Below are 57,176 nucleotides of genomic sequence, written 5' to 3'. Positions count from 1 at the left end.
AAAGGCAAAAGATTTGAATCTTGAAATACTGCTGAGATTAGCTTTTTATAGTCTATCTGATAATCCTTTATATCTTCTCCATTTATAAGAATTTTGCCTTCTGTTGGTTCGTACAGACCTGCGAGAAGGAGGGCGAGGGTTGACTTACCAGCACCATTTTCTCCTACAAGGGCGATGGTTTCTGAGTCTTTTATCCTTAGATTTATGTCTTTAAGAACATAGTCATCTGTACCTGGATATTTGAAAGAAACATTGTCAAGGACAATTTCTACTTGTTCTGGATAAATTTCTTGTTTTTCATCCTTATAGACATTTGTAATCTTAAAAAATGGCTTAAACATGGTGAAGTTTCTCCTGATATCAGAAAAAAACCACATGGTCTCGTGGTTAAAGGCAATAAAAGCAAAGATTGACGTAAAATAGACATAAAAATTTGCTAGAGAAATCCTTCCAGCGACAAGACCTGTCATTAGCCAATAGATAATAAGTCCATCCCTAATTAGGTTAAAAACATTTGCCAGGGTGAAAAGTCTTAAAGTCTTAGTATTGACTCCTTCTAGGCGATTTATCCTATCCTTGTTGGTTTTTCCATAATAGGACTTAAATATCCTTATGGTATCGAAAATCAAAATATCTTGCTTAGATAGGGGAGATTTCATTTCGTTATTGAGTTTGGTGAACTTATCCCAATTTGGACTCATATCGCCCCAATAGTTATTATATGATTTTGTAACTTGGTTTAAAAGCAACCAGGAAATTATGCTTAGGATAATGGTTGTAGCAAGAACCCATAGGTCCATAGATGTAAATATCCACAAAAAACCACCGATAGAAATTACCATGGCAAAAACATTTGGCAAATCCATCATTATGCCACCAGCTCCGAGCCAAGGCGATTCTACAGCCTTCATGGTATCACTTATTTTTTCGGATTCTGACTTTTCCTTTTTTTTGGCGTAGGGGAGATAGAGTGAATACTCTGTGATCATATTCATTAGCTTATAACGGACGTGGTTCATCCTCATCCTGTAATTGCCCATGACAAAGGCATCAAAAAAGCTGATTAATGAAGAAATAAAAAATAAGCCTAGGAAAAATACTGGAAAAATTCTAGGATTTTTCTGGTAATTTTCTAAAATATAGGCAGGTGAAATAATCCATAAGAAGGGCTTAATCCCTACAAATAGACCGTAAAGTGCGATTAGTAAAAACATGATTGGCTCCAAATGAGCCATTTTTTTAATTAAAAATTTCAATTCGTGCATATAATATTTTTCTCCTTGTGTTTTTAGTAAGGATCAAGGAGTATCCATGATACTTACTTATTATAGTCTTTTAAAATCTTTTCTTTCTACTATGATCATTTTTCTATGCTCCTTTCTGTTAATATGTTTTCATTTTAGCATAATAAATTATCCTCTGCAAGAAATAAAAGCACCTAGATTTTTGTCTAAGTGCTTTTTAGCCTGCTGTAAAGATTATATATTTAGTCTTGTTTTCAAAGTAGGACGCCTTTATATCAAAGGATTTAATCTTGTAGGTCTTATCATAGGCTATAAGATTGTTGATAGTTTTTCCTATGGCCCTAAGCTCGACTATCCCCTTATCCTTGTTAAGTCTAAGTCCCTTATCTATGGCATATTTTACCAAATCTTCTAGCAATTTTTCGTTAAAGTCGCTAGCTGGGTTTTCTATTAAAATCTTGCCATGGTTATCTTCTAGAAAAAAGCTTATTTTCTCAGAAGAATAATAGGTCTGATAGAAGATTTTGAAGAGACAAAAGCTTGTGGCATAGGCTAGATTATGGTGTCTTATTTCCTTATCTATATCTATAATAACTTCTTTTCGGTTTTCTTTGCCTTCGATAAGGTGGACTAGATTGTCCTTTTTTTCTTCAACTTCTAAAATTTTGTGGCCGGATATAAAACCCTCATCAGCTATTAGTAAATCGTTTTTAGGGATGACTATAGTTTTATCTAGGATTAGGTAGGTGTTATTGTTGACAAATTTTCTGGATAAGACATTTGCTCTTATATTTGTAATTTCTGGAAATTGTTCATAAATCTTAGTCATTTTAAACCTCTCTTTTATTATATCATATGATATAATAAAAAAGAGGAATTTATGAGAAAAAACTTATTTTTATTTTTGATGGGCCTATTAGCTGGGGCAGGCCTTTTCATAACTTATGAAAATTTACCTATATTTATTGTTTTATTGTTAGGCTCAATTCCTGCTTGTTTTGCCTTTTATAAGAAATCTTCCCTAGGATATTTCTTTGTAGGCCTAATCCTATGCTTTAGTATTTCTTCTATAAGTCTGAAGAAAGAAAGGATAACTTATAAAAAGATTGATAAGTGCCATCTAACAATTCTCGAAAAGAGGAAGGAAGATGACAGTTTTAGGTATTTTGTGAGGATAAATAAGGGGAAATTTTCTGCTAAGAGCGTTTTGTTTACCAACAAGGACTTACAGATTGGGGATGACTTTTATTCAGATATCAAAATAAAAGAGCCTAGGACTAACACCAACCCTAATCTTTTTTCTTATAGGAAGTATCTAGCTAGCAAGAAAATTTTTTCGCAAGTAGAAATTAAAGCTCCCCAAAGACTTTATAGGGGAGGCCATTTCTTTCTAGGGTTTAGAAATTCTTTTTATACTTATATCCACAGGATATTTGAAAAGAATCTAACTAAGAGGGCAAGTGACTTTGTCATATCAGTTCTCCTTGGTGAAAATCTCATAGAAAATACCGATATCAAAGACTTGGGTCTCAGCCATATCCTAGCAGTATCAGGCCTTCATATGGACCTACTTGTGGCATTTATTCTCTTTGTCTGTAATCGCTTAAATATAAATTATAAGTACGGCTATGCCCTAGCCCTAGGTCTAACTTTTTGTTATGGATATCTCATAGCTTTTCCCTTTTCCATCCTTAGGGTTATAGGTCTTAATCTCATTGGCTTTATGGCATTTTTACTAAAAAAACCCTTCGATAAGATAAAGGCCCTTCTATTTTTAAGTTCTTTAATCCTACTGGTAAAACCCTTTGCTCTCTTCAATGCTGGCTTCATCCTAAGCTTTGCAGCATCATTTGGGGTTTATCTTATCTATCCAAAGTTTAGGAGCAAAAGAAAATCTTATACTATGGATAGCCTTGCCTTTACAGGATCTATCCAGCTAGGTCTTAGTCCCTTTATAATTTTTTATTATGGAAGGATTAATCTCTTGAGTATCTTGGCAAACTTCCTTATCCTACCTATCTTTACTCTGGCTATGTATATAATCTTTGCCTTGGTATTTTTCTATCCGCTTTTAGGAAAGATTTTGGGAATTTTTTTTGGGGTTTTGGACTTTTTGGTCAATTCACTCTTAAATATTACAATTCTTCTAAATAAGATAAGTTTTTTTAAGTTTGACTTTGCAAAGCCTAGCATTATACTTGCAATCTATGCTTTTTTGCTAATAATTTTTCTTTTGAATACCAACAAGAGGGACTTAAAGAAAAAGGCTAATATATTCTTGCTGTCGGCTATCATAATCTTAGCTTCTCTTATCAATGAATCGAGGGAGCTTTCCTATCAGATGATTGATATAGGCCAGGGAGATGCCTTCATGATTAAAGATGGGACTAATTATTATCTAATTGATGTGGGTGGCCCTAAGGATAAGATATATGATTCTGGAGAGAAAATCTTAATACCCTATCTAAAAAGCTTGGGTATTAGAAAAATCAAGGCCATCTTTATAACTCACGAGGATAAGGACCATGTGGGAAACTTGGATATGGTATGTGATAATTTCAAGGTTGAGCATATTTTTACCGACCAATTAAATTATGAAGGTCTAAAGAAATATAAAGTTAAAATCCTAAAGAAGGGCGACCGCCTTAAATTGAATTCTGTTTTATTTGATTGTATATTCGATGGTGATGAGTCTAGCGAGAATGCAAATTCTTTGGGACTTTTGATTGACATAAGGGGAATAAAAATTTTAAGTATGGGTGATTTGCCGGGAGAGTTTGAAGATAAATTAGATACAAGGGCCGATATATTGAAGCTTTCCCACCATGGCTCTAAGACTTCGTCTTCGAGGGCCTTTATAGAAAAAGTAGATCCGAAGCTGGTTTTGATTTCAGCTGGAAGAAACAACTCCTATGGCCATCCTAATAAGGAGGTCTTGGAAAATGTCTATGACAGAAAAATTTATAATACACAGACAGATGGCTTGGTCAAGATGGACTTTAGCCATGGGTTTAAGGTTGAGAAATTCCTTAAAGGAGGATATTTTAGATGAATTATATGGAATTTATGAAAAAATTTATAGGAGGGGACTTGGAGGGGGTCTACCTATTTGACTCCGAAGAAGAATATCTTTCGGATTTAATTATAGAAGATGCAAGTAAGCTTGTAAGTATCAAGGACTTTAACTTTATTGATATTAAGGGGCCTGCAAGTTATGAGGATATCAAAAATTCCATAGAAACCTATCCTGTAATGGAAGATAGGAAGTTAATTCTTTGGAGAAATATCGACCTATCAAAGACTGCTATTAAAAATTATAAGGAAATTTTAGATAGCTTGTTGGAAGACTTCAAGGATTTTCCTTCTTATGCAATTATGTTTATCTTTCCAGACAAGGCAGTCTTCAAGGGAAAGTTCTATAAGGAGCTTTTAAAGAAAGACCGCCTTGTAAAGATTGAAAGATTAAATAGGAAACAACTAGTTTCTTTTGTAGGTAAGAGATTTAATAGGGCTAATAAGAAGATTAAAAACTCCTTGATTGATGATATTATAGACAGATTTTCTTACCTAAATAAGGATAGTGAGATAAAATTATACGATGTTGTTAATACTATAGAAAAAATAATAGCCAATTCTGATAGGGAATTGGTAACAAGCGAGGATGTAAAAGAGCAACTTGATGAGATTTTAAATATTAACATTTTCAATCTAACTGATGCCCTAGCTAGCAAAAACAAGGCCAAGTCCATAGAGACTTATTATCAGATGAAAAATTCAGGTGAGGACCTATTTATGATCTATCACATGATAGTTAGGCAAGTTAGGAATATGATAGGAATAAAAACTTTGACCAAGAGGGGATTTAATGATTCTTTTATAGGCAAAAGCTTGGGGATTTCTCCCTTTGAACTTAGGAAGTTGAAGGCTTTTGTGGGAAACTTCACTGAAGATGATTTATATAAGCTTCACGACTACCTTTTTGAAATGGATTTTAGGCAAAAAAGCGGGGTTTTTGATATGGACCTTGCCATAACTATTCTAATAGGAAAATTTACAAAATAAAAAATGAGTGATTATCAGTAGACATATGTGAGGATCCGATACTGATATTCACTCATTTATATTATGCGTTAATTTCGTTAAGAGCCTTAGCTAGTCTTGATGTTGTTCTAGCAACTTTGTTTTTGTGGACAACATTTTTAGCTTCAGCTTGCTTTAATCTCTTGTCAGCTTTCTTGAAGTAAGAAGTAGCTTTTTCAAGGTCTTTTTCTTCTATAGCAGCATCAAACTTTTTGATAAGAGTCTTGATCTCGCTTTTTCTAGATTTATTTCTTTCAGTATTTCTTCTAGCGATGTCGATTCTTTTTTTACTAGATTTAATATTTGCCATTATGCTTTCACCTCTTTCCCGAACATTTTTGTTCGACTGATACATTTTACCATAAATAGAGAAATTAAACAAGCATTATTTTAAAAAACTCTTTATTTATTTGGAAGAAATCAAAATATAGTATATAATTTAATAAGAAATGAGAGGTTTATATGAGTGAAAATAATAAAAATTCAAAAAAAGATAGCATTCTTTATGTAATCTGGGATTGGGTTAAGACTATTGCTATAGCCTTGATTATTACAATACTTGTAAAGATGTTCATAGTGGATGCGACAAAAGTTTCAGGCAAATCCATGCAAAACACCCTCCACGATGGAGATATACTTCTAGTAGATAAAATAGGAAGTAGATTCCGTGGTTATAATAAGGGAGATATAGTAATCCTTAAAGCCCCTGACCATCCAGGAAGATTATATGTAAAAAGAATTATCGGAGAAGAAGGCGATACTATTAAGCTAAAGGATGGAAAAGTTTTTGTGAATGATAAACAACTTCAGGAAAATTATACTTCTATCCCACAAACTGAGCCTAATAGCGAAGTTACAGAATGGACTTTGGGAGCTGATCAATATTTTGTTATGGGAGATAATAGGATTCCTGGAGCAAGCAATGATTCTAGAAGTTTCGGGCCTATCTATGGTGAAAGCTTGGTAGGACACGCCTTTGTTAGGTTCTACCCTATAGCTAGGGTCGGCTTAATAGATCACAAGCCATATCCAGACCAAAACAATTAAAGGAGTTGTATGAAGAAAAAAGAAAATATTAGAAATTTCTCTATAATTGCTCATATAGACCATGGCAAGAGCACTTTGGCAGATAGACTTATAGAAAAAAGTGAGAATCTTTCTGAAAGGGAGATGTCTAGCCAAATGCTTGATGATATGGAACTTGAGCAAGAAAGAGGAATAACTATAAAATTAAAGTCTATCAAAATTCAATACAAGGCCAAGGACGGAAGGGTCTATGACCTAAATCTCATAGATACTCCTGGCCATGTGGACTTTAACTATGAAGTGTCAAGATCTCTAAAGGCTTGCGAGGGAGCAATCCTTGTAGTCGATGCAAGTCAGGGTGTTGAAGCACAAACTCTTGCCAATACTTATCTAGCCCTAGATCAGGACCTTGAAATCCTTCCAGTATTAAATAAAATTGACCTACCATCAGCAAGGGTAGATGAGGTTAAAAACGAGATTGAAAATGAAATCGGTCTTGACTGCTCAACTGCTCCACAAATTTCTGCCAAAACAGGTCTAAATATTGAAGATGTCCTAGAGGATATAGTAGCAAATGTTCCTGCACCAGAAGATCATGATGATAAGCCCCTCAAGGCTTTGATATTTGATTCTTATTATGATTCTTATGTAGGAGTTGTTTGTTATGTAAGGGTCTTTGAGGGTGTAGTAAGGCCTGGCGATGAGATAGTTATGATGAATACAGGCAAGAAGTATGAAGTAAATACTGTCGGCTATACTATGAAAAAAAGAATCGCTACTAAGGAATTAAGAAGTGGTGATGTTGGTTTTATTGAAGCGAGCATTAAGGAAGTAAAGGATGCAAGAGTCGGTGATACTATAACAAGTGTAGAAAACCCAACAGATAAGCCTCTATCAGGCTACAAGGAAGTTCTTCCTATGGTTTATTCTGGTATCTATCCTGCTGAAGGAGAAAGTTTTGATAAACTTCGTGATTCACTTGAAAAGCTTCAAGTAAATGACGCAGCCCTTGTCTTTGAGCAAGAAAATTCTCAAGCCTTGGGGGTTGGTCTTAGGGCAGGATTTTTGGGACTTCTTCATATGGATATCATAACCCAAAGGCTAGAAAGGGAATATGACCTAGATATAATCGCAACAGCTCCATCAGTTATTTACGATGTAAAGCTAAAGGGCAAGGATAAAGTTTTAAAGCTACAAAATCCAAATGACTTCCCAGACCCAACAGAGATAGAGTATATCGAGGAGCCTATAACAAGATCTGAGGTAATAACACCAAAGGAGTATATAGGTCAAGTAATGGATCTTGCCCAATCTAGGAGGGGTGAGCTTATGGATATGACCTATATTGATGAGAATAGGGTATCTATTAAGTACAAGGTTCCTCTCAACGAAGTTATCTATAACTTCTTCGATTCTCTTAAATCAAGGAGCAAGGGTTATGCTTCGCTTGACTACGAGCTAATCGGTTATCAGAAATCAGACCTAGTTAAATTAGATATTCTTATTAATGATCAAAGCGTAGATGCCCTATCTCTTATAGTTCACAGGGATAATGCCTATGCAAGGGGCAGGGGAATAGTTGAAAAGCTCAAGGATGAAATTCCTAGACAACAATTCGCAGTTCCAATCCAAGCTGCTATCGGTGGCAAAATTATAGCAAGAGAAACAGTTAAAGCTCTTAGAAAGGACGTTATTGCCAAGTGCTATGGAGGGGATATTTCAAGAAAGAAGAAACTCCTCGAAAAGCAAAAAGAGGGCAAGAAGAGAATGCGTCAATTAGGAAATGTGGAAGTTCCACAAGATGCCTTCCTAGCTGTACTTAAACTTGATGATGAATAAGCAATCCTTTGGGTTGCTTTTTCTTTAAGGTATTTTTATGAAAGTAGAAGAGATAAAAGAAAAGTTAAGAAAAGATGAAAGAAATAAATCCTATAGTCTAAGAGCCATTGATCCTATTTTTCAAGTTCACAAACAATCCAAGCTTCTAATTATTGGTCAAGCTCCAGGACTAAAGGTTGAACAAACAGGTATTTTATTTAATGATAAGAGTGGAGAAAGGTTAGTCGATTGGCTAGGAATTGATATGAAAAGGCTCCATGGGCCAGAGATTTCAATCTTACCTATGGATTTCTATTATCCAGGTAAGGGCAAAGCAGGAGATAAGGCTCCGAGAAGATTCATAGCGAGAGAATATCATCCTTATTTGTTAGATGAGCTTAATAATATAAAACTTACGATTTTGATAGGAGCTTACTCACAGAGATTTTATCTCAAAGAAAAATTCAAAAAGAACTTAACAGAAACAGTGAGAGCTTACAAACAATATCTGCCAGAATATTTCCCCATAGTTCATCCAAGTAGCCTCAATAATAGGTGGATGGCGAAAAATCCCTTCTTTGAAGAGGAAGTCCTTCCTGCACTTAAAATTATTATTAAAAAAATTCTCTAAATTATTCTTGGCAAAATTGGGTATAGAGATAATGTTGATAATAATTATCAGCAAGGAGGATTTATGGAAAATACCGACTATAAGATATATAAAGTTAAAATTTTAGATATAAAAGATGAGTTTAAGAATGTAAAGACTTATACTTTGGAAAAACCAGAAGGCCTAACTTGGCAGGAAGGATCAAGTTTTCATCTAGCGATTCCAGGCTTTAATGACAAGGGAGAGCTTAACAAGAAACTAATCCACCACCTAAGCATCAATACCCTAAGCGATGAGGATACAGTAAACTTTACAACCAAGTTTTCTATAAGGAAGTCCGACTTTAAAAAGGCTCTTTTGGCAAAGAAAGTTGGCGATTACCTTGAATTTTTCAAGATTAAGTGCCATATGAAGCTTAGGAGGGAGAATAAAAAAATTGTTCTTCTATCTATGGGTATTGGTCTATCTACTATGAGACCTCTTATAAATAAGTTTAAGAAAGACCCAAGTGGTATTGCTGAGCTTGTAAGTATCAACGTAGCTAGAAAGGACAATCACCTCTTTGAGTCTGAGATTTCGACAGTAGATGATAAGATTTTTAGGCAAATCTGGGTGGACTCAAGAGCAAATTTCTTCGAAATATTAAGAAAAATGGATGTTAAAGATTCTATATTTTATGTAGTAGGAAGCAATGAGTTCCTTCTTGATAATATTGTAATTCTAAGAGAACTTGGAGTAAGCGATAAAGATATAATGATTGATTTGAATGATAAGAAAAGAGCTAGTATGTTTATGGCAGCTAGTAAGCATGTATTTTTGTAAGGAGAATTATGAAAAAGTTAAGCGCTAATATTTTGGATGGTAAATTTGAACACTTGATTGACGAAGATAAATTACAAGTGACCCACTTGCAAATAAAATCTGGTGAGGAAATACCTAGCCATGAATCGGATAAGACGGTAATTGTTGTGATTTATAGGGGCAAGGTTGATTTTGTGGGAGAAGATGGAAAAGATATTATTATTCCTGGAGATATAATCCGAATGGATCCTCATGAAATCCATTCCCTCAAGGCAATTGAAGATAGTGACTTGTTAGTTATAAAGGCGGCGATTTAAGACGAAAGTCGCCTTTTTATTTAGGAGCAATTTATGAATATTGATATTAATACAGATAAAATTATACTTAGCGGAAAAAGAATTAGCCTTAGAGCCTTTTGTCAAGATGATTTGGAGGATTTTTATGAATATGCCAAAACTCCTGGTCTTGGCGAGGCAGCAGGCTGGTTTCACCATAAATCCCTTGAGGATAGTAAGAAGGTCTTGGATTCTTTTATAAAAAATAAGAATATCCTAGCCATAGTTAAGGATAAGAAGGTTATAGGCTCTATCGGCATCCACAAGTATGACGAAGAATTCTTACCGAATCTTTCTGATAAGAAAACAGCACAGCTTGGCTTTGTTTTGTCAAGTGATTATCAGGGTAAAGGGCTAATGACAGAAGCCCTGGAGCTAATAATATCTTATTTGTTTGATGATTACGGCATAGATGTCCTTGTTGGAGGGTTTTATAGGGGTAATTTTAAGTCAAAAAGTCTCCACGAAAAGTTAAATTACAAGTATTATTCCTCACATTTGACAAAGACCAATATGGGGACTATGGAAGTAACCCATGAGTATATCCTAGAGAAAAAAGATTTTATGGCCTATCTTGATAGAAAGAATGAAGATTTAGAAAAAAGAGATGCTCAAGCTATAAATTCTAATCCAAAACAAAAAATCAGCTATGAGTCTATCGAAGAGTCAGGGGTATTTGAGAAAAGTATGGTATTTGCTAATAGCTTAATATTTGTGAAAGCTGGTCTTGTAAAATATGAGGACGCTCTTTATATAGCTGGTGATTTGATAAAAATTAATAAGACTAAGACTATAAATCTAGAAGGACTTAGGGACTCACAGATTATTATAGTTGAAAATGATATCTAGTTGTATTTTAGGAAAGATTGTATTTAAAGGAACTTGGGAGCTAAGATGAAGAAAGTTGGTTTATATATCCATATTCCATTTTGTGAGAAAAAGTGCTATTATTGTGATTTTACAGCCTTCGCTCACTTGGATAGGTGGATAGAGCCTTATATCAAAAATTTGAAAAGAGAGCTTAGCCTTTATAGGCAAAGTCTTACGCTTACTATTGATACAATTTATATAGGCGGTGGCACTCCTTCCTACATAGATGAAAAATACATAAGTGAAATCGTAAGTGAAGTAAGAAAATTTCCCTGCGAGATAAAGGAATTTAGCCTTGAGTGCAATCCTAACTCTATAAATAAGGATAAGTTAAAGCTATATGAGGATTTGGGAGTTACTAGGATTTCTTTGGGAGTACAAAGTTTTGATGATTTAGTCCTTAATAATATAGGGAGAAATCACAAGAAAGATATAGCTATTAGGGATATAGAGATGATAAAGAATTTTGATTTTGACCTTTCTTTCGACCTTATGCTTAATCTTCCTGGTCAAGACTTTTCCTCAATCAAAAAAGACCTAGCCTATGTAAAAGCCTTAGACCCAGATCATATTTCTTGGTATAGTTTGATTCTTGATAAGGGTTCAAGATTTTATGCCTTAAATGAAAAAGGCAAGCTTGAGCTTATGGACGATGATAGGGAAGTTGATATTTTTAACTACATAGTTGATAAATTGGAAAGGCTAAATCTTAATAGATATGAGATATCTAACTTTGCAAAGCCTGGCAAAGAGTCTATCCATAACAAAAAATACTGGGATATAGAAGGCTATCTTGCTTGCGGACTAGGAGCATCTGGCTTTTTATCTAATGTGAGATACTCGAATGCTAGTAACTTTGTAATCTACGAGAAGATGTTAAAAGAAGGAAAGAAGCCTATAGTCAGCAGGGAATTTATTAGCCAAGAAGAAAGGGAGAAAGAATATATAATTTTCAAACTAAGGCAGACCAGGGGGATAAACTTAGAGGAGTTTAGAAAAGAATTTAAAGCTGATTTTTTGGAAAAATATAAGAAGGCCATTGATAAATTCATTGATGATGATTTTTTTGTAATTGATGATTGCTTTTCTTTCACAAAAAAAGGCATGGAACTTTCTAATGAGTTTTACCTAGAAATTATTTAGAAAATACAATATTTATCTTTAAAGATTATTTTGCTTATTTACTTGACAATGATTTTATACTAAGTATATTATAATTAGCAGTCGGAAGTAAAGAGTGCTAAAAGGAGTGAGAAGCTTTGAAAGATAGAAGAACACAAATACTTTTCTCTATCATAGACTCATATATTTATAATGGAGAGCCTGTTGGTTCAAAGTCTTTGGCTGATGATTACTCATTTGATGTATCGCCGGCTACTATTAGAAATGATATGAGTTCCCTTGAGAAAAATGGTTTCTTAAAGAAAGCTCATACATCTAGTGGCAGATTACCTTCTGATAAGGGTTATAGACTATTTGTCGACTACCTTTTGGAAAATGGCCTTATTGAAGAAGCCAAGTTTAATAATTTTACAAATATTAGACAACTTCTGGATAAGAGATACCATAACGCTAGTGACATCATTGAGACTGCGACCAAAACTTTGGCAGCTATGACTAATTTGACGGCAGTATCTGTTAGTTTCAAAAAGGAGATATCCAAGATTGTAAATGTTGAACTTATGAGGGTATCAGAGAATTTCCTCTTACTCATTGCAGTTTTTGATAATGGATCCTTGGTGAATGAACAAATACTTCTAGATTATCCAATAAGCGATGAAGATTTACTAAATCTTAACAATATCCTAAATCATGAGCTGATAGGCCATAAGCTTACAGAAATTGATAAAATTTTGGATGATTTGGAAAAAAATATGCTTACAAATTACAAGAAGCTGGTAGATATTATAGGACAAAGAATTAATAATAATTCCAAAGATGAGTTAAATAGAGATGTCAGAATCGAAGGGATTGGCAATATCTTCAATTTTAAAGAGTTTGACGATTTAAACAAGGCTAGAGATTTCATCAAGCTATTTGATAGCAAGGATGTTATCAAGGATTTGTTGTCAGATATTGAAGATAAGAATTTAGTAATAACTATAGGCGAGGAAAATCCTATAGATTTGCTAAAGGAATCTACTATCATAACTTCTTATTTTAATGTAGATGAAAATACAGTAGGAAAGATTGGTATAGTCGGTCTTACTAGGATTAATTATAAGGAAGTTATAGCTAGTATCAGGATGATTTCTGATTTATTAAATGAATAAAGGAAGGTAAATGTCTTGGCAAATGAAGAAAAAAAAGATGAGAATTTAGATATAGAAGATAAAGAAAATCAAGATGAAGATTGTATAGAAGCTGAAATCGTAGAAGATGACGAAAAAGAAGCTGCGAAAAAGCCTAGTGATGAAGTAAACGAATATCAAGAAAGATATCAAAGACTTCTAGCAGACTTTGATAATTATAAAAAACGTGAAGAGGCTAACAAGGCCGACTTTAAGAAGTTTGCTTCAAGTTCATTGGTAGAAAAGCTCCTACCTGTTATAGATAACCTAGATCGTGCCTTGGCAAAGGCTGATGAGAATGATGCCTTCGTGGAAGGAGTAGTCATGACAAGGAAAGAACTATTGAAGGTCTTAGCAAACGAAGGCCTTGAAGAAATTCCATCTGATGGTTGCGAATTTGATCACAATATCCACCAAGCAGTTCTTGCAGAAGATTCAGATGAGGTAGAGAGCAATCACATAATAGAAACATTCCAAAAAGGATATAAGTTAAATGGAAGACTACTTAGACCTGCTATGGTTAAGGTAGCAAATTAGGAGGAAAAGCATATGGCAAAAATTATAGGAATTGACTTAGGAACAACAAACTCAGCAGTAGCTGTTATGGAAGGTGGTACATCTACAATTATTCCTAATAGCGAAGGAAATAGAACAACACCATCAATCGTAGCTTTCTCAAAGGACGGAGAAAGACTTGTAGGTGAAACAGCTAAAAGACAAGCTATCACAAATCCACATAGGACTATAGCATCAGTTAAAAGAGAAATGGGTCATGATTGGAAGAGCTCTGAAATTGATGGCAAACAATATACACCAGAAGAAATCTCAGCTATGATTCTTCAAAAACTAAAGGCTGATGCTGAGGCTTACTTAAATGATACAGTTACAAATGCAGTAATCACAGTACCTGCTTACTTTACAGATGCTCAAAGACAAGCAACAAAAGACGCTGGACAAATCGCAGGTCTTAAAGTGGATAGAATTATAAACGAACCAACAGCTGCTGCCCTTGCTTATGGTATGGACAAAGAAACTGACCAAGCTAAGATTATGGTTTACGACCTAGGTGGTGGTACTTTCGATGTCTCTATCCTAGAAGTTGGTGATGGAGTATTTGAAGTATTATCAACAAGAGGAAATAACAGACTAGGTGGAGATGACTTTGATAATGCTCTTGTAGAATATTTGGCAGATGAGTTTAAGAAAGAAAGTGGCGTTGATCTTAGAAAAGATTTAACTGCGATGCAAAGACTAAAAGATGCTGCTGAAAAAGCTAAAAAAGAGCTATCATCAACACTTTCAACAAGTGTATCCCTACCATTCATCACAGCAGTAGATGGTCAACCAGTTCACTTAGAGCAAACTATTAGTAGAGCTAAGTTTGATGAGCTAACCAAACACCTTGTTGATGAAACAAGAAAGCCAGTTGAAGATGCCCTAAGAGATGCAGGCCTAAGTGCAAGTGATATCGAAAAAGTTCTTCTTGTAGGTGGTTCTACAAGAGTTCCAGCTGTTCAAGAATTAGTTAAAAATCTAATAGGCAAAGAACCACAAAGAGATATCAACCCTGATGAATGTGTTGCCCTTGGTGCAGCTATCCAAGGTGGTGTACTAAGTGGTGAAGTAAAAGACTTGCTCCTTCTTGATGTTACACCATTATCACTCGGTATCGAAACCCTTGGTGGAGTTGCTACAAAACTTATTGAAAGAAATACTACAATCCCTACCAAGAAATCTCAAGTATTTACAACAGCAGCAGATGGCCAAACAGAAGTTGACATCCATGTTGTTCAAGGTGAACGTGAAATGGCAGCAGATAACACAACCCTTGGTAGGTTCCAACTTACAGGAATCCCTGCTGCAAGACGTGGAGTTCCACAAATAGAAGTAACCTTTGATATAGATGCCAATGGTATAGTTAATGTAACAGCTAAGGATAAGGGCTCAGGAAAAGAACAAAAGATTACTATTACTTCATCATCTAACCTATCTGAGGAAGAAATCGATAGAAAAGTAAAAGAAGCAGAACAATTTGCTGAAGAAGATAAGAAAAAGAAAGAAAGCATAGACGCAAAGAATAACGCTGAAAACTTGGTTTATCAAGCAAGAAAGACAATAGAAGAAGCTAAACTTGAAGGAAGCGAAAAAGAAGAAATGGAAGCAGAAATCAAGAAACTAGAAGATGCTATTAAGTCAGATGATATTGATCAAATCAAGGCTCAAACAGAAAGTCTTACCCAAAAAATTTACTCAATGAGTGAAAAAATGTATAAGGCTAATGAAGCAGGAGCAAATGCGCAAGATGCTTCAGCAAACAAGGAAGATGTAGTAGATGCTGACTATGAAGTAATTGATGAGGACGAAGAGTAAGCAGGACTTATGATTGAAAATAATCACAAAGATGGTATGATTATATAAAAATAAAGAGCTATTTCCATGGTGAAATAGCTCTTTTTAGTGAGATGGAGGTTACATGAGAGACCCATATGAGGTGCTTGGTGTAGAGAAAACTGCCGACCAAGCTGTTATTAAAAGAGAATATAGAAAACTAGCTAAGAAATACCATCCAGACCTAAATCCAGACAATGAAGAAGCTGCAGAAAAATTCAAGGAAGCAAGTCTCGCCTACGAAATACTATCAGACGAACAGAAGAGAAGTCAGTATGATAGATTTGGATCTGCTGCCTTTGAAGGCGGTCAAGGAGGCTTTGGTGGCTTCTCTGGTTTTTCACAGGGTGGATTTGATGATATATTTGGAGACTTGTTTGGAGATATATTTGGTGGAGGATTTTCTTCACAAGCTAGGGCGAATCGTCCAATAAAAGGAGCAGATATCCAACAAGTAATAAATTTAAGCTTCCAAGAATCTGCCTTCGGTATAAGTAAGGATGTACAAGTAAGACATGAAGTAACTTGTCACGTTTGTGATGGCAAAAAAAGCGAAGACCCTTCTAAGGTTCACACTTGTGATAAGTGCCATGGTAGGGGAAGCTTTAATCAAGTAAGCCATACTGCTTTCGGCACTATGTCTAGAACTGTTGTTTGTGATAAGTGTGGGGGAAGTGGAGAAATAATTGATGAAGCTTGCTCAAATTGTAAGGGATCTGGTAAGGAATTTAAGTCTGAAACAGTTAGGGTAGACATACCTGCTGGTGTAGAAGATAACAATGTCATAAGAGTAGCTGGCAAGGGCCATGTTGGAGAAAATGGAGGTCCTTACGGAGATTTATATCTTATCTTAAAAGTTAAAGAGCATGAAATCTTTAAAAGAGATGGGCTAGATATCTATTATGAAATGCCAATTTCCTTCACAAAAGCCACTCTTGGCGGTGAAATAGAAATTCCAACCCTAAAGGCAACTAGAAAGTTTGAAATCCCAGCAGGAACTCAAACAGGAACTAAGTTTTCTCTAAGGGGTGAAGGAATCAAGGACAAGAGAAGAGGAAGGACTGGAAACCTCTACTTCTATGTAAAAGTTATAACACCAACTAAGCTTACAAAGGAGCAAAAAGAAGCCCTAGAAAAATTTGCAAGCATTAGTGGAGAAGAAGTTAAAGAAGAAAAATCATTCTTTGAAAAATTAAAGGACTTTTTTGATTGATGAATAAGACATTTAATATAATAACCCTTGGGTGCAAGGTCAACCAATACGAGTCAGAGGCGGTAGAGGAGATATTTAAGTCTAGGGGCTACAAGAAAAAACAAGATGGAGCCGACATATATGTAATCAACACCTGTACAGTTACAAATATGAGCGATAGAAAATCTAGGCAGATGATATCTAGGGCAAGACGAGATAATCCAGAAGCTGTAATAGCGGTTATGGGATGCTATTCTCAAGTAAAGCCTGATGAGGTTTTAGCCATAGAGGGTGTGGATATTGTACTAGGCTCTAGAAATAAGGAAGAAGTAGTAGACCTTTGCGAGGATGTCCTCCAAAACAAGACAGCTATAGATAGGGTTATATCCCTTAGCGAGTCCAAAAGTATAGAAGAGTTAGAAATTTCTAATCAAGAGGATATGACTCGTGCCTATATGAAAATCCAAGATGGCTGTAATATGTATTGTTCATATTGCCTAATTCCCTACGCCAGGGGAAATATAGTAAGTCGCGATATGGAATCTATCAAAGAAGAAGCGATTAGACTTGCCAAAAATGGCTACAAGGAAATAGTTCTAACAGGTATCCATGTTGCAAGCTATGGCAAGGATTTGAAAAATGGGAAACGCCTTATAGATGTAATAGAAGAAGTTGCAAAAACGGATGGCATTGAAAGAATTAGACTATCAAGCATGGAGCCAAGACATATCACCAAGGACTTCCTAGAAAGAATGAAGGCTACTAGAAAGGCTTGTGATCACTTTCACCTATCCCTCCAATCAGGATCCGATGAAATACTAAAGGCTATGAATAGGAAATACGACACAGAAATCTATGAACAAAAAGTTAAGCTCATTAGAGAAGTTTTTCCTAATGCAGGTATTACTACAGATATAATAGTAGGCTTTCCAACAGAAACAGAAGAAAATCATAGACAGACCAAGGAATTTGTAAAGAAAATTAAATTCTCAAAGACCCATCTATTCAAATACTCAAAAAGAGACGGAACTAAGGCAGCTGATATGAAACCAGAAGTCGATGGAAATGTCAAAAGACAAAGACTAAAAGAGCTAGAAGAAATAGAAAAAGCCAATAGGGAAAACTTCCTCAAAAATCAAATAGGAAAAACCCTATCAGTCTTATTTGAAAGTAAGTCTGATATAGACGGATTTAAGTCTGGGTATTCGACAAACTACCTAAGGGTAAATGTCAAAGATGAAATTTCAAATAACGAAATAAGGGATGTCCTAATCACAGAGATAAAAGATGATGAATTAGTGGGTAAAGTTCTATAAAATAACAAAAAATTAAGCTTTAGTCTTTACCTTAGGCTTATTTTATGGTATCATATATATCAATGGGGGTGAAGTATGGATTGTGTATTTTGTAAGATTGTAGAGAAGGAAATTCCTTCAGAAATAATCTATGAAGATGATAATGTAATTGCATTTAATGATTTAGATCCACAAGCACCTATCCATTTTCTTGTAATACCAAAAAAGCACATAGAAAGCGTAGCCAAATTGGAAGAATCCGACCTAAAATATCTAGATTCTATCTTCCTTGCTATCAAAAAAATAGCATCAGAAAAAGGCCTAGATGAAGAGGGATACAGGGTTGTAACTAATATTGGTGAAGGTGGGGGTCAAAGCGTGCCTCACTTGCATTTTCATGTACTAGGAGGCCGAGGATTTAAGTGGCCACCAGGCTGATTGAAAAAATTTGTGCGAATACGAGAGGGGGGATAGCAAATGACAGAGATCAGAGTTGGAGAAAACGAATCAATCGATAGTGCAATCAAAAGATTCAAAAGACAATGCGCAAGATCCGGTGTACTTTCTGAATACAGAAAAAGAGAACACTACGAAAAACCAAGCGTTATAAGAAAAAAGAAAAATGACGCTGCAAAGAGAAAAAATAGAAAAAGCAGATAATAATTTAAGAAGCTTCGGCTTCTTTTTTTATAAGTTTTTTTGTTAGTAATAAAGAATTTTATGTAATAGGTTAGGAAAATCTTGATACAAAGTTTTTAAGTGATCAAAAAATTAATAATAGGAAGCTATAGGCCTTCTTCTGAAAATATTACATAAAAATACAAAAAAAAGTCTTGACAAATCTTTTCCTGTATCTTATACTATAATTAAGTTAATAATAAATTTAATCTTCAGGGCGGAGTGCAAGTCTCCACCGGCAGTAAAGTCTGCGAGCGCAAGCCGAATCGGTGCGATTCCGATACCGACAGTATAGTCTGGATGAGAGAAGAGTTTTTCTATGCTTATTTTGCATAAAAATAAATTCTAAGTCCCTGAAAGGGGACTTTTTTTAGTTCCCAAAAGGAGAAATAATGAATTATGATAACTTAATGAGAGAATGTTTTTCTCTTGCTCGTAAGGGCAGAGGAAAGGTTTTAACTAATCCTATGGTTGGAGCTATAGTTTATAAGGATGGGGAAGTTATCGGAAGAGGTTACCACAAGAGTTTTTATGATGACCATGCAGAAATCGATTGCTTTAAGAATTTGAAGGGATCGGCTGAAGGGGCAACTCTTATAGTAAATCTCGAACCTTGTTCCCACTTTGGCAAGCATCCACCCTGTGTTGATGAAGTCATTAGAAGAAAAATAAAGAGAGTTGTAATTTCAAATATCGATACAAATCCAAAGGTTGATGGGATAAGTAAACTTAAAGCTTGTGGTATCGAAGTCATAAGCGGAGTTTTGGAGGAAGAAGGAAAGAAGCTTAACGAAAAGTTTTTCTTTAATATGAGCCACAAGAGGCCCCTAGTTGCCCTTAAATACGCTCAAAGTCTTGATGGAAAGATTGCTACTGGAAAATTTGATTCCAAGTGGATTTCTAATGAGAAGTCAAGAGAGTTTGTCCATCAACTTAGAAATGATTATGACGCTATAATAGTTGGCAAGAACACTCTCCTAACTGATAATCCTAGGCTTACATCAAGAATAGATAAGGGGATAGATCCTGTAAGAATTATTGTTAGTGATTCGCTTGATTTGAATCCTGACCTTGAAGTTTTTAAGGAAAACTCAGATGGGAAAACTTATATAGCAAGTTCATCTGATAAAGATATAAAGCTCGATTCTGGTCTAATAAGATGCAAAAGTAAAAATGGCCATATAGATTTAGAAGATCTTTTGAAAAAGCTCTATGAGAAAAATATAGGCTCAGTCCTTGTCGAGGGCGGTTCAGTCCTTAATAATTCTTTTTTGGAAGAGGATTTGATAGATAAGATATATCAATTTATGGCGCCTATTATTGTTTCAGGCTTTTATTCAAGATCAGCCTTTATTGGTAAGGGTGTAGGTTATATCAAAGATGCCAAAAGATTTAGGATTGATGATATTAAAAGATTTGGTGAAGATGTGATGTTTGAGGTAAATAATGTTTACAGGAATAGCTGAGGAGTTGGGTCTTGTAAAGGAATTTAAGCAAAAGTCCGATACGGTTGAAATAAAAATCGCCTGCAAAAAAGTTTTAGAGGAAACTAAGCTTGGAGATTCGATAATGACTGATGGGGTTTGCCTTACAGTAACAGAAATTACAGATTCCTACTACAAGGCAGATATTATGAATGAATCCCTAAAAAAGACTAAGTTTGATAGGTCTCTTCTAGGTAAGGAAGTTAATCTTGAAAGGGCCCTAAGATTTTCAGATAGGCTTGACGGTCACATAGTTCAAGGCCACGTTGATGGAGTGGGAAGGCTAATTTCTATAAATAAAAATGTCTATAGATTTAAAACGAATAGGGAAATAGGGAGATTTATAGTAAACAAGGGCTCGATTGCCATAGATGGTATATCGCTTACGGTATCTTTCGAAAACGACGATATATTTGAAGTCTCTCTCATACCAGAAACCCTATCTAGGACAAATTTAAAGAATAAAAGGGTCGGAGACTTGGTAAATCTTGAAACAGATATCTTATCAAGGATAGTCGAGAAGTTATATAGAAGCGAAAAAAAGGAGGATAGGGACTCACTTTTGAGTCTATTATAAGATGAGTAGGATTGAAGAAGCTATACAAGCACTAAGAAATAACGAGATAATTTTAGTAACTGATAATGAAGATAGGGAAAACGAAGGCGATATGATTTGCGCTGGAGAAAATGTTACTGGACAGATGATTAATATTATGGCGACCTATGCTAGGGGCTTGATTTGTACACCAATCGGTAGCGAAGTTGCAAGAAGATTATCCCTAAATCCTATGGTTGTGCAAAATACCGACAATCACGAAACAGCCTTTACAGTTTCAGTAGACCACATCAATACCTCTACAGGAATTTCAGCCTTCGAGAGAGCGGAAACTATAAGGGCACTTGCTGATGGTAAATCCCTTGCCAGCGATTTTAGAAGACCTGGCCATGTTTTTCCTCTTGTAGCCAAAGATGGAGGAGTCCTCGAAAGAGATGGTCATACAGAAGCAACCATTGACCTATTAAGGCTTGCAGGTCTAAGGGAAGTTGGCATTTGTTGTGAAATTATGGATAGTGATGGTCATATGATGAGAGGAGAAGACCTCATAAAATTGGCTGAAAAACTAAATCTAAAGATTACTACAGTTGAAGAAATTCAAGAATACAGGAAAAATTTAGAAGTAGATTTAATTTCTACAAATCCAGTAAATCTACCAAGTGAATATGGTAACTTTAAGGCCTATGCTTTCTTGGATAGAAAAACTGGCAAGGAGCATGTAGCAGTTGTCAAGGGCGATATCCAAAAAGACGGAGTCCTTACAAGGATTCATTCAGAATGTCTAACTGGTGATGTTTTAGGCTCTAGAAGATGTGATTGTGGTAGCCAACTTCATAAGGCTTTAAGAAATATAGAAGAAAATGGCTCTGGCGTCCTCCTTTATTTAAGGCAAGAGGGTAGGGGCATAGGCTTATTCAACAAATTAAAGGCCTATGAGCTTCAAGAACATGGCTACGATACTGTAGATGCTAATCTAAAATTAGGTTTTCCTGAAGATATGAGGGATTATAAAATAGCTTCAGAAATGTTAAAAAGCCTTGGTGTAAAATCAGTAAGACTTATGACTAACAATCCTGATAAGATTAATCAATTGGAAGAGTATGGTATAAAAGTTGAGTCAAGATGTCCTCTAGAAATAAAATCTAATGATACAGATAGAAAATATCTAGAAATAAAAGCTAAGAGAATGGGTCATAAATTAAGAGAATTTAAGGAGATAAAAAATGCGTGAATATAGTGCTAATTTACTTTCAAATGATAAGAAATATGCAGTTTTGGTTGCAAGATTCAACCACTTTGTTACAGATAGGCTAGTAGAAGGCTGTCTAGATACTCTAAAAAGACACGACACCAAGGAAGAAAATATTGACATAATAAGAGTTCCTGGTGCCTTCGAGATTCCTCTAGTTGCCAAAAAACTTGCCAAGAAAGATGAATATGATGCGGTAATCTGCCTTGGAGCAGTTATTCGTGGAGATACTCCTCACTTTGACTATGTTTGTTCCGAAGTTTCTAAGGGAGTTGCCAATGTTTCATTAGAAAGTGAAAAGCCAGTTATATTTGGAGTAATCACCGCAGATACAATAGATCAAGCCCTCCAAAGATCAGGCATTAAGGCAGGTAATAAGGGTAGTGAAGCAGCCCTTGCTGCAATCGAAATGGCAAATCTAATGGAAATATTATGATAGTCATTTTTGACTTCGATGGAACTATTCATAAGACTGAACTTGTTTATAAGCCAGCCCTCTATAAGACTTTAGGAGAGCTTGGTATAGATCCTAATAGCCTTGATTATAGGAAATATATAGGCATGAGTCCTAAGGCTTGTTGGGATGATATCCTAAAGGATGATTCAAACAAGGAACATCTAATTAAACTTAATGGACGAAGGATTAGGGAAAACTTAGAAAAAACTGGGGCACTTTATGAAAACTCTTACAAAACTCTCAACTATCTAAAAGAAAAATACGACTTATACATTTTATCTAAGTGCCTTAGGGCTTATATGGATGAAGCCAGAAGGGTTTATGGATTGGATAAGTATTTTACTAAGTATCTTGTTGGCGAAGACTTCGACTTTATTGATAAATACGAAATCTTAAGGCAAAGCCTTGAGGATGATTATATCATGGTAGGCGATAGGAAAGAAGATATACTAGCAGGCTATAAAAATAATAAAAAGTCTGTCTTTGCTTCTTATGGTTATGGTAAGCCTGAAGAAGGTAGGCTTGCTGATTATAAGATAGATGATATTTGTCAATTAAAGGAAATATTATAAAATTAAAAACTTTAATAATTGTCATAGGGCTCTTGTGAAATAATCAATAATCATCATCCCATCATTTAGAGATTCTCCTAGGAAATTTTAACTCTTTGCCGAAAGGCTAGAGTGCCTTCCGGCTTTTTAAGCTTATCAGTGGAGCTCCTTTTAATGATATGGGGATGATTTATTAATTCTTCAAGAGCCCTCTTAGTCTATATTTGATTTAGCCTCAATAGATTCGATGTCGACCCTATAACAAGCTGTAAGTTTACTACTCATTTCTATAGCCTTTTCGATATAGTTATCCAAATCCCTATAAAATTTCTGACAAATTAAGCTTAGGGCAAAGTTTTTTTCGCTATTATCATCTACTAGCCTACATGATCCACTTATTATTGCAGATTCATATTTTAAAGTAAAAAGTTTGGCTAGTTTTCTTGGATCATTTTTGATTTCTTCATCAGAAATTGGCTCGGGTAGGTGGTTTTCTCCAACGAATACAATCCTCACCTTATTATTTTTTCTAAGTAAGTCGTTTTTTACTCCCTCCCTTGCTCCATGAAAATAGAGCTTATCGCAATCTCTTGCGAAAGTCAAGGGGATGGAGTAGCCATTCTCTTCAATGGTCATCACACCGAAAGAAGCTTTATCTATAATTTTTTTTGCAAAAACACTGTCTTTTTCTCTGTCAGTTCTTCTCATTATTAAGCTCCAAGACATATTCATAAATTTCATTTTTTCCTAGTGAGGACTTCTTTTTTATATCCTTAACTATATCCTTGGTACGAAGTCCCTCTTCTAACATTTTTTGTATTTCTTCTCTGTAAGCTTCGATATTTTCAGCACTTTTTTCGCCTTTTTCAAGTATTATTACAAATTCACCCTTGAGGGTTATATCAGCGATATTGATTTCAGAAATTGGACTTAGCCTATATTCTTCGAATTTTTTCGTAAGCTCCCTAGCTAGGCAAAGCCTTCTATCTGGGAAGATTTTTTTGAAATCAGAAAGAGTTGACTCAAAATTGTGGGGTGTGTCTAATATTATTGAAGTCTTATCTTCATTTTTTAGATTTTCATAAAATATTTTCTTATCAGCTGTTTTTTTGGGAATAAAACCATAATAGGCGAACTTGTCATTGTCAAGACCTGAACCTACTAGGCCTGTAATTATGGCACTTGCTCCAGGTAAGATTGTATAAGTAATTCCTTCTTCTTGGCATTTTTTGATAAGAATGTGGCCAGGGTCAGATATACCAGGCATGCCTTGATCAGTAATTACTGCATAGGTCATTCCTTTTTCTACTTCTTTAATAATATCAAGAGACTTTGAAGTTTCATTAAATTTATGATAGGAAGTCAGTGGCTTGTCTATATTATAATAATTTAGAAGTTTTTTCGACTCCCTAGTATCTTCACAGGCTATGACATCTACTTCCTTTAGGACATTAATAGCCCTTATAGTCATATCTTCAAGGTTTCCTATTGGGGTTGGAACAAAATATATTTGATAATCCATAAGACCTCCTTAGTCTAAATCGTTGATTATTTTCATTTCTTCTGAGTAGCCTTCCTTATCATAGATAATCAATGGATCTTCTATCCTAAGGCCATCTCTTGCATTTTTTACAAACTCTATAAGGATAAATTGAGGCTTATTTAAGGCTTGTGAATGGACAAATCGAACTGTCTTAGCTTTAAGATTGCCTGACTGATTAAAGATATCGACCATTCTTTCAGGCTTGTGGATCATAAAAAGCTTGCCCTTATCCTTTAAGGCCTTATTGGCAAAGGAGAAAATATCGGAAAGCTTTAAGAACTTTTCCTGTCTTGAAATGAGAAACTCCTCATCCTTGTTTTCAATATTATCAGTGATTTTGTAATAGGGTGGGTTGGTAATAATGTAGTCTATTGAGTTTTCCTTTATAGTAATCTTGTTTAAATCTTCGTTAATAAGTTCTATATTTTTGATGCCATTTAATTTTATGTTTTCTTCTAAAAGCTTTGCCTTTTCTTTTTGGATTTCAACAGCAAAAACCTTCTCAAGTTTGTATCTAGAATTAATTAAAAAGGATAGGACACCTGAGCCTGCCCCTATATCAAGGGCGACTTTATTGCTTTTCATCCTAGCGAAATCTCCTAAGATTATAGAATCGACACCAAAGGAGTAAGACTTATCAACGTGAATCATTTTTATATTTGTTCTTGGTATATAATCTAATTTACTCATATCCTAATTATAGCAAATATGACTATTCATATAAAGCTTTGCTTATGATACGATTTTCTTATTATCTTACTAGCATTAGGGTATAATGTTTGAAAGATTAATAAGAAGTTAAATTAAAAAAGGAGATATAAATGAAATATTTTGGTACAGATGGTTTTAGAGGAGAGGCTAACAAATCTCTAAACGTCTATCATGCTTTTAAAATAGGAAGGTTTGTAGGGGATTATTTTTCTTCTAATAAAAACGGAAATGGAAGAATCCTTATAGGCAAAGACACTAGAAGAAGCTCATATATGTACGAGGCAGCCCTAGCAGCAGGTATTACATCCTCTGGCTCCAACGCCCACCTTATGCACGTTACACCAACTCCTTCAGTTTCATATATTACAAAAACAGAAGACTTCGATTGTGGAATAATGATAACAGCAAGCCACAATCCCTACTACGACAATGGTATAAAAATAATCAATAGCGAAGGAGAAAAGATGGAAGATGCTTTTCTTATAGAGCTTGAAAAATATATAGATAGTGAAATTACAGATATTGCTCTTGCAGTTGACGAAAATATAGGTAGGACTGTAGATTTCATAGGAGGAAGAAATAGATATATAGCTTATCTTATCCAAACAGTTACTAGGTCTTTTGAAGGAATTAAGGTAGGACTTGACTGTGCAAATGGAGCAAGCTTTACTATAGCAAAACCAGTTTACGATGCCCTTGGTGCTGATACCTTCGTAATAAATGCCAATCCAAATGGTTATAATATCAATAACAAGGCAGGTTCAACCCATATTGAAGTCCTACAAAAATTTGTAGTTGATAATAAATTAGACCTAGGTTTTGCCTTTGATGGGGATGCTGATAGATGTATAGCTGTAGATAGGCAAGGAAATGTTGTAGATGGTGATTCAATTCTTTACCTATCAGCCAAATACATGAAAAAAGAAGGAGCCCTAAATTCAAATACAGTTGTAACTACTATAATGAGTAACTTAGGCTTATACAAGGCTTTTGACGAATTAGGGATAAATTATGTAAAAACTGACGTAGGAGATAAGTATGTCCATGCTGAGATGGATAAGCATGGCTATGCATTAGGTGGAGAGCAATCAGGTCATATTATATACCAAAAATTCGCCAACACTGGAGATGGAATCCTAACTTCATTAAAAATTATGGAAGCTATGATTGAAGAAAAATCTGATTTGGCTAGTCTTGTTAAGGACTTAAAGATTTATCCACAAGAGTTAGTTAACGTGAGGGTTAAGGATAAAAAACAAGCCCTAGAAAATAAAGAACTCCTCGAAAAAATAGCAGAAGTTGAAGAAAAACTAGCCGATAGGGGAAGAGTCTTGGTAAGGGCATCTGGTACAGAGCCTTTGGTAAGGGTAATGGTTGAAGCTGAAACAGACGAACTTGCAAAAGAAACTGTAGGAGAAATAGTAGAAAAGATTAAAGACTTGGGACTAAATCAATAATGAAAGATTTTAGAACAGCTAGGGAAATAGATATAAAAGAAGCTGTTTTAGTAGTAGGAAACAAGGTCTACGCTAGAGAATCCTACATCAGTGTAGATACATCAAAGCTTAAAGGCTATCCGCCAAGGCTATACTACGACAAGGACGAAAAGTATTTGGGAAAAATGTTTGATAAAGAAGTTTTCGAACTTGAGGATATAGAAGATATACTCATAGAATATCAAGATCAATGCTTTTCCAATCACGATTTAGATGACCTGAGAGAATTTTTGATTAAAAGAAGAGAAGTCTTTTACAAAAATCTTTCAGAAAAGGAATAGAAATCTTTGACAAATAGACATAAAGGTGGTATTATACTACCTTGTATGGAAGTATCCGTATAAATTAATAGGAGGTGTTTTATGGCAGATAAAGTAAAAATGGAATGTACAGAATGCAAAAATAGAAACTATGATACAACTAAAAATAAAAAACATCATAGCGAGAGACTTGAGCTTAAAAAATATTGCCCATTCTGTAAAAAACACACTGTTCATAGAGAAACAAAGTAGGAGCAAATAATGGCTAAGAAAAAAGATTCTTTCTTTTCTGGCGTATCAAAAGAATTTAAGAAGATTCAATGGCCAACAAAGAAAATATCATTTGAGTATTCTTGGATGATTATTGCTATGTCAGCTACAACAGCTGTTGCAATATGGCTACTTGACAAGGTCTTCCAAGCCCTACTTCAAATTATAATGTAGGTGTTAAATGACAGATTCTTACGATTTATCAGAAAATAAAGAAGAAAATTTATCAATTGATGAACAATCTTCAACAGAAGAATCTACTAATGCTGAATTAGAAAATATAAAAAAATCAGCTAGATGGTATGTAGTTCACACATATACAGGTTATGAAAATAGAGTCAAAGATAAGATCCAAATGATGATTGACAATGAACAAAATCCTGATATTTTGGAAGTTACAGTACCAACAGAAGAATATGTTGAAGTGAAGAATGACACTAAGAAAGTAAAGACTAGAAAATTATTCCCTGGCTATGTAATGGTTAAGATGAATGTTACCAACAAAAGTTGGTATATCATCAGAAATACCCAAGGCGTTACAGGATTTGTAGGGCCAGATGGTAAGCCAGTCGCTCTTACACCACAAGAAGTTAGAAAGTTTGGTGTAAAAGAAGAGGCTCCGCTTGTTAATATCGACCTAAAACTAGGCGATAGTATCAATATTATTAGCGGTCCATTTAAGGATTTTGTAGCCAAGGTAGAAGAAATTGATAAGGAAAAGGGAACTATCAAGGCGTTCGTAGATATGTTTGGTAGGGATACCTTAATTGATTTAGACTTTACAGATATCGAGACTATTTAGTAACTGTCGATGATAGTGGGAGGGGAAACCCGAAACAACCACAAGGAGGTAAAAATGGCAGAAAAAGAAGTAAAAGCAATAGTTAAATTACAAGTACCAGCAGGAGCTGCATCTCCAGCACCACCAGTAGGTACAGCACTAGGTCCACACGGAATCAACATCATGGAATTCGTGCAAGCATTTAATTCAAAAACAGCAGACCAAGCTGGAATGATTATACCGGTAGAAATGACTATTTATACGGATAGAACATTTACATTTATAACTAAAACACCACCAGCACCAGTATTAATCAAAAAGGCTATCAAGCTAGATAAGGGTTCAGGAGAACCTAACAAGAAAAAGGTTGGATCAATCAAGAGAAGCCAACTTGAAGAAATTGCAAAGACAAAAATGCAAGATCTTAATGCAGCAAGCTTAGAAGCAGCTGTAAGCATGATAGCTGGAACAGCAAGAAGTATGGGAGTTACTGTAGAAGATTAGTGGGAGATTAAAGTCGAATACCACAGGAGGAATTAAATGGCTAAAAAAGGAAAAAGATATTTAGAAGCGAAAAAATCTTTCGATTCAACAAAAGAATACACACTAGATGAAGCTCTAGAAATAATTGAAAAAACAGCAAGCGCTAAATTTGACGAAACTGTAGAATTACACTTTAACCTTGGTGTTGATAGCAGACACGCTGACCAACAAGTAAGAGGAACAGTAATCCTACCTCACGGAACAGGTAAAGATCAAAAGGTTCTAGCTTTTGTTAAAGAAGATAGAATAAATGAAGCCCTAGAAGCAGGTGCTGATTATGCAGGTGGAGATGACCTAGCAGCTAAAATCCAAAATGAAGGATGGCTAGACTTTGATGTTGTTGTAGCAACACCTGACATGATGGCAGTAGTTGGAAGACTTGGTAGAGTACTCGGACCACAAGGTCTTATGCCAAACCCAAAAACTGGTACTGTAACACCTGATGTTAAAAAAGCTATAGCCGAAATTAAAGCAGGTAAAGTAGAATATAGAACAGATAAGGCTAACCTAGTTCACGTTCCAACAGGAAAAGTATCATTCGGTAAAGAAAAACTAGCTGAAAACATAGCAAGCCTAATTACAGCAGTTGCTAAGGCAAAACCAGCATCAGCTAAGGGTAAATACATGAAATCTGTTACTCTAGCATCAACTATGGGTCCTGGAGTAAAACTATCTCCAGCAAGAGCTATGGATTTAGTTGAAAAATAAATTTGCAATAAATTTATTTTGTGATATAATAATTAAGTCAAATAACAGGCTACCAAAGACTACGCAGACAGCAATGTTTAATAATTGCGTATAGGTGGGAAGAAAAAGCTACATCCCCACCGATGTAGGCAGTTTTAATCTGCCTAATGTGGGGATTTTTATATACCTACCAAAGCCTATAGGAGGTGAAACAGTGAGCGAGAAAGCTATAGCAGCTAAACAATTAGTAGTAGATGAGATCAAAGAAAAAATCGAAAATGCGAAATCAGTAACATTAGTAGGTTTTGATCGTATGGATGTAAAAGAAATTACAGACCTACGTAACAAGTTTAGAGAAAGCGAATCAGAATACAAAGTTTATAAAAACACAATGATGAGATTTGCCTTCCAAGAACTTGGATATGACCAACTCATTGATGAACTAAAGGGTTCAAATGCTCTAATCTTTTCAAATGAAGACCTAGTAAACGGTCCAAAAGTAGCAGTAGACTACACAAAAGAAGGCGATGAGCAAAAAGAAAAATTAGTTCTTAAAGCAGGCCTTGTTGAAGGAAACTACCAAACAGGTGATCAAATGATGGCAATTGCTACATTACCACCAACAGAAGTACTTCACTCAATGCTAGCTAACGTACTACAAGCACCAATCAGAAGACTTGCAGGAGATCTTAACAACACATTGGCTAAGATTGCCTATGCACTTGATGCAGTACGTGAAAAGAAAGAACAAGCAGGCGAATAATAATTTTTAGAAAAAATATAAAAGGAGAATTTAATAATGGCAAGCGAAAAAGTAACAAACATATTAGAAGAAATCAAAGAACTTACAGTACTAGAACTATCTGACCTAGTAAAAGCAATCGAAGAAGAATTTGACGTAACAGCACAAGCAGCAGTAGCAGTAGCTCCAGCAGCAGCAGCTGGCGCAGCAGAAGCTGGTGCAGCAGAAAAAACAGAATTTGACGTAGTTCTTAAATCAGCTGGTTCTGCTAAAATCAACGTAATCAAAGTTGTTAAAGATGCAGCTGGACTTGGACTAAAAGAAGCAAAAGCTTTAGTTGATGGAGCTCCAAAAACTGTAGCTGAAGGTCTTGCAAAAGATGCAGCTGAAGAATTAAAAGCTAAATTAGAAGAAGCTGGTGCTGAAGTAGAACTTGCTTAATTAAGCTTATATAAGGCCCTCAAAGAGGGTCTTTTAGTATGCGAATTTGACAAGGAAGGGACTAGGATGTATATTAGTAATATAGAACAATTCTAATATTAGAAAGAGGAAAATGGTGGAAAAGATAATACAAGAACTCAGGAATGAAGAATATATAGATAGGCTACCTAAATTAAAAGAATTATTAGCCCAACATAATATTAGGGTTTCTCACCAAAGGCTTCTAATATTAGACTATCTAATAATGAATCCTACCCATCCTACAGCAGATCTGATATATAAAGATTTGAAAGTTTCAGATCCTGTAATAAGTCAAGCTACAGTCTATAACACACTCAATCTTCTAGTTGAACATAATTTAGTCAAAGAGTTGGATTTCAATATGTCTAGCAAAAGATATGAGTTTAAAAAGACCAACCATGGACACTTTATATGTGAAGCTTGCGGTATGATTGAAGATTTGAATATGGATGACTTAGAATACCCTAAATATTTAGAGAAGTACGAAATTGATAACGTAGAAGTTATATTTCGTGGCATATGTCCTGAATGTTTGAATAAATAAGAACAAAAACTCATAGGCTAATTTTTCTTATGCCTATGAGTTTTTCTTTGCTTATTTATATGATTTTAAGAAACAGCTTAAACTTATAATTTCTTATTATAAATCATCAAAAAATTTCATAGAATGATTTATATCGTGATATTTAAAGCCTAATTCGAAGGCTTCTTTTCTTTGCTCAGAAGAACCGTGAGTAAATGAGTCTACATCAACATTTCTTCTTGCCATCTCTTGTATTCTATCGTCTCCTATAGTTGAAGCCACATTCATAGCTTCTTCTATATCACCTGCTTCGCGGTATCCTTTCTCCTTTAAATAATAGGCAAACGGACCTGCAAAATAATCAGCTTTAAGCTCTTGGGCAACAGATACTCTGTTATAATCTGTCACAGATAGCTTTTTTCTCAACTCACTTGTCTGCTTAATGATGCCCAATTGATTTTGAACATGATGGCCCACTTCATGGGCAAGAACATAGGCGAGGGCAAAATCGCTCCTCCACCGTTGTAATAGTTGCAATTAGCGTTGAATACTTTATGGGTCTTGTATAAGTAAGATAAAAATTTCGATTATAAAAATTCGCCCTTTGAAATCTTTTGGATTTTATAAAATATATGGGCGATTTTTTAGATTACAATAAAAATTTGTTAGAATTAAAGATTATAGCATTTAGCTTATAGCTTGTATAAATGTAAAAAGGATCTATATTAAATAAATTTGGTAAGAGTAAATGAAACTTCTGTTTACACTCTTTGACAAAGGGTCAGTAGATGTACCCATTCTTTAACATTACTGTTGAAAAATAAATTTTTAGGGTATATTATTAATAAAATAGAATTTTATAAATTTATAAAAGGGAGGTTAAAATGAAATTCTTAATTCGGCCCGATGATGACAATGAAGCAAAAAAATGCTGGTCTTATCATTGTGGAGTTGTATGTTATGAGCAAAGTGTTTGTTTACCTCTTGCAAGTGACTATTGTGGTGAGGACGTTAACTCGGATATCAAACCAGAAAAAATAATTAAAAAACATAGAATCACAAAAGGATGTAGACCGGGTCTAATGGGTTATTTTCCGATGTGAGGAGATTTATATGAAAGAATCTAAGTATAATTTTATATATGAATATAAGAAAAACTATTTGATTTACAATTCACTTCGAAACTCCTTGGCACTTATGACTAAAAAAGATTTTATTGATTTTAAAAATAATAAATTGGACTCTGAGGAGACTGAGCAGTATAAATATGGTGGATTTTTGGTAGATGAGGAATTTGATGAATTAGATTATATCAAATATAATTTGTTAAATAGTAGATATAGCACTAGTTCTCTTGGTCTTACTATTGCACCGAGCCTGGATTGTAATTTCGATTGTGCATATTGCTATGAAAAAAGTCATTCGGAAAATTACTATATGGATAGAGCTATGGAAGAGAAGTTAGTTGATTTTGTAAGAATGAAGGCAAAATCATCTGATCGTATTGACGTATCTTGGTATGGAGGTGAGCCACTTTTAGCGGCGAGTATTATAGATAGGCTTACAGACGAGTTTCTTAAAATCGCTAGTGAATATAATTTACCATACAGCTCATACATAATTACGAATGGTTATTTACTTAATGAAAAAAATGCTAAAAAATTATCTGAATGGAAAATTCAAGGCATGCAGATAACTATAGATGGAGATAGAAAAAGTCATGATTCAAAGAGGTATCTAAAAAATGGTAATCCTACTTATGACAAGATACTAAAAAATCTTAAGGAAAATTATAGATACTTGGTGAATGTATCTTTAAGAATAAATCTAGATGAAAGAAATATTGGTAGCGAAAATTCAATTATTAAAGAAATTGAAACTTTCGATAAAGAAGGAAAAATCAAACCCTACATAGCCAGGGTTAGAAATGAGAATGATACATACAGAGATGATATATGTATAGACCAAAAAAAGTTTGATGAGTATGAGTTTAACTTTTATAGAAACCAGGATACAAATTTTATAGATAGGATTTATCCTAACAGAATTAGCAATTTCTGCACTGCCGATTATAAAAATTCATATGTAATAAATTATAATGGAGACATATATAAGTGTTGGTCGGATATAGGAATAGAAAAAGCTAAAATTGCAAACATAGGGGATAAATACTTAGGCGATATTAATTATTCTAATTATTATAAGTACATGTTATTCGATCCTACTGAAGATGAAGATTGTAAGAATTGCAAAATCTTGCCACTTTGTATGGGTTCTTGTCCTTTTGTACGAAATAATAGAGGAAAAGAGTGCAGCAAATATAAAGATAATTTAGAAAATATAATCATAGCAACTGCAAAATATATGGAGGTAAATGATTAAATACATAATAGGTCCTGAAGAATTAAATCATTCATTTTGTAATGAATTTGAGATTTGCATAACAAAAACATGTGGACAAGATTGTCCAAAACAAAATATTTGCGTGAAATGTAATAGCCAATGTGCTAGTAAGCATAACTGTATAGATTGGTGCGTGACTTTATCTTATTGTGATCCGGGACAAACTGGTTATTCTCCGGCATCCTTATAGTAGATAGTAAAATAATACTATTTATAATATGTACTATAATAGTCAACAATAATCAATTTTTTAGCTAGAAGGATTTTGTTACTGCCAGTTAAATAATTGAATTTAGATAGGATGAGGAAAATATTTTGAATTTAATAAGATTAGAGAAATAAATATGTTTAAAATCATATCGATATCATATAGGTATTTAAAAAACTATAAATACAAATTATTAATATACTACTTTCTAACACTTACCATTAGCACAATTTCTATCATATATCCGAGAATAATGGGTGAATTTACAGATGTATTGGTAGATAAAAATATGAGTGGACTTTATACATATATCTTGTATTTTACAATGTTTAATTTAATAAATTTAATATTTACATACATTTCTGGTAAACTCTATATTTATATTCAATCCCAATCATCTTATGAGTTCAATAAAGACATTAATATTCATGTTTGGAATATACCTCTCTTAGAAAGCTCTAAGTTCGATAGTGCTTATTTAGCTGATAGGATAAACAATGATACGAATTCTATAGTAATTTTTTCGATTAATGTTATTCAGACTGTTTGTTCTACTATAATATCTGTTATCGTTTCATCTATGTTTATGATAAAATTAGATAAAACGATTTTTTTGATAGCTGTAATTGCATGTGTTTTATATAGCAGCATTTATATATTATTAAGAAAGAAAATTTATATTATTAACCGCTTGTTAATGGATTCTAAATCGAGATTTACTTCTAGAATCTATGAACAATTAGTAAATATACGATCTGTTAAGATTCATGGAACTTATAAGGAAAATGAGAGAAATCTTGATGAATCATTTAATGGTTTATTTTCTAACACGCTTTCAGCTTACAACTTAAACTATGTTTATTCCTTCTTTGATGACTTTATTAGTCAAGTATCTAGCATTATCTTTTTTATATATGGGGGAGTTTCTGTAATTAAAGGCGATATTAGTTTAGGCCAGTACGTTAGTCTCAATTCCTATTTAATGGTCCTTATGTCTTCTTCTGCTGCCTTATTCTCGTTAGCTAAAGAAATTAAACTTGCAAAAGTTTCGTATGATAGGATTTGCGAATTAACTGAAATTGAAGAAGAAACAAATGAGGTTATTAAGCTTAAAGAAATAGATAGGATAAAGATAGATTTGGACTTTTCATATCGAAAAACTTCTAAGGAATTTCAATATAAGACTAATCTAGAAATGGGAAAAATATATAAAGTATCAGGAGAGAATGGGTCTGGTAAAAGCACTTTACTTGACAACATTGTAGCTTTACATATAGACACTTATGCAGGAAAAATCACTTACAATGATATAGATATTAAAAAATTAGACATAAAATACACAAGAAAGAACATGATTTCTTATATAGAACAAAAGGTTGATGTTTCTAATATTAACGAAGTAAATAGATTAAATCCAAAAGAGGCATCCGAAATAATATCAGAAAATAAGTTAAATGATTTAATGGAGATTTCATGTAATAAAATAATTTATAAAGAAAGCTTTGAGAAGATGAGCGGTGGACAAAAACGTAAGATTCAAATATATAGTGAGATACTAAAAAATGCAAATCTTATAATTTTAGATGAGCCAGCAAATGATTTGGATAGGGAATCTATTGAATGTTTGAAAAAAACTTTGAAAAAGATGTCCAATAAGAAGACAACTGTAATAGTAGATCATACTAATTATTTTGATGATATAATTGATGAAATAGTATATATATAAAAATGGAGCCACTTCCCGGAATTGAACCGAGGACCTCTTCCTTACCATGGAAGCGCTCTACCTACTGAGCTAAAGTGGCACATATATAATTATACAAGCATTTTTAATAAAAGCAAATTTAATTTAAGAAAAAAATCAAAGGATATAAATTATTATTTTATTAAAAAAAACTATCAGGTATAGTAATATTGATAGAATTTTTACTAGCTTTATGGTATTATAGATTATATGAGTATATTAGGAGGATTAAATGAGCAAACAAACATTTGAAAGAGTAAAACCACATATTAATATTGGTACAATCGGCCACGTAGACCACGGTAAAACAACAACAACAGCAGCAATCACTCAAGCCCTAAACAAAAAATATGGTACAGGTGAATACGTAGACTACGAACACATCGACAAGGCACCAGAAGAAAGAGAACGTGGAATCACAATCAACACATCAGTAGTTGAATACGAAACACAAAAAAGACACTATGCCCACATCGACGCTCCAGGCCACGCTGACTACGTTAAAAACATGATCACAGGTGCAGCACAAATGGATGGCGCTATCATCGTAGTATCTGCAGCTGACGGTCCAATGCCACAAACAAGAGAACACATCCTACTAGCAAGACAAGTAGGCGTACCAAAAATCGCAGTATTCTTAAACAAAGAAGACCAAGTAGACGATCCAGAACTAATCGAATTAGTAGAAATGGAAATCAGAGACCTACTAAACGAATATGACTTCGATGGAGACAACGCACCAGTAATCGTAGGATCTGCCCTAAAATCACTAGAAGAAGGTGGAGAAGGCCCATGGTCTGACAAGATCCTAGCCCTAATGGATGCAGTAGATGACTACTTCGACATACCAGAAAGAGACAACGACCTACCATTCCTAATGCCAGTAGAAGACGTAATGACAATCTCAGGACGTGGAACAGTAGCAACAGGAAGAGTAGAAAGAGGAACCCTAAAAGTTGGTGACACAGTAGAAATCGTAGGACTAACAGAAAAAACAAGCCAAGCAGTAGTAACTGGAGTAGAAATGTTCCACAAATCACTAGAACAAGCAGAATCAGGTGACAACGTAGGACTCCTACTAAGAGGTGTACAAAGAAACGAAATATCAAGAGGACAAGTACTTGCAAAACCAGGCAGTGTAAACCCACACACAGAATTCGAAGGTCAAGTATACGTACTAACCAAAGAAGAAGGTGGACGTCACACCCCATTCTTCAGTGGATATAGACCACAATTCTTCTTTAGAACAACAGACGTAACAGGAGACATCCAACTAGAAGATGGCGTAGAAATGGTAATGCCAGGAGACAACGCAACCTTCAAGATTACCCTACAAAAACCAATCGCTCTAGAAGAAGGACTAAGATTCGCTGTTCGTGAAGGTGGTAGAACAGTAGCATCTGGAGTAGTAACAAAGGTAATAAAATAGTCCCACCCTAACACGAATATTTAGAATTTAAAAAGTTTATAGAGCGAACCAGAGGTTCGCTCTTATTCTTTAAGGAGCTTATATGAGAAATAAAAAATCACTTATATCTTTATTTCTAGTTATTATTTTCCTTTTCAGCGCTTGTTCAAATGAAAAGGTTTCCCAAAAAGGGATAACAAAAAATGAAACTTCTGATGAAGAAATGGTAGATGGCTCCAAGGCTGATAAAGCTAATAAGAAAATTGGAGTTGCTTATGAAGTAGGGGTAACTCCAGATGATTTTAATATGGACTATGATACATCGAGGCTTCTTTCTTTGAAGGATAAGAAGAGCAAGTATTATCCAAAAGATGGGGTCAAGGGTCTGTATCTTAATTCTAGTTCTGCTAGCGATTCTGAAAGTTTAGATAAGATTGTCGATTTGATTGAAAATACAAGGCTTAATTCTCTAGTTGTGGATGTTAAGGATGATTTTGGAAATATCACCATGTCCTTTGCTAGTGATGATCCTGATATCAAATACGCATCTAGCGATATTATCAATCCAGAAGACTTTATTAAGGATATGCACGATAAGGGAATCTATGTAATAGGAAGGATTACAAGTTTTAAGGATTCTGTTATTACAGAAAAGCATCCTTCTTGGGGTTTTAGCAACGTGGATGGGTCTTTATTGACTAATGCTAATGGGCAAGCTTTTTTAAATCCATTCTTGAAGGAAGTTCAAGATTATGATATAAAAATAGCAAAGCTTGCTGCCAAGGCGGGTTTTGACGAGATTCAATTTGACTATGTTAGATTTGCTGATGGATTTGAAAGTTATGGCGATACTCTCGATTATTCCCGAGGGGAATTTGAAAATATGAAAATGAAAGAGGGAGATAAAAGGGTAGCTGCTATTACAGGCTTCGTCCAAAGGGCTAGGGAAGAACTTCAAGATTTTAGTGTTCCTATTTCTGTAGACCTTTATGGAAATGCCCTTCAAGTCGAAAGGGCTGATGGTATTGGCCAAGATTTCTATGAGATAAGTAATCAAACAGATGTTATTTCTTCTAAGATCTATCCAGCTAAATGGGACTTAGGATCATTCGGCATAGAAAAACCAGACCTTGAACCATATGAAATTGTAAAAAGCTATCTTAAAGCTGAACAAGAGTGTCTATCTAAAATAGACCATAAGCCCCAATCTCGACCATGGATTCAAGATTTTACTGCTTCATGGTTAGGTGATGGTTATTGGATGGAATATGATAAAGATGCCATTGAGGCTCAAATTAAGGCTATTTATGATTCTGGAGGAAAGGAATTCTTGATTTGGAATGAAAATAGCGATTATACTGAAGGTGTAAAATACTAATGAAACATAAAAAAGCAAATGAAATTATAGAAAAGACTGCAACTATCATAGAAGTTTTGATATGCATTATTGTAATCTTAGGAGTTTGTTCAGGAATACCTAAGTTAGTTCATTACATAGTGGAAATTTTTAGAGTTGGTAATTTACAAAACTCTTATATGCTGATGAATGATTTCCTAAAACACGCTCTCTTACTGATTGTTGGAATAGAGCTTATAGCCATGGTAATCACGAGAAGCCATGAGTCAATACTAACACTTATTTTGTTTGTCATTGCAAGAAAAATGTTGGTCTACTCACAAGGTCTCACAGATATCCTTATCGGTACAGTTTCTGTTGCGATAATTTTTGCTGTAATGAAATTTATCTTATCCGATAAGAAACTTTTGGCGAAATTGGATAATACCTTTGATGCATCTGTATCAATTTCTAAACTAAATAAGGAATATAATCTAAACTTACCAACTATGACCCATACTTTGGCTGGCCTAGTTTATGAGCTAGCAGAAAAAGAAAAAATCAAAGATATCCACGAAAATACGACCATAGCTTATGGACAGTACATCTATAGGATTCTTTCGATTGAAAATGATGTTATAACTAGGGTGAGAATAGAGGAAAATTAAAATAGGGGTTAATGTAGAATAGCTATCCCATCATAGTTATGAATAATGATGGGATTAGGTTTATTCTACATTAGCCCCTTTATAGTCTGTGCTTTTTTCGGAATTGTGATGGTGTTATACCTACTTTTTTTCTGAAAACTTGATTAAAGTAGGATTGTGAATTGAATCCTACTATATCAGCTATAGTTTCCATGGAATGATTGGTTGATATTAATAAACCCTTTGATATTTCAATTCTTTTTAGGATTAGATATTCAATAGGAGTTACCCTATAGGCCTGCTTAAATTCTGCTATTAGATGAAACTTATTCATATAAGCCATATTAGATAAATCTTCAAGTTTCAAATCTTCTTCATAATTATTATCAATATAGCTTTTGATATAATCTATTTGCCTATTTATATCTATATCATGAACAACTTCGATTTCTTCTTGAAAATCTCTCAAGAAGTTTATTAGAAAGCAAGAAGCTAAAGCATCAGCTAAAGTTTTTGAATAGAGTTTATCTGAGTGAAATTCTTTGATGATTTTGCTGAAAAGTTCATAGAATGCCTTGCCCTTGGTCTCGCAAGAAATATGAAAAAAGTTGTCGATTTCATTTTCTTTTTCCTCAGCTTCCAAAACTTCTGGGATTTCAGCTTCAGATTCAATGAAAGCATCATTTTCTTCTTCTTTATTTTTTATTGATGTAAGACCAATACTTTCAAGGCCAAAACCTAAGCTTCTGACTGTATATTTGTTCTCATCGACATAAATATTATGACCGATATTAGAATTTATTATTACCAAATCATTTTTTTTGATTTTAATAGATTCACTTTCGATAAAAAAAGTTCCACTTCCTTCAGCTATAAAATAAAAATAGATAAAAGGATGGAATTGAATCCTGGAACTGTTTGTATTTGTTAAAAAACTCTCATTAGCATCTAAAATTTTTATTTCTAAATCATCTTTGAATATGCTAGATTCAAGGATGTTTTCATTTATATTTTCCATAAAACCTCTGACTTAATAGTGAATAAAACTTAAACTAGAAAATTTATCATATCAATATTATATATATTATCACATTTACTATATTAGTTTCAAATATTTTTGATACTTTAAATAAATATAAGAATATTAAAATATGGTTAAGCTTTCTGCAATGTGTAAAATTAGAAGACAAGAGAACTTTTAGAATTATTGAAAATATCGGCAAGTTAAGTATAATTTACTTAGGTGATTGTATGAGTTTAATTTCTGATGATAAGATAAATCAAATATTACAAAGCTCAAATATAGTAGATGTTATAGGGGAGTATGTAGATTTAAAAAGATCGGGCTCATCCTTTAAGGGCCTGTGTCCTTTCCATAACGAAAAAACACCATCTTTTACAGTAGATGATAAGAAACAACTATTTCACTGTTTCGGATGTGGAGCAGGAGGAGATGTTGTTTCTTTTATAATGCAAAAAGAAGGTCTGTCTTATCCTGAAAGCTTGGAGTTTTTAGCCCATAAGGCTGGTATAAGCATTGACTATACAGAAGATCCCCAAGTTAATAATAAAAATAAAGAACTCTATGATATTAATAAGGATATCATGATGTTTTTTTATAAGAATCTTCTAGTTGATAGGAAGGCCCAACAATACCTTAAACAAAGGGGCTTATCTAGCAAGGTTGTAAATACTTTTATGCTTGGCTATGCTAAGGATTCTTGGGATGACTTGTATGCTTATATAAAAACTAAGAATTACAATGAAGAAGATATAGAAAGTTTGGGTCTAATCAAGAAGTCTAGCAAGGGTAACTATTATGATAAGTATAGGGATAGGATTATTTTCCCGATAATAAATCATTTTGGCAAGGTTATAGGCTTTGGTGGTAGGGCTGTTTCTGGTCAGATGCCAAAATATCTTAATTCACCTGAATCAAGTGTCTTCAAAAAAAGGTATAATCTTTATGCTCTTAATGTCTACAAGAGGCAAAAAAGAAAAGAGCTTATCCTTGTAGAAGGATACATGGACGTCATAGCCTTAAACAATCATGGACTTGATATAGCAGTTGCCTCCTTAGGGACGGCTTTGACTTTAGATCAAGCTAAGCTTATGAAGAGATATTCTGATGATATTTATATTTGCTATGATCAGGATGCTGCAGGCATCAAGGCTACAGAAAAGGCTATAGAGATTTTTCATCAAATAGATGTAAATCCAAGTATTATTGACCTTGATCCTGGCAATGATCCAGATGATTTTATTAGGGCAAATGGCAAAGATGCTTTTGAAGATAAGATAAAAAACGCAAGTGATTCTTACAATTACAAGTATAACAAGATTTTGGATGAATATAGCAAGGCGAATCCTTCTGAAAGGTTGGATAAGCTTAATTTGTTTGTTGAGTTTTTGGCTTCTATTAAGCAAGAGTTAACCCGAGAAATTTTTATCAATAATGTTTCAAAGTTATTTGACATAGATAAAATTACTTTAAAACAAGCTATTTCAAGGTATAATAAAAATACTGACCAAAAAATGGAAGATAAGGCTAAGTTTTATAAAAATAAGCCTATAATTGTAGAAAAAGTCGATACTGGCTTTAGAATAAATGATTTGGAAGTATTGAGATTGTTTTTTAATCAGAGGTCTGATTATGAAAAAGATAGGGAATTTTTTGATAAGTCCATTGAAAATGAAAAGATAAACAATGTCAAAACTTTTTTGAAAGAAAAGGATGTTAGTAAATTTGATCTGGAAGATATGGATTATAGATATATTCTAGATTACATAAGAGATAATACCAATCCTATACTAGCAGAAGAATTGAAGAGGAAGATTATTCTATATAATAGGAAGAAAGAACTCGAAAGATTAAAGAAGAGATAGTCTTTAGAAGTAAGGGGAGTATTAATGACAAGCGATGACAATAAATTGCTCGATGATGATGTTCTAAAAGAAATTATAGAAGAATTTCAGTCTATCAGCGAGTCTCAAGATGGATTAATTACCTATTCGCAGATATATACATTCGAAAACTTCAAAGAAATGGAAGATGAGAGCAAGAAGTTTGTTATAAATCAGATAATAAATCTAGGTATTGAAATCGTAGAAAACTCTGAAACTGTTCTTGAAGAAGAAGAGGAAAACACTGAAGATTTAGACGATGAGATAGCTGATGATAAAGAAGATTTGGATGATGATATCAACGAAAAGGAATTAGAAGAAGATATCAGTAAATCAGTCGATATAATGGCTGGAGTTAAGGTTGATGACCCTGTAAAGATGTATCTTAAAGAAATAGGAAAAGTTAGCCTATTAACAGCGACAGAGGAAATAATTCTAGCTAGAAGGATGGAAATGGGCGAGATAGCCAAAAAGAAATTAGAAAATGTCAAGTTTAACAAGCAAAACAAAACTAAGCTTGCTAACGACATATTTTTTGGTGACCTTGCTAAGATATTAATGTTAGCTAACCAAAGTCTAAGAGATAAGGGAAGCGTAGACGAAAAGAGCAAGATAGAAATTTCTGGTCTTATAAGTATGGGTAAGCTCTTTAAACAAATCATGGATAATGACTTGGATAAGGAGACCCTAGAAGAGCTAAAGACCAAGGTTATGATTTGCAATATTGCAGAAAATGCGGTTAATGAGGATGACCTTAATGAAAGTCAAGCAAATTCCTTATGCGATTTGTTTGATTCCTTCGATCATATGCTTAACATTACAAAATCTGACGAGATAGTTAATTTGGTCTATATATCATTTAACGATATTCTATCAAAAGCTGCGAATAAGGAACAGATTAAAACAAATGATAGGATGATTCTTGATGATTTTATAAATACAAGCTCTAGGGCCGAAAAAATCTATGATGGGGTAGGTCTTAGCAAGAAAGAGCTTTCAGAAATTGATGAATCTATTGAGCTAAGGGATTTAGCTTTCAAGATTATTAATGAAGATATCTTAAACGATGATGACTTTATGGAGCTAAAAAGAGCTGTAATAAATTCTAAGAGAGCTAAACAAAAGTTAGCAGAAACCAACCTAAGGCTTGTTGTTTCTATAGCTAAAAAATACGTTGGCAGAGGAATGAGTTTCCTTGATTTAATCCAAGAAGGAAATATGGGTCTAATGAAGGCTGTTGATAAGTACGATTATAACAGGGGCTTTAAATTCTCAACCTACGCAACTTGGTGGATAAGACAGGCCATAACCCGTGCCATAGCCGATCAAGCTAGAACAATAAGGATACCTGTTCATATGGTTGAAACTATTAACAAACTTGTTAGGATTCAAAGGCAATTAGTTCAAGATTTAGGTCGTGATCCATCCAACGAAGAAATTGCCGAGCAAATGGGAATAGAAGTTGATAAGGTTCAAGAGATTAGAAAAATCTCACAAGAACCAGTATCTTTAGAAACTCCAATCGGTGAAGAAGATGATAGTCACTTGGGAGATTTCATAGAAGATGATGCAGCAGTTGACCCTGGCGAAGCTGCCAACTATACAATGTTGCGTGAGCAATTAAACGATGTTTTATCTTGCTTGGGTGCTAGGGAGAAGAGAGTCCTACAACTAAGATTTGGTTTGATAGACGGAACTCCAAGAACCCTAGAAGAGGTTGGCAAGGAATTTGACGTAACGAGGGAGAGAATAAGACAAATTGAGGCTAAGGCCCTAAGAAAACTTAAATCTCCAAACAAAAGCGAATTATTGAAAGATTTTTTATAATGGAAGATAAGAAAAGATTATTAGATATAATTAGTCTAATTGATAAAAATAAAAAAGTTATAGATATAGGAACTGATCATGGATTAGTTCCTTTATATTTAGCAAAAAATGGGATAAGTGAAAATATCCTAGCTACAGACATATCGGAAAAATCCCTAGATAAGCTTAGGATGAGGTTAGATGATAATTTAAGGAGAATAATAACAACCAAGGTTACTGATGGTTTTGTTGGAATTGAAAAGCAAGATAAGCAAGTTGCGATTATTGCAGGTATGGGGGCCAATACCATAATAGACATAATAGAAAAGTCCCTAGATTTTGCGAAAAACCTAGATTATTTAGTCCTTGCGAGCAATGTCAATACTGAAAAATTAAGGACTTATTTAGTTGATAATAACTTTGAAATTATTAAGGATTTTTTAAGCTATGAGAATAACAAATACTATGATATTTTGAAAGTGCGCTTTGGCAATGCTAAGAAATTAACTTTAGCAGAAACATATTATGGCAAAGACGATATTGATACAAAAGCAGCCCTCTTAGTAGAAAAACTTGCCATAGATTATAAGAAAAATCAGGAGTTTAGGAAGGATATCCTCAATAAATCTAATGATTTAAAGAGTTTAAGTAGGATTGATGAAAAATTAAAAGCAATAGAGGAGATAAGAAATATATGGAAATTGGAGAATTAATCGCAAAACTTGAAGAAAAATACCCATTTTCTCTTCAAGAAGCCTGGGATAATTCAGGTCTCCAAATAGGTAATCCTAAAGATGAACTAAAAAATGTGATGGTATCTTTAGACCTCGAGGAAGAAACTATTAACAAGGCTATAGAAAATGATTGCAACTTAATAATCACCCACCATCCTTATCTTTTTAATGGAGCAAAGTCGATTGACCTTAGTAAAAACTTCTACAAGAGGCTTATGCTAGCAATAAAAAATGATTTGACAATCTATGCCTTCCATACAAATTTAGATATAGCTAAAGATGGCCTTAACGACAATTTATGTGATATTCTATCTATAAAAAATACCTCAGTCCTTGAAAAAGGAAAAGAAGAGGGTCTTGGTAGAATTGGTTATATAGAAAAACAAGAAACAGTTTCTTTTATAAAAAAAATAAAAGATATACTAAAGGCTGATGGCTTGATTGTTTATGGCGATACAGATAAAAAAATAGAAAAGATTGCAGTATGTGGGGGAGCGGGTAGTGATTTGATTAAGGATGCCCTAGATAAGTCCTGTGATATGATGATTACAGGAGATGTTAGCTATCATGATGGGATGGATCTAGCCAATGAAGGAATTATAATTGTTGATCCGGGTCATTATGCGAGTGAAAACCATGTAGTCGAAAAATTAAAGCGAGAAATAGAAAAGTTTACAGAAACTAGAGTCTACACTTATTCTAAGGGTGATTCTTTTAGGAAATTTTATTAGTTTGTAATATCAAGTGAAAAAAGGTAAAATCATTATGGAGTAAATCGGGTAATCGCGGGATTAATTTCACGAGGAAAGTCCGTGCACCACAGAGCAAGGATGCTTGATAACGTCAAGTAGGAGTGATCTTCAGGCAAGTGCAACAGAAAGTATACCGCCAGATATCTGGTAAGGTTGGAATGGCGAGGTAAGAGCTCACCAGCTATCTAGTGATAGATAGGCTATGTAAACCCCATCCGGTGCAAGAACGAAAGGGACAGTAGGATGCCTGCTCGGCACAGTCCAGTATGGTTGTTCGCTTGAGCTTATTGGCGACAGTAAGCCTAGACAGATGATTATCCAAGACAGAACACGGCTTATAGATTTGCTCCCTACATAATTAACATTTTTGTAACTAATAATATAAGAAATGTTAAAATTGCTTACACTTTTCATAAAAATCTGTTAGTTTATTAGCTATTTTAGTGAAAATTGCACGAAAAACTAAAGGATATTATGGAGGGTGTAATTTTTTTGTAACTAATTCTTGACACTTTTGTTAAAAAGATATAAAATAGAAGATGATTTAGTACAAGAATTAATAAAGATTAAAGATTTAAAGATAATTTTCATTAAAATATTATATGGAGGACTTGATGAAAAAGAAAAATATAGGAGCTATGCTATCAGTTATAGCTGCAGTAACAGCAGGTGCTAGTGCATATGCGACTACAATTGACAATTTGGACCAAGATCAACATACCAATTCACTAATTTCAGAAGCAAACTATACAGATACTTATACAAACTATGATTTAGTGAAGTCTGAATATACTAATGAAGTTAAAAATACAAAAATAGCTCAAGAAGCTAAGCCTGTTGAAAGTAAAGAAGACAAAAAGGCTGACTTAGATAAATTAGTAGAAGAAGCTGCAAGAGATACTGTTATTGAAGTAAAGGCAGCAAAAATTGCAGATGAAAATAAAAAAGATGTTGCAGATGAAAAAGCAGTAGAATCTGAAGCTAAAGAAGAAGTTAATGACCTTCCAGTCGTTAAATATGTAAACACACCGCTACTTAACATTAGAAGTAGCAAGGAAATTACTGATAACAACATAGTATCATCTCTAAAAGCTGGTGATAAGGTTGTTGGAAAGCTAGAAGATGGCTTTTTAAGCACAGAAGAAGGATACATAAGCGAAGGATATCTATCTGATTATTATCCAGAAGATTTAGTTAATGAATTAAATACTAAAGAAGAAGCTAAGGCTAGTCAAGAAGCTCAAGTGGCAGATGAAGCAAATAATGCTAAAGAACAAAATGCGGCAGAGGAAGCTAAGAAAGCTCAAGAAGCTAAGGCAGCCGAAGAAGCTAAGAAAGCTCAAGAAGCTAAGGCAGCTGAACAAGCCAAAGAAGAACAAACTTATTATTATACAGGTTGGGTAAACACAACTGTTCTTAATGTTAGAAATAAAGCTAATAATGGATCTATAATCGGTTCTGTAAGAAAAGGTGACAGGTTAGAAGGTCAAGTATCTAATGGCTGGTTAGAAATTAATTATAATGGTCAAAAAGGATATGTATCAACTGGATATATGTCAGATACAGAAGTAGCTAAAGAAGAAGTAAAAGAAGCTCCTAAAAAAGAAGAAAAAGCTCCTAAACAACAAGAAGAAGCAGTTAAGGAAGTTGAAGATGTAGAAGAAGCATCATATCAACAAGCTCCTGCTAAGAATGGATCTGGACTAAATGCAGCAGGTCTTGCTACTCAATTTGTTGGTAGTCCATATGTTTGGGGTGAAGCTAATCCAAATGTTGGATTTGACTGCTCAGGACTTACTTCTTATGTATATAGACAAATGGGTATATCAATTCCTCACCAATCAGCAGCCCAATATTCATGTGGTTATGCAGTAAATTCGTCAAATCTACAAGCAGGAGATTTGGTATTCTTCTCCTTTGGTGGAGGCGGAATCGACCACGTTGGTATAGTTGTTAATTCCGATGGTACCTTTGTTCATGCTTCAACACCTGCAACAGGAGTTAAATATGACAATGTGTACAACGGAAGCTTCCAAAATGCTTTTGTAGGTGCAAGAAGAATATATTAAGACAAAAATTTATCCCCAATTAGCTATTAGTTAGTTGGGGCTTTTTTAATGGAGGAAAAATGAAGCAACTAACAACTGATAGGATTAAGGACAAGCTTGTAAAAAAATTAAGTGAAGCAAAAATAAAGAGGAAGATTTTATTACTTTCCCAAAATCCCACAGCTGAAGTAAATTTCTATAAGAATATTATAATAAAAAGATGTAGGGACTTTGGGATTGTTTATGTAGACAAAGAGTTTGAAAATGAAGATAGCTCAGAAATATTAGCATACCTTAAACAATGTGATAGGGAGGATGCCTACATATTTCTAGCCCCTTTTGCTGGGGGCAAGGACTTGAGTGAACTAAAAAAGAAAGTTGAACTTACAGACCTGGATGCTTTTACTTACAAGAGCCTTGGAATGACAATGCAAGGAGATATCTCATCCCTACCAGCTACAGCCAGAGCCATTGCGAGTTTTCTGGAAGAAAAATATACTAGTTTTAGAGGGAAAAATATTGTCATAGCCAACACTACTATGGTTATAGGAAAGCCACTAGCCATGTATTTATCTAGCAAATCTGCCACAGTAAGTCTTATAAATAGCAAAACTAAAAATTCCAAAGAAATGATTAAAAATTCTGATATCTTTATCTCAGCAATAGGTAAGGCAAACTTTTATGATAAGTCATATTTTAGAGATCAGATGTTAATTGTAGATGTAGGAACAAGCTATATAGATGGAAAAGTATATGGGGATGTAGCTTATGAATCTATAGCTGATATGGACGTCGAGATACTTACTAATAAAAAGGGAATAGGTGCTATAACAACCCTAAAGCTCCTAGAGGGCTTAATATAAAAGAGCTGTCGCAAAAATCTAGCGACAGCTCTTATTAATTATCCAAACTTTTTACAAGTTCAATTGCCTTTTCATAATCTGGTAAATCTGTATTTTGGTCAAGATATTCGGCATAAACAATTTTGTTGTCTTTATCTATAACAAAAACAGATCTATTCAATAATTGTAATTCATTGATCAGAGTAGAATATTTTTTGGCGAAATCATGATAAATATAATCAGATACGAACTTATTCTTATTTATTTCTTTTTCTTTAGTAAATCTTTCTTGAGCAAAAGGTAAATCATTTGATACTGTTATTAATGAAACATTATCTGAGAAGTCTTCAGCGGCTTTTGTAAACATTGTTGTTTGGATTTCACATACTGATGTGTCTATTGATGGGATAACTGAAATCAATCTAATTTTTCCCTTATATATTGAGGAATCGAAATCATTTAACTCGTTATCAATAGCTTTAAATTCTGGAGCAGTATCTCCCACTCTTAGCTTATTGCCATCAACGCTTACATCTACTGTTCCAAATTTTACTTTTCGTGACATATATAATCCTTTCTATAAATAAGCTTACTATTAATATACCCTTTTTAATCTATTTAAAACTTAATATATTGTAAATAGTAGAATCTTGAGGTATAATTTATCAGTATGAAAATATAAGGAGGCAAAATGGCAGACATAGTTTTACAAGCGCAAAAAAGAGAAGCTACTGGTAAAAATAAAGTTAATAAGCTTAGAGCTAACGAACTAGTACCAGGAGTTATTTATGCCAAAGATGAAGAAAATATAAATGTTCAAGTAACAGCTAGAGATTTTGAAAAGGTACTTAGACAAGCTGGAACATCTACAATTATCACATTAGACATTGATGGAGAAAACAAGGACGTTCTTATTAAAGCGTACCAAAATCACCCATTCAAAAATCAATTTTTACACGTTGACTTCCAAGCAATCAACCAAAACGAAGCAATTAGAGTTCAAGTTCCAGTTGTACTTGTAGGAAGAGACGATATAGTAGTTGAACCATCAGTATTAGTTCAAAACATCGACGTAGTTGAAGTAGAGTGCTTACCAAAATTCATTCCTCAAACAGCAGAAGTTGAAGTGAAAGACCTACAAATCGGTGACGTAAGAACTATAGCTGATCTTGATATTTTCAAAACCGCAGACATTACAATTCTTGAAGAAGAAGACGCTGTTATCTGTTCACTACAAGAACCAGCAGAAGAAAAAGCAGCCGGAGAAGGCGAAGAAGCTGGAGCGGCTGACGTTCCAACTGTTGGCGAAACAGAAGCAAAAAATTCTGAAGAAGAATAATAAAAAAGGCCATAAGGTCTTTTTTTGTGCCCAAAATGCTCGGGATTTTCTAAGTCAATATTTCTTACTTATGGTATAATATTAGCATGGATGGAAAATTAATAGTATTTGAAGGTCCGGATGGATCTGGAAAAACAACTGTACTCAGTGAAGTAAAGAAGAGATTAGAAAAAGATAAGATAGAATTCCTTGATTATAGGGAACCAGGTGGTACTAATATTTCGGAAAAGATAAGAGATATTATTATAGACAAGGATAATATTGCAATGACTGCTAGTTGCGAATGTTTGCTTTTTGCTGCAAGCAGGGCCCAGCTTGTCGAAGAAAAAATTAAGCCAGCTCTAGAATCAGGAAAGTTAGTCTTATGCGATAGATTTGTCCTAAGCTCACTTTTATACCAAGGTGTTGGAAGAGGGCTAGGTATAGATAAGGTAAAAGAGATAAATGATTTCGCAACTGCTGGTCTAAGGGCTGATTTAACAATATTTTTTGATATAGACTATAAAACAGCATTAATAAGAAAGAGAGAAAATTTCTCGGCTGATAGGCTTGAAAGTGAAGATTTTGATTTTCACAAGAAAATATTTAATGCTTATCTAGATATTGCAGAAAGATATAAGAAAGAGATTAAGAAAATTGATGCAAGCAAGTCTGTTACTGAAGTAACGGATCAAGTTATGAAATTGATTTATGAATCATTGGAGGAAAAACAATGAAATTACTAATAGCCATAGTGCAAGATGCAGATGTTAACTTTTTAGTTGATGCCTTAACAGATAAGGGCTATAGGATAACCAAGCTTTCAACAACTGGTGGTTTCCTAAAAAAAGGAAACACTACCCTACTTATAGGTGTTGAGGAAGAGGATCTTGATGAAGTTTTAGGAGTAATTGAGAAGAATTGCAAGAAGAGAAATACAACGACTACAATTATTAACCCAACAGCTGAAAGCTCCCTTCTAACCAATACTGTTCCAATAGATATAACAGTTGGTGGAGCTACAATTTTTATAATAGATGTTGAAAAATATATTCAAATATGAGCATCTTAGATGAGCAAATAAAAAATAAGAATCTTGCTAGTGCCTATATATTTGAAGGCAAGAATCCTGACTATAACAAGACTTTCGCCCTAGAATTTGCTAGAAAAGTTTTCGAATCTTATGGGATAGATCAAGAAAATGAAACTAACCCAGACTTGTATCTTATAGATAAGGAAGGCTCTGTTATAGATATTGAAAGCATTAGAGAAATGCTTAAAAATATCTACCTAAGGCCAGAAAATTCAAAAATCAAAGTATATATAATTCACCAAGCTCAAGACCTAAGGCAAGAAGGTGCCAATGCTATGCTTAAAAGCCTAGAGGAATTAAAATCTTATGTCAAGTTGATTTTTACTTGTATAAACAAAGACACGATTCTTCCAACCATAAGATCTAGGTGCCAAACACTTACAATCCAAGCAGATGAGCCAGCCTTAGATATAGATATGGACAATTTGTATGAAATATGGTCTGACTTGTACAAGGGTAAAATTGAAAGCTTTTATAAAAATAAGGAATTTTTTGACAAGTATAAGGAAGATAGACAGACTATTTATCTAGCAATCGAAAAACTCTACCAAAATCTTATCAAATATAAATTTAGTAAAAATGAACTAGATTTAGCTACTAGCTATATGATGAAGAAATTTCCGCTAATTAGTCTAGATAAGATTGAAAGGTCCATAGACCTTGTAGAAACAATTAAAAATGCAAGTAAAACAAACATCAATTATGATTTAAGTATTGAGAAAATCGTCTTTGATGTTTTTAGAGAGGGGAAACGCTGATTGAAAGTCGTAGGAATAAGATTTAGACAGGCGGGAAAAATTTATTATTTTAACGCCAAAAATATAGAATTTGAATACAAAGACTTGGCAGTAGTAGAAACATCCAATGGAATAGAAATCGCTGAAGTTGCCTTAACTGATGTAGATTTAGAAAAAAATCAACTAAAAGAAAAACTATCTGAAATAATTAGGAAAGCAACTAAAGATGACATCTACTACTACAAAAAAAACGAAAAAGAAGCAAAAGAAGCTATTGGCTTGTGTCAACAAAAGGCTTGCGAACACGGTCTTAGTATGAAGATAATAGATGCCAAATACACATTTGATAGAAGCAAAATCACCTTCTACTTCAAATCTGAAAACAGGGTTGATTTTAGGGGGCTTGTAAAAGACTTGGCAGCCATATACAAAAATAGGATTGAACTAAGACAAATCGGGGTAAGAGATCATGCAAAAATGATTGAACACTTTGGACCTTGTGGTCAAAGATGCTGTTGCGGAAGATTCTTAAATGACTTCAAACCCTTATCAATCAAGATGGCAAAGGACCAAAATATAACCTTAGACCCAGCTAAAATCTCGGGCATATGTGGTAGACTCATGTGTTGTCTATCTTACGAAGAAGAATGCTACAAATGTGCCAAGAAAATCATGCCGAAAGAAGGCCAAAAAGTAAAAACTGCTGATGGATATGGTATGGTCCTTGAAAATGACTACGTCAAAGAAAGCTCAAGGGTAAGAGTAAAACTGACAGGCACAGATGAGGAAATAGAAGAAAGCTACCTACTAAAGGAAATGGAATATTAAAAATGCGATTAAAAATGATAATTAATATCAATTTGAATAAATTATCATTTTGAAATTAAAATTGGAATAAATATAAAAAAATTCTTGACTTTTTAGGTCCTGTGTTGTATATTATAGACATAAGAAATAACAAATAGGAGGAATAATATGGCTTATAGAATAGATGAAAATACATGTATATCTTGCGGATCATGTGAAGGTGAATGCCCAGTAGGAGCAATCGCACAAGGCGATGCAGCTTACGAAATTGACGCTGATGCTTGTATCGATTGTGGATCATGTGCAGCAGTCTGCCCAGTAGAAGCAATTGACCAAGAATAATCATATACATAAATAATAGACATAGGAAAGACCCTGCGGGGTCTTTTTTCTTTTGGGATATTTTAACTAAATGGATTATCCGATAAGTTAAAGAAAAAATATAAGCAATACTTTATAATAAATTAATTTTAACTATTTTAGAAAAGTTATAAAATTCACTAAGAAATGAAAAAATGTTATAATAATATCTAGGATAGGAAGTTGAAGCCTAAGTAGCATGAGCAAGGGTCTATCAGTAAATAATAACTGAAGAGTTTTTCTAAGTAAATAAAAAACTGAAATAAGAAAATAATAAATGTTGATAATTCAAGCATATTTAAGTTTTACCCGCACACGCGGGGGTGATCCCAGTGGTAGAAGAATTGAAATGTGTTTCATTATCATTAGAAGGAGCTTTAAATAGTAGTAAGTACAAAGAAATAGCAGCAGTCCTTATTACAAAGTTCTTAGAAGATGAAGATATAGAGGCGTTAGAACAATTAGCATAATCATTTTAGGAGGTAGGCAATGGCAAAAGTTATTAAGAGCATAGATGAAATTATACAAAGTATATTAGAAGAAGTAGATGGTCAAGACAACTTTGGAGAAATAGCAAGTGCTGTTGAGTATCTAAAATCAGACCTTATAATAGAGGGAGAAAATAGATATAAAAATTGTTATGACTACCTAGTAGAACTAGGCGAACAAAAACTAGCAGATAAATATATAAAGCCTTTAATTTAAAGCTAGCAAAGATAAAAATAAAAAGAATAAATTTAAGCAACTGTAACCTATCAAATATTGGAACTTTATCCAAACCCATACTTAGATATGTACAACAGTTATATACTAAGTTTCGAAATATCAAAACATCTAGCAGTATAACTAATCCTAAAATTCCTAGACGAAATCATAGAAATAACTGATAAAAGCAAAGAAAAAATAATATTCTAATCAGATTAGAGATGGACTTTTCAATTAAATCTTTATACTTCTAATATAGAGTCTAATATTATCACCCAATTTATGGCAAAATAAGGACGGAATAATACAACAAATTCTCTAAAAAAAATCACTAAATCAATGTAAGATTGAATGAAACCAATATTTATGCTATAATTAATTAAATTAATCTAATGAAGAGCAAAAGAGGGATTTTATGGCACTTAACTATAAACCATTATGGATACAGTTAGCAAAAAAAGGATTAAAGAAAACAGATGTAATAGCTATGGCAGGACTAACAACAAATGTTATGGCACAAATGGGCAAGGATAAACCAATTACATTTAAAAATTTAGAAAGAATATGTAAGGCTCTATCTTGCACTCCTAATGATATTATTAGTTTTGAAGATAATTTTAGTTACGAGGAATAGGATATGATTGAAAAGTGGAAACTCGAAGATGATGTAAATGATTATGTAAAAAATAAATTTTCTGAAATAGGTCTAAAAAAATTAAAAGATTATAATGTGGAATCTTCTATGTCTGACTATATGAAAGATGCTCTAAAAGGTTCTGCAAAAACAAAGACAAAAACAAATTTCGGAAAACCTGATTTTCATGTCGAAAAATATGATATACCAGTAATATTTGAAGATAAGTTAGGTATTAAAAAGTTAATTGCTAAAAATAAAGATGGCATAAAAGATGATGAGAAATCAATACAAAATTTTGCAACTAATGGTGCAATACATTATGCTACTCAAATAATAGCTAGTGGTAAGTATAAAGAGGCAGTAGCTATTGGTGTTGCAGGAGATCATAAGAAAAATGTAGTATTTGATATTTATTATGTTTTTGGTTCATCGTTTAAATCAATTAAAAAGATGGAAAATTACACAAGTATAGATTTTTTGGAGAATGAAAAAACTTTCTCTAATTTTTATAATGATTGTGTTTTAACAGAAGAAGAAAAACATGAAATATTAATTACTAGCAGAACACTTTTGCAAAAATATGCAGGCGAACTAAATAAACTTATGCACAATCATAATATTACAGCACCACAAAGAGTACTTTATGTATCGGGTATGCTTTTATCTATGCAGGATATAGTAGATCAAGATGGAAATTTAGTGCAAAGAGGACTTATACCAGAAGACTTGTTAGGGGCAAAAACTGATACTAAAAGAGATGGTATTTTAATTACAAATCAGATAAAAGAATATTTAAAGCAAAAACAAATAAGACAAGATAAAGTAGATTTAATGCTTTCATCTTTTAGTGAAATTTCAAAGGATAATCAAAGAGATGAACCAACAGATTTAGACAAACTAGTTGGAAAACTTTTAGAAAAAGAAGTAAGTACAAACAAACAAATCTTCACTTATATTTTCAATAATATTTATATGTCTATTGATGCCTTGGCTGGACATTTAGATATTATGGGAGAGATGTATTCTGAATTTTTAAAATATGCTTTAGGTGATGGTAAAGAAATAGGAATAGTTCTTACTCCTCCATATGTAACAAAAATGATGGCTGAAATTTTAAATGTAAGATGAATTGCAAATAATATTGCGACACCTAAATCAAACTAAGTTCGTGCATAAATAAATTAAATGGAGTTTGATATTCTAGACATTTTCTAGGTCTGGTATTAAGCTCCATTAAGTTTTTAATCAGCTCATTAATAGATATTTTAGATAAATCTGTCTTCTTAGGATAATACTCTCTTAACAAACCATTAGAATTTTCGTTACTGCCCCTTTGCCATGCTGAATATGCATCAGCAAAATAAAATTTTATCCCTCTTTTTTCAATTTCTTCATAACAAGCAAATTCTTTGCCTCTGTCAGATGTGAAAGTCTTTAAAGCTTCTAATGGCAAAGATTTAATTAGTTTGTCAATTGCTCCTAGCATAGAATTTTTACTTCGATCTACCATAGGTAAGGCTATGTAAAATCTAGTTTTTCTTTCTACAAATGTTGCTAGGCATCCTTTACTTTTACCTCTGGATGACACAACTGTATCTAGTTCCCAGTGACCAAAAGTATTCCTTTTTTTAACTTCTTTAGGTCTTTTGTTTATTGATTTACCAATGTTAAATCTACCTCTTGTTTCTTTGGCTTTTCTAGATTTTCCTTTTCTTCTTAGATTGGAAATATCAAAGTCTATAATTCCTGAATAAATCCAATTATATATTGTTTTAAAGCATACAATATCTTTACATACAGTGCTTGCTATTTGCCCAGGAGACCACTTCTTATGAAGTTTTTCCGATATACATTTAGTGATATTATCATCAACTTTTGGTTTTCTTTCTTTAGATGATGATTTTTCCATCTTATCTTTTTGGGCATAGACAGCTTCATAATCATTATCACATCTTTTTAATTCTCTAGATATTGTTGAGTGATGAAAACCTAAAATTTTTGCTATTCTTCTAGAAGAATAGCCCTCTTTTCTTAGTACCTCTATCTTATTTCTCTCATTTATGGTAAGATGTTTATAGCTCATATTAACCTCCGTGTGTGTTTTTGTCGTTATTAACATTTTACACGAAGTTAGTATGAGTTTTCTATTTTATTCTAGTGTCGCATTTAATTTTACAACTTATTGTAAATAAAGATTCAAGAACCATGGATTTAGCAACAGGGTCGGCAGGATTTTTAATAAGTTCTATGGAAATAATGATTGATGATGCTAATAAAACTTTTGGAAAAGATACAAGCAAGGCTAACAAAAAAATAGAAGAAATAAAAAAAGAACAACTTTTAGGAGTTGAACTTAATGCTGAAATGTTTACATTAGCTGCAACAAATATGATTCTTAGAGGAGATGGTTCAAGTAATATTAGAAAAGGCAACACATTTAGAACTCCAGAGGAATTATATACAAAATTTAAGGCAAATAGACTGCTTTTAAACCCACCTTTTCCATTTGAGGAAAATGGTATGCCTTTCATAAGATTTGGTTTATCAAAAATGGAAAAAGGAGGTCTAGCAGCAATAATCATACAAGATAGTGCAGGCAGTGGAAGAGCGGTATCCAGTAATCAAGAAATTTTGAAAAACAATACTCTTCTTGCAAGTATAAAGATGCCAGTAGATTTATTTATTCCAATGGCAGGTGTTCAAACAAGTATCTATGTATTTGAAGCAGGAACACCCCATGACTATGAAAAAACAGTAAAATTTATAGATTTTAGAAATGACGGATACAAAAGAACAAAAAGAGGACTAAATGAAGTTGATAGTCCAACCGAAAGATATCAAGATATCATCAAACTATATAAAGCAGGGAAAAGTGCAAAAGTAAATCAAACGCTATGGGATATTGATGAAATCTATATAGAAGATTTTATTACTGATGGTGGAAATGACTGGAATTTTGAACAACACAAAAAAATAGATACAAAACCTAAGATAGAAGATTTTAAAAATACCGTTGCTGATTATTTAGCTTGGGAAGTATCCAATATTCTAAAAAGTGAGGAAAAATCATCAAAAAAAGCCTAAGCCCTCGTTTAGAAAAATTTGAAAGAGAGTTTTTAGAAAACGGGGGCGAATGGAAAGAGGTTTGTATAGACGAATTATTCAATAAAAAGACAATGAAAGGGTTTCCTAAATATGAGGAAAATTTGTCAGCAAAAGAAGAAGGATTTCATATTTTTGGACAAAATATAAAATATCAATATCCTCAAAAAGTTATATTAAATAATAAATATTTACATCAAATTGATAAAGATAAACCTATTTTAGCTTATACATCCAGTTCATGCGAAATAGGAATAATAGAAGAAAGTTTTTATAGAAGTGGAGATAACGGAGCATTTCAAGGATTGTTTCCTAAGTTTAATAATTATAATAAAAAACATTTGTTGTTTATATTGTCAATGTTAAAAAAATATTTCAACACTTTTGATTATTCTACTAGTATGGCAGATGTTATGGAATTGGGAATACTATTTCCATTTTTAAATGGTAAGATAAATTTTTCCTATATGGAAAAATTTATCGAGGAACTCGAAGCGTATTTAATGGCAACTGGACTTAAAGATTATAAATTGACAAAAGAAGATCAGAAAATACTTGATGATTTTGAAAAAATGTCAGATAATTCTCCAGACAGACAGACAGACAGACAGACAGACAGACAGACAGACAGACAGACAGACA

Annotated in this window: 65 protein-coding genes, 1 tRNA gene, 1 other RNA gene and 1 riboswitch (1 of these 68 running past the window's edge); of the genes, 56 read left to right on the top strand and 11 right to left on the bottom strand. The window is 33.5% G+C overall.

Annotated features, from left to right (window positions below; translation table 11 throughout):
- Positions 1 to 1,265 carry the 5' portion of an ABC transporter ATP-binding protein gene (locus P6936_RS05915; protein WP_276881106.1) on the bottom strand. It extends 475 nt beyond the left edge of the window, so only the first 1,265 of its 1,740 coding nucleotides appear in the window; it begins with the start codon at positions 1,263 to 1,265; its stop codon lies beyond the left edge, outside the window.
- Positions 1,266 to 1,461: 196 nt separating this feature from the next.
- The gene (locus P6936_RS05910; protein WP_004836309.1) at positions 1,462 to 2,073 is read right to left on the bottom strand and encodes a hypothetical protein; all 612 of its coding nucleotides are present in this window, start codon (positions 2,071 to 2,073) and stop codon (positions 1,462 to 1,464) included.
- 51 nt (positions 2,074 to 2,124) lie between these two features.
- Between P6936_RS05910 and P6936_RS05905 the strand changes: the two genes are divergently transcribed.
- Together P6936_RS05905 and holA are read left to right on the top strand one after the other, a co-directional pair.
- Positions 2,125 to 4,296, top strand: coding sequence for a DNA internalization-related competence protein ComEC/Rec2 (locus P6936_RS05905; RefSeq protein WP_276881105.1), 2,172 nt, complete (start codon positions 2,125 to 2,127; stop codon positions 4,294 to 4,296).
- On the top strand, positions 4,293 to 5,306 hold the full coding sequence (gene holA / locus P6936_RS05900; RefSeq protein WP_276881104.1) for a DNA polymerase III subunit delta: 1,014 nt from the start codon (positions 4,293 to 4,295) through the stop codon (positions 5,304 to 5,306). Before P6936_RS05905 ends, holA begins: the two co-directional genes overlap by 4 nt.
- A gap of 61 nt (positions 5,307 to 5,367) precedes the next feature.
- Here holA and rpsT read toward each other — a convergent pair whose 3' ends face one another.
- Entirely contained in the window at positions 5,368 to 5,634 is a 267-nt protein-coding gene (gene rpsT / locus P6936_RS05895; protein ID WP_040349253.1) for a 30S ribosomal protein S20, read from the bottom strand.
- A gap of 152 nt (positions 5,635 to 5,786) precedes the next feature.
- Here rpsT and lepB point away from each other — a divergent pair, with 152 nt between their 5' ends.
- The 19 genes from lepB to P6936_RS05800 all read left to right on the top strand — a co-directional run bounded on the left by lepB (position 5,787) and on the right by P6936_RS05800 (position 22,946).
- Positions 5,787 to 6,371 (top strand): signal peptidase I, encoded by a 585-nt coding sequence (gene lepB, locus P6936_RS05890; protein ID WP_004836303.1) that lies wholly within the window; start codon positions 5,787 to 5,789, stop codon positions 6,369 to 6,371.
- Positions 6,372 to 6,380: 9 nt separating this feature from the next.
- Positions 6,381 to 8,189, top strand: a complete 1,809-nt coding sequence (gene lepA / locus P6936_RS05885; RefSeq protein ID WP_276881103.1) for a translation elongation factor 4 — start codon at positions 6,381 to 6,383, stop codon at positions 8,187 to 8,189.
- A gap of 37 nt (positions 8,190 to 8,226) precedes the next feature.
- Positions 8,227 to 8,799, top strand: a complete 573-nt coding sequence (locus tag P6936_RS05880) for a uracil-DNA glycosylase family protein (RefSeq protein WP_276864715.1) — start codon at positions 8,227 to 8,229, stop codon at positions 8,797 to 8,799.
- A gap of 63 nt (positions 8,800 to 8,862) precedes the next feature.
- Entirely contained in the window at positions 8,863 to 9,600 is a 738-nt protein-coding gene (locus P6936_RS05875) for a hypothetical protein (protein ID WP_276864716.1), read from the top strand.
- Positions 9,601 to 9,608: 8 nt separating this feature from the next.
- The gene (locus P6936_RS05870; RefSeq protein WP_004836299.1) at positions 9,609 to 9,896 is read left to right on the top strand and encodes an AraC family ligand binding domain-containing protein; all 288 of its coding nucleotides are present in this window, start codon (positions 9,609 to 9,611) and stop codon (positions 9,894 to 9,896) included.
- A gap of 33 nt (positions 9,897 to 9,929) precedes the next feature.
- Complete coding sequence (locus P6936_RS05865; protein ID WP_276881102.1) at positions 9,930 to 10,763, top strand: GNAT family N-acetyltransferase; 834 nt, start codon at positions 9,930 to 9,932, stop codon at positions 10,761 to 10,763.
- 45 nt (positions 10,764 to 10,808) lie between these two features.
- The gene (gene hemW / locus P6936_RS05860; protein ID WP_276881101.1) at positions 10,809 to 11,927 is read left to right on the top strand and encodes a radical SAM family heme chaperone HemW; all 1,119 of its coding nucleotides are present in this window, start codon (positions 10,809 to 10,811) and stop codon (positions 11,925 to 11,927) included.
- 116 nt (positions 11,928 to 12,043) lie between these two features.
- Positions 12,044 to 13,057, top strand: a complete 1,014-nt coding sequence (gene hrcA / locus P6936_RS05855) for a heat-inducible transcriptional repressor HrcA (RefSeq protein WP_276881100.1) — start codon at positions 12,044 to 12,046, stop codon at positions 13,055 to 13,057.
- 15 nt (positions 13,058 to 13,072) lie between these two features.
- Positions 13,073 to 13,612: a nucleotide exchange factor GrpE gene (grpE, locus tag P6936_RS05850; RefSeq protein WP_276881099.1), complete on the top strand. Its 540-nt coding sequence runs from the start codon at positions 13,073 to 13,075 to the stop codon at positions 13,610 to 13,612.
- A gap of 12 nt (positions 13,613 to 13,624) precedes the next feature.
- Positions 13,625 to 15,445: a molecular chaperone DnaK gene (gene dnaK, locus P6936_RS05845; RefSeq protein ID WP_276881098.1), complete on the top strand. Its 1,821-nt coding sequence runs from the start codon at positions 13,625 to 13,627 to the stop codon at positions 15,443 to 15,445.
- Positions 15,446 to 15,548: 103 nt separating this feature from the next.
- Positions 15,549 to 16,676, top strand: a complete 1,128-nt coding sequence (dnaJ, locus tag P6936_RS05840; protein WP_004836291.1) for a molecular chaperone DnaJ — start codon at positions 15,549 to 15,551, stop codon at positions 16,674 to 16,676.
- A complete protein-coding gene (mtaB, locus tag P6936_RS05835) occupies positions 16,676 to 17,971 on the top strand; it encodes a tRNA (N(6)-L-threonylcarbamoyladenosine(37)-C(2))-methylthiotransferase MtaB (RefSeq protein ID WP_004836289.1) in 1,296 nt (431 codons plus the stop codon). Before dnaJ ends, mtaB begins: the two co-directional genes overlap by 1 nt.
- Before the next feature lie 75 nt (positions 17,972 to 18,046).
- Positions 18,047 to 18,388 carry a histidine triad nucleotide-binding protein gene (locus tag P6936_RS05830; RefSeq protein ID WP_004836288.1) on the top strand — a complete coding sequence of 114 codons (342 nt, stop codon included), beginning with the start codon at positions 18,047 to 18,049 and terminating at the stop codon, positions 18,386 to 18,388.
- A gap of 39 nt (positions 18,389 to 18,427) precedes the next feature.
- On the top strand, positions 18,428 to 18,610 hold the full coding sequence (gene rpsU, locus P6936_RS05825; protein ID WP_004836286.1) for a 30S ribosomal protein S21: 183 nt from the start codon (positions 18,428 to 18,430) through the stop codon (positions 18,608 to 18,610).
- Between the two features lie 222 nt (positions 18,611 to 18,832).
- A riboswitch (FMN riboswitch) is annotated at positions 18,833 to 18,944 on the top strand.
- 76 nt (positions 18,945 to 19,020) lie between these two features.
- Positions 19,021 to 20,094: a bifunctional diaminohydroxyphosphoribosylaminopyrimidine deaminase/5-amino-6-(5-phosphoribosylamino)uracil reductase RibD gene (gene ribD, locus P6936_RS05820; RefSeq protein ID WP_004836285.1), complete on the top strand. Its 1,074-nt coding sequence runs from the start codon at positions 19,021 to 19,023 to the stop codon at positions 20,092 to 20,094.
- Positions 20,075 to 20,689, top strand: coding sequence for a riboflavin synthase (locus P6936_RS05815; protein WP_004836283.1), 615 nt, complete (start codon positions 20,075 to 20,077; stop codon positions 20,687 to 20,689). The genes ribD and P6936_RS05815 overlap by 20 nt, the downstream gene beginning before the upstream one ends.
- Before the next feature lies 1 nt (position 20,690).
- Entirely contained in the window at positions 20,691 to 21,899 is a 1,209-nt protein-coding gene (ribA, locus tag P6936_RS05810) for a GTP cyclohydrolase II (protein WP_004836282.1), read from the top strand.
- Positions 21,892 to 22,353, top strand: coding sequence for a 6,7-dimethyl-8-ribityllumazine synthase (ribE, locus tag P6936_RS05805; protein ID WP_004836280.1), 462 nt, complete (start codon positions 21,892 to 21,894; stop codon positions 22,351 to 22,353). Before ribA ends, ribE begins: the two co-directional genes overlap by 8 nt.
- Positions 22,350 to 22,946 (top strand): HAD family hydrolase, encoded by a 597-nt coding sequence (locus P6936_RS05800; RefSeq protein WP_004836278.1) that lies wholly within the window; start codon positions 22,350 to 22,352, stop codon positions 22,944 to 22,946. Before ribE ends, P6936_RS05800 begins: the two co-directional genes overlap by 4 nt.
- Positions 22,947 to 23,138: 192 nt before the next feature.
- Here the strand turns inward: P6936_RS05800 and P6936_RS05795 are convergent, their stop codons facing one another.
- Genes P6936_RS05795 through P6936_RS05785 form a run of 3 tightly spaced genes read right to left on the bottom strand, consistent with a single transcriptional unit; the run spans position 23,139 to position 25,158 of the window.
- Positions 23,139 to 23,633, bottom strand: coding sequence for a pyridoxamine 5'-phosphate oxidase family protein (locus P6936_RS05795; protein ID WP_276862524.1), 495 nt, complete (start codon positions 23,631 to 23,633; stop codon positions 23,139 to 23,141).
- Positions 23,620 to 24,447 (bottom strand): 16S rRNA (cytidine(1402)-2'-O)-methyltransferase, encoded by an 828-nt coding sequence (rsmI, locus tag P6936_RS05790; RefSeq protein WP_276862525.1) that lies wholly within the window; start codon positions 24,445 to 24,447, stop codon positions 23,620 to 23,622. Before rsmI ends, P6936_RS05795 begins: the two co-directional genes overlap by 14 nt.
- A 9-nt stretch (positions 24,448 to 24,456) precedes the next feature.
- Positions 24,457 to 25,158: a tRNA1(Val) (adenine(37)-N6)-methyltransferase gene (locus tag P6936_RS05785; protein ID WP_276881097.1), complete on the bottom strand. Its 702-nt coding sequence runs from the start codon at positions 25,156 to 25,158 to the stop codon at positions 24,457 to 24,459.
- A gap of 131 nt (positions 25,159 to 25,289) precedes the next feature.
- Here P6936_RS05785 and glmM point away from each other — a divergent pair, with 131 nt between their 5' ends.
- The 10 genes from glmM (at position 25,290) to P6936_RS05735 (ending at position 30,964) form a co-directional block, all read left to right on the top strand.
- Positions 25,290 to 26,636 (top strand): phosphoglucosamine mutase, encoded by a 1,347-nt coding sequence (gene glmM, locus P6936_RS05780; RefSeq protein WP_276881096.1) that lies wholly within the window; start codon positions 25,290 to 25,292, stop codon positions 26,634 to 26,636.
- On the top strand, positions 26,636 to 26,956 hold the full coding sequence (locus tag P6936_RS05775; protein WP_060929222.1) for a hypothetical protein: 321 nt from the start codon (positions 26,636 to 26,638) through the stop codon (positions 26,954 to 26,956). The genes glmM and P6936_RS05775 overlap by 1 nt, the downstream gene beginning before the upstream one ends.
- Positions 26,957 to 27,037: 81 nt before the next feature.
- Positions 27,038 to 27,187, top strand: coding sequence for a 50S ribosomal protein L33 (rpmG, locus tag P6936_RS05770; protein WP_004836270.1), 150 nt, complete (start codon positions 27,038 to 27,040; stop codon positions 27,185 to 27,187).
- 9 nt (positions 27,188 to 27,196) lie between these two features.
- Positions 27,197 to 27,379 carry a preprotein translocase subunit SecE gene (gene secE, locus P6936_RS05765; protein WP_004836269.1) on the top strand — a complete coding sequence of 61 codons (183 nt, stop codon included), beginning with the start codon at positions 27,197 to 27,199 and terminating at the stop codon, positions 27,377 to 27,379.
- Positions 27,380 to 27,386: 7 nt separating this feature from the next.
- Entirely contained in the window at positions 27,387 to 28,007 is a 621-nt protein-coding gene (gene nusG / locus P6936_RS05760) for a transcription termination/antitermination protein NusG (protein WP_276881095.1), read from the top strand.
- A 54-nt stretch (positions 28,008 to 28,061) separates the two neighbouring features.
- Complete coding sequence (rplK, locus tag P6936_RS05755) at positions 28,062 to 28,490, top strand: 50S ribosomal protein L11 (RefSeq protein WP_040349247.1); 429 nt, start codon at positions 28,062 to 28,064, stop codon at positions 28,488 to 28,490.
- 36 nt (positions 28,491 to 28,526) lie between these two features.
- Positions 28,527 to 29,237 (top strand): 50S ribosomal protein L1, encoded by a 711-nt coding sequence (gene rplA, locus P6936_RS05750; RefSeq protein WP_276881094.1) that lies wholly within the window; start codon positions 28,527 to 28,529, stop codon positions 29,235 to 29,237.
- Between the two features lie 193 nt (positions 29,238 to 29,430).
- Positions 29,431 to 29,979, top strand: coding sequence for a 50S ribosomal protein L10 (rplJ, locus tag P6936_RS05745; RefSeq protein ID WP_040349245.1), 549 nt, complete (start codon positions 29,431 to 29,433; stop codon positions 29,977 to 29,979).
- Positions 29,980 to 30,015: 36 nt separating this feature from the next.
- Positions 30,016 to 30,399 (top strand): 50S ribosomal protein L7/L12, encoded by a 384-nt coding sequence (gene rplL, locus P6936_RS05740; RefSeq protein WP_004836262.1) that lies wholly within the window; start codon positions 30,016 to 30,018, stop codon positions 30,397 to 30,399.
- Positions 30,400 to 30,514: 115 nt separating this feature from the next.
- The gene (locus P6936_RS05735; RefSeq protein WP_276881093.1) at positions 30,515 to 30,964 is read left to right on the top strand and encodes a Fur family transcriptional regulator; all 450 of its coding nucleotides are present in this window, start codon (positions 30,515 to 30,517) and stop codon (positions 30,962 to 30,964) included.
- Between the two features lie 96 nt (positions 30,965 to 31,060).
- On the opposite strand, the gene P6936_RS05730 is transcribed toward P6936_RS05735, so the two are convergent.
- Complete coding sequence (locus P6936_RS05730) at positions 31,061 to 31,480, bottom strand: neutral zinc metallopeptidase (protein WP_423775387.1); 420 nt, start codon at positions 31,478 to 31,480, stop codon at positions 31,061 to 31,063.
- 347 nt (positions 31,481 to 31,827) lie between these two features.
- On the opposite strand from P6936_RS05730, the gene P6936_RS05725 reads away from it, so the two are divergent.
- The 3 genes from P6936_RS05725 (at position 31,828) to P6936_RS05715 (ending at position 35,280) form a co-directional block, all read left to right on the top strand.
- Positions 31,828 to 32,046, top strand: coding sequence for a hypothetical protein (locus tag P6936_RS05725; protein ID WP_004836258.1), 219 nt, complete (start codon positions 31,828 to 31,830; stop codon positions 32,044 to 32,046).
- Positions 32,047 to 32,056: 10 nt separating this feature from the next.
- On the top strand, positions 32,057 to 33,325 hold the full coding sequence (locus P6936_RS05720) for a radical SAM/SPASM domain-containing protein (RefSeq protein ID WP_060929225.1): 1,269 nt from the start codon (positions 32,057 to 32,059) through the stop codon (positions 33,323 to 33,325).
- Positions 33,326 to 33,690: 365 nt separating this feature from the next.
- Positions 33,691 to 35,280 carry an ATP-binding cassette domain-containing protein gene (locus P6936_RS05715; RefSeq protein ID WP_276881092.1) on the top strand — a complete coding sequence of 530 codons (1,590 nt, stop codon included), beginning with the start codon at positions 33,691 to 33,693 and terminating at the stop codon, positions 35,278 to 35,280.
- Between the two features lie 3 nt (positions 35,281 to 35,283).
- Here the strand turns inward: P6936_RS05715 and P6936_RS05710 are convergent.
- Positions 35,284 to 35,359, bottom strand: a tRNA-Thr gene (locus P6936_RS05710).
- 171 nt (positions 35,360 to 35,530) lie between these two features.
- On the opposite strand from P6936_RS05710, the gene tuf reads away from it, so the two are divergent.
- The 3 genes from tuf to P6936_RS05695 all read left to right on the top strand — a co-directional run bounded on the left by tuf (position 35,531) and on the right by P6936_RS05695 (position 38,710).
- Positions 35,531 to 36,727, top strand: coding sequence for an elongation factor Tu (gene tuf / locus P6936_RS05705; protein WP_276863629.1), 1,197 nt, complete (start codon positions 35,531 to 35,533; stop codon positions 36,725 to 36,727).
- 82 nt (positions 36,728 to 36,809) lie between these two features.
- Positions 36,810 to 38,084 (top strand): putative glycoside hydrolase, encoded by a 1,275-nt coding sequence (locus P6936_RS05700; RefSeq protein ID WP_276881091.1) that lies wholly within the window; start codon positions 36,810 to 36,812, stop codon positions 38,082 to 38,084.
- Entirely contained in the window at positions 38,084 to 38,710 is a 627-nt protein-coding gene (locus P6936_RS05695; protein ID WP_276881090.1) for a transporter associated domain-containing protein, read from the top strand. Before P6936_RS05700 ends, P6936_RS05695 begins: the two co-directional genes overlap by 1 nt.
- Before the next feature lie 79 nt (positions 38,711 to 38,789).
- Here the strand turns inward: P6936_RS05695 and P6936_RS05690 are convergent, their stop codons facing one another.
- Positions 38,790 to 39,707 carry an AraC family transcriptional regulator gene (locus P6936_RS05690; protein ID WP_276881089.1) on the bottom strand — a complete coding sequence of 306 codons (918 nt, stop codon included), beginning with the start codon at positions 39,705 to 39,707 and terminating at the stop codon, positions 38,790 to 38,792.
- Between the two features lie 233 nt (positions 39,708 to 39,940).
- Between P6936_RS05690 and dnaG the strand changes: the two genes are divergently transcribed.
- From dnaG to P6936_RS05655, 7 genes are all read left to right on the top strand, one after another.
- Positions 39,941 to 41,575, top strand: coding sequence for a DNA primase (gene dnaG / locus P6936_RS05685; protein ID WP_276881088.1), 1,635 nt, complete (start codon positions 39,941 to 39,943; stop codon positions 41,573 to 41,575).
- A gap of 24 nt (positions 41,576 to 41,599) precedes the next feature.
- Positions 41,600 to 43,420, top strand: a complete 1,821-nt coding sequence (gene rpoD / locus P6936_RS05680) for an RNA polymerase sigma factor RpoD (RefSeq protein WP_276881087.1) — start codon at positions 41,600 to 41,602, stop codon at positions 43,418 to 43,420.
- On the top strand, positions 43,420 to 44,112 hold the full coding sequence (locus tag P6936_RS05675; protein ID WP_004836248.1) for a tRNA (adenine(22)-N(1))-methyltransferase: 693 nt from the start codon (positions 43,420 to 43,422) through the stop codon (positions 44,110 to 44,112). Before rpoD ends, P6936_RS05675 begins: the two co-directional genes overlap by 1 nt.
- Positions 44,094 to 44,864, top strand: a complete 771-nt coding sequence (locus tag P6936_RS05670; RefSeq protein ID WP_276881086.1) for a Nif3-like dinuclear metal center hexameric protein — start codon at positions 44,094 to 44,096, stop codon at positions 44,862 to 44,864. Before P6936_RS05675 ends, P6936_RS05670 begins: the two co-directional genes overlap by 19 nt.
- Positions 44,865 to 44,900: 36 nt before the next feature.
- Positions 44,901 to 45,239: RNase P RNA component class A (gene rnpB, locus P6936_RS05665), an RNA gene on the top strand.
- A 260-nt stretch (positions 45,240 to 45,499) separates the two neighbouring features.
- On the top strand, positions 45,500 to 46,954 hold the full coding sequence (locus P6936_RS05660) for an SH3 domain-containing C40 family peptidase (protein WP_276881085.1): 1,455 nt from the start codon (positions 45,500 to 45,502) through the stop codon (positions 46,952 to 46,954).
- A gap of 59 nt (positions 46,955 to 47,013) precedes the next feature.
- The gene (locus P6936_RS05655; RefSeq protein ID WP_276864650.1) at positions 47,014 to 47,796 is read left to right on the top strand and encodes a bifunctional 5,10-methylenetetrahydrofolate dehydrogenase/5,10-methenyltetrahydrofolate cyclohydrolase; all 783 of its coding nucleotides are present in this window, start codon (positions 47,014 to 47,016) and stop codon (positions 47,794 to 47,796) included.
- 34 nt (positions 47,797 to 47,830) lie between these two features.
- Here P6936_RS05655 and tpx read toward each other — a convergent pair whose 3' ends face one another.
- Positions 47,831 to 48,340: a thiol peroxidase gene (gene tpx / locus P6936_RS05650; RefSeq protein WP_276881084.1), complete on the bottom strand. Its 510-nt coding sequence runs from the start codon at positions 48,338 to 48,340 to the stop codon at positions 47,831 to 47,833.
- 126 nt (positions 48,341 to 48,466) lie between these two features.
- Between tpx and P6936_RS05645 the strand changes: the two genes are divergently transcribed.
- The 10 genes from P6936_RS05645 to P6936_RS05600 all read left to right on the top strand — a co-directional run bounded on the left by P6936_RS05645 (position 48,467) and on the right by P6936_RS05600 (position 54,560).
- Positions 48,467 to 49,114 carry a 50S ribosomal protein L25 gene (locus P6936_RS05645; protein ID WP_276881083.1) on the top strand — a complete coding sequence of 216 codons (648 nt, stop codon included), beginning with the start codon at positions 48,467 to 48,469 and terminating at the stop codon, positions 49,112 to 49,114.
- 86 nt (positions 49,115 to 49,200) lie between these two features.
- Entirely contained in the window at positions 49,201 to 49,830 is a 630-nt protein-coding gene (gene tmk / locus P6936_RS05640; RefSeq protein ID WP_276881082.1) for a dTMP kinase, read from the top strand.
- On the top strand, positions 49,827 to 50,156 hold the full coding sequence (locus P6936_RS05635; protein ID WP_004836240.1) for a cyclic-di-AMP receptor: 330 nt from the start codon (positions 49,827 to 49,829) through the stop codon (positions 50,154 to 50,156). The genes tmk and P6936_RS05635 overlap by 4 nt, the downstream gene beginning before the upstream one ends.
- Positions 50,153 to 50,944 (top strand): DNA polymerase III subunit delta, encoded by a 792-nt coding sequence (locus tag P6936_RS05630; RefSeq protein ID WP_276881081.1) that lies wholly within the window; start codon positions 50,153 to 50,155, stop codon positions 50,942 to 50,944. The genes P6936_RS05635 and P6936_RS05630 overlap by 4 nt, the downstream gene beginning before the upstream one ends.
- Positions 50,945 to 51,751, top strand: coding sequence for a PSP1 domain-containing protein (locus P6936_RS05625; RefSeq protein WP_004836238.1), 807 nt, complete (start codon positions 50,945 to 50,947; stop codon positions 51,749 to 51,751). It begins immediately after the preceding gene.
- A 147-nt stretch (positions 51,752 to 51,898) separates the two neighbouring features.
- The gene (locus P6936_RS05620; protein ID WP_004836237.1) at positions 51,899 to 52,072 is read left to right on the top strand and encodes an indolepyruvate ferredoxin oxidoreductase subunit alpha; all 174 of its coding nucleotides are present in this window, start codon (positions 51,899 to 51,901) and stop codon (positions 52,070 to 52,072) included.
- 350 nt (positions 52,073 to 52,422) lie between these two features.
- Positions 52,423 to 52,560: a hypothetical protein gene (locus tag P6936_RS05615; RefSeq protein ID WP_276881080.1), complete on the top strand. Its 138-nt coding sequence runs from the start codon at positions 52,423 to 52,425 to the stop codon at positions 52,558 to 52,560.
- Between the two features lie 19 nt (positions 52,561 to 52,579).
- Positions 52,580 to 52,795: a hypothetical protein gene (locus tag P6936_RS05610; RefSeq protein WP_276881079.1), complete on the top strand. Its 216-nt coding sequence runs from the start codon at positions 52,580 to 52,582 to the stop codon at positions 52,793 to 52,795.
- Between the two features lie 415 nt (positions 52,796 to 53,210).
- A complete protein-coding gene (locus P6936_RS05605; protein ID WP_276881078.1) occupies positions 53,211 to 53,429 on the top strand; it encodes a helix-turn-helix domain-containing protein in 219 nt (72 codons plus the stop codon).
- 3 nt (positions 53,430 to 53,432) lie between these two features.
- Positions 53,433 to 54,560: a hypothetical protein gene (locus tag P6936_RS05600; RefSeq protein WP_276881077.1), complete on the top strand. Its 1,128-nt coding sequence runs from the start codon at positions 53,433 to 53,435 to the stop codon at positions 54,558 to 54,560.
- A gap of 22 nt (positions 54,561 to 54,582) precedes the next feature.
- Here the strand turns inward: P6936_RS05600 and P6936_RS05595 are convergent, their stop codons facing one another.
- Positions 54,583 to 55,515 (bottom strand): IS30 family transposase, encoded by a 933-nt coding sequence (locus P6936_RS05595; RefSeq protein ID WP_276881076.1) that lies wholly within the window; start codon positions 55,513 to 55,515, stop codon positions 54,583 to 54,585.
- Between the two features lie 74 nt (positions 55,516 to 55,589).
- Here P6936_RS05595 and P6936_RS05590 point away from each other — a divergent pair, with 74 nt between their 5' ends.
- Positions 55,590 to 56,516: an HsdM family class I SAM-dependent methyltransferase gene (locus tag P6936_RS05590; RefSeq protein WP_276881075.1), complete on the top strand. Its 927-nt coding sequence runs from the start codon at positions 55,590 to 55,592 to the stop codon at positions 56,514 to 56,516.
- A 122-nt stretch (positions 56,517 to 56,638) separates the two neighbouring features.
- On the top strand, positions 56,639 to 57,176 hold a 538-nt coding region (locus P6936_RS05585), incomplete at its 3' end, for a hypothetical protein (protein WP_276881074.1).

This window comes from Anaerococcus tetradius (assembly GCF_947087635.1).
In the GTDB taxonomy this organism is placed as follows: domain Bacteria; phylum Bacillota; class Clostridia; order Tissierellales; family Peptoniphilaceae; genus Anaerococcus; species Anaerococcus tetradius.
Note: the sequence above shows the minus strand (reverse complement) of the source record. Positions and strands in the feature narration are given on the sequence as shown.

Coding starts and splice junctions, on each gene's coding strand:
- dnaG (WP_276881088.1), top strand. CDS start 39,941: ATGAGTTTAATTTCTGATGATAAGATAAATCAAATATTACAAAGCTCA.
- rpmG (WP_004836270.1), top strand. CDS start 27,038: ATGGCAGATAAAGTAAAAATGGAATGTACAGAATGCAAAAATAGAAAC.
- P6936_RS05630 (WP_276881081.1), top strand. CDS start 50,153: ATGAGCATCTTAGATGAGCAAATAAAAAATAAGAATCTTGCTAGTGCC.
- P6936_RS05905 (WP_276881105.1), top strand. CDS start 2,125: ATGAGAAAAAACTTATTTTTATTTTTGATGGGCCTATTAGCTGGGGCA.
- P6936_RS05725 (WP_004836258.1), top strand. CDS start 31,828: ATGAAATTCTTAATTCGGCCCGATGATGACAATGAAGCAAAAAAATGC.
- rsmI (WP_276862525.1), bottom strand. CDS start 24,447: ATGGATTATCAAATATATTTTGTTCCAACCCCAATAGGAAACCTTGAA.
- P6936_RS05720 (WP_060929225.1), top strand. CDS start 32,057: ATGAAAGAATCTAAGTATAATTTTATATATGAATATAAGAAAAACTAT.
- tmk (WP_276881082.1), top strand. CDS start 49,201: ATGGATGGAAAATTAATAGTATTTGAAGGTCCGGATGGATCTGGAAAA.
- rplL (WP_004836262.1), top strand. CDS start 30,016: ATGGCAAGCGAAAAAGTAACAAACATATTAGAAGAAATCAAAGAACTT.
- rpsT (WP_040349253.1), bottom strand. CDS start 5,634: ATGGCAAATATTAAATCTAGTAAAAAAAGAATCGACATCGCTAGAAGA.
- P6936_RS05830 (WP_004836288.1), top strand. CDS start 18,047: ATGGATTGTGTATTTTGTAAGATTGTAGAGAAGGAAATTCCTTCAGAA.
- dnaK (WP_276881098.1), top strand. CDS start 13,625: ATGGCAAAAATTATAGGAATTGACTTAGGAACAACAAACTCAGCAGTA.
- rpoD (WP_276881087.1), top strand. CDS start 41,600: ATGACAAGCGATGACAATAAATTGCTCGATGATGATGTTCTAAAAGAA.
- P6936_RS05815 (WP_004836283.1), top strand. CDS start 20,075: ATGTTTACAGGAATAGCTGAGGAGTTGGGTCTTGTAAAGGAATTTAAG.
- lepB (WP_004836303.1), top strand. CDS start 5,787: ATGAGTGAAAATAATAAAAATTCAAAAAAAGATAGCATTCTTTATGTA.
- P6936_RS05715 (WP_276881092.1), top strand. CDS start 33,691: ATGTTTAAAATCATATCGATATCATATAGGTATTTAAAAAACTATAAA.
- P6936_RS05700 (WP_276881091.1), top strand. CDS start 36,810: ATGAGAAATAAAAAATCACTTATATCTTTATTTCTAGTTATTATTTTC.
- P6936_RS05785 (WP_276881097.1), bottom strand. CDS start 25,158: ATGAGTAAATTAGATTATATACCAAGAACAAATATAAAAATGATTCAC.
- P6936_RS05695 (WP_276881090.1), top strand. CDS start 38,084: ATGAAACATAAAAAAGCAAATGAAATTATAGAAAAGACTGCAACTATC.
- ribD (WP_004836285.1), top strand. CDS start 19,021: ATGAATTATGATAACTTAATGAGAGAATGTTTTTCTCTTGCTCGTAAG.
- glmM (WP_276881096.1), top strand. CDS start 25,290: ATGAAATATTTTGGTACAGATGGTTTTAGAGGAGAGGCTAACAAATCT.
- holA (WP_276881104.1), top strand. CDS start 4,293: ATGAATTATATGGAATTTATGAAAAAATTTATAGGAGGGGACTTGGAG.
- rplA (WP_276881094.1), top strand. CDS start 28,527: ATGGCTAAAAAAGGAAAAAGATATTTAGAAGCGAAAAAATCTTTCGAT.
- P6936_RS05690 (WP_276881089.1), bottom strand. CDS start 39,707: ATGGAAAATATAAATGAAAACATCCTTGAATCTAGCATATTCAAAGAT.
- ribA (WP_004836282.1), top strand. CDS start 20,691: ATGAGTAGGATTGAAGAAGCTATACAAGCACTAAGAAATAACGAGATA.
- mtaB (WP_004836289.1), top strand. CDS start 16,676: ATGAATAAGACATTTAATATAATAACCCTTGGGTGCAAGGTCAACCAA.
- dnaJ (WP_004836291.1), top strand. CDS start 15,549: ATGAGAGACCCATATGAGGTGCTTGGTGTAGAGAAAACTGCCGACCAA.
- P6936_RS05880 (WP_276864715.1), top strand. CDS start 8,227: ATGAAAGTAGAAGAGATAAAAGAAAAGTTAAGAAAAGATGAAAGAAAT.
- P6936_RS05660 (WP_276881085.1), top strand. CDS start 45,500: ATGAAAAAGAAAAATATAGGAGCTATGCTATCAGTTATAGCTGCAGTA.
- P6936_RS05635 (WP_004836240.1), top strand. CDS start 49,827: ATGAAATTACTAATAGCCATAGTGCAAGATGCAGATGTTAACTTTTTA.
- hemW (WP_276881101.1), top strand. CDS start 10,809: ATGAAGAAAGTTGGTTTATATATCCATATTCCATTTTGTGAGAAAAAG.
- P6936_RS05670 (WP_276881086.1), top strand. CDS start 44,094: ATGGAAATTGGAGAATTAATCGCAAAACTTGAAGAAAAATACCCATTT.
- P6936_RS05795 (WP_276862524.1), bottom strand. CDS start 23,633: ATGAGAAGAACTGACAGAGAAAAAGACAGTGTTTTTGCAAAAAAAATT.
- P6936_RS05910 (WP_004836309.1), bottom strand. CDS start 2,073: ATGACTAAGATTTATGAACAATTTCCAGAAATTACAAATATAAGAGCA.
- P6936_RS05775 (WP_060929222.1), top strand. CDS start 26,636: ATGAAAGATTTTAGAACAGCTAGGGAAATAGATATAAAAGAAGCTGTT.
- P6936_RS05655 (WP_276864650.1), top strand. CDS start 47,014: ATGAAGCAACTAACAACTGATAGGATTAAGGACAAGCTTGTAAAAAAA.
- P6936_RS05865 (WP_276881102.1), top strand. CDS start 9,930: ATGAATATTGATATTAATACAGATAAAATTATACTTAGCGGAAAAAGA.
- ribE (WP_004836280.1), top strand. CDS start 21,892: ATGCGTGAATATAGTGCTAATTTACTTTCAAATGATAAGAAATATGCA.
- P6936_RS05595 (WP_276881076.1), bottom strand. CDS start 55,515: ATGAGCTATAAACATCTTACCATAAATGAGAGAAATAAGATAGAGGTA.
- tuf (WP_276863629.1), top strand. CDS start 35,531: ATGAGCAAACAAACATTTGAAAGAGTAAAACCACATATTAATATTGGT.
- P6936_RS05600 (WP_276881077.1), top strand. CDS start 53,433: ATGATTGAAAAGTGGAAACTCGAAGATGATGTAAATGATTATGTAAAA.
- rplK (WP_040349247.1), top strand. CDS start 28,062: ATGGCAGAAAAAGAAGTAAAAGCAATAGTTAAATTACAAGTACCAGCA.
- P6936_RS05875 (WP_276864716.1), top strand. CDS start 8,863: ATGGAAAATACCGACTATAAGATATATAAAGTTAAAATTTTAGATATA.
- P6936_RS05610 (WP_276881079.1), top strand. CDS start 52,580: ATGGCAAAAGTTATTAAGAGCATAGATGAAATTATACAAAGTATATTA.
- P6936_RS05645 (WP_276881083.1), top strand. CDS start 48,467: ATGGCAGACATAGTTTTACAAGCGCAAAAAAGAGAAGCTACTGGTAAA.
- secE (WP_004836269.1), top strand. CDS start 27,197: ATGGCTAAGAAAAAAGATTCTTTCTTTTCTGGCGTATCAAAAGAATTT.
- lepA (WP_276881103.1), top strand. CDS start 6,381: ATGAAGAAAAAAGAAAATATTAGAAATTTCTCTATAATTGCTCATATA.
- nusG (WP_276881095.1), top strand. CDS start 27,387: ATGACAGATTCTTACGATTTATCAGAAAATAAAGAAGAAAATTTATCA.
- P6936_RS05870 (WP_004836299.1), top strand. CDS start 9,609: ATGAAAAAGTTAAGCGCTAATATTTTGGATGGTAAATTTGAACACTTG.
- tpx (WP_276881084.1), bottom strand. CDS start 48,340: ATGTCACGAAAAGTAAAATTTGGAACAGTAGATGTAAGCGTTGATGGC.
- P6936_RS05605 (WP_276881078.1), top strand. CDS start 53,211: ATGGCACTTAACTATAAACCATTATGGATACAGTTAGCAAAAAAAGGA.
- rpsU (WP_004836286.1), top strand. CDS start 18,428: ATGACAGAGATCAGAGTTGGAGAAAACGAATCAATCGATAGTGCAATC.
- P6936_RS05675 (WP_004836248.1), top strand. CDS start 43,420: ATGGAAGATAAGAAAAGATTATTAGATATAATTAGTCTAATTGATAAA.
- P6936_RS05800 (WP_004836278.1), top strand. CDS start 22,350: ATGATAGTCATTTTTGACTTCGATGGAACTATTCATAAGACTGAACTT.
- P6936_RS05620 (WP_004836237.1), top strand. CDS start 51,899: ATGGCTTATAGAATAGATGAAAATACATGTATATCTTGCGGATCATGT.